Source organism: Streptomyces sp. NPDC046122 (assembly GCF_056429965.1).
Genome location: NZ_JBWKLQ010000002.1, coordinates 641527 through 697205, shown reverse-complemented (window position 1 = coordinate 697205; position 55679 = coordinate 641527). Strand labels below are relative to the sequence as shown.

The following is a 55679-nucleotide window of genomic DNA, read 5'->3' as shown; positions in this document are numbered from 1 at the left end:
GGCGTGACGCCGACGACCTGATCGCCGAGGCCGTCGAAGCGGCCCGCGGCGCGGATGCGGCGGTCGTCGTGGTCGCCACGACCGAGCAGGTCGAGTCGGAGGGCTTCGACCGTACGGACCTGCGCCTCCCCGGCCGCCAGGACGACCTGGTCCACGCGGTGGCCGCCGCCAACCCGAACACGGTCGTGGTCGTCAACTCCGGTTCTCCGGTCGAGATGCCGTGGCGCGAGGAGGTGGCCGCCGTGCTGCTGGGCTGGTTCCCCGGCCAGGAGGGCGGCGCAGCGCTCGCCGACGTGCTGCTCGGCGCGGCGGAGCCGGGCGGGCGGCTGCCGACGACCTGGCCGGCGGTCCTCGCGGACGCGCCGGTGACCGAGGTCGCGCCGACCGGCGGCGAGCTCCGCTACCGGGAGGGGCTGTACATCGGCTACCGCGCCTGGGACAGGGCGGGCGCCGCGCCGGCGTACCCCTTCGGTCACGGCCTGGGGTACACCACCTGGGAGTACGAGTCCCTGGAGGCGACCCGCGCGACGGCCAAGATCCGGGTGCGCAACACCGGGTCACGCGCCGGCCGCGAGGTCGTCCAGGTGTACCTGGCCCCGCAGGCGGACGCGGTGGAGCGCCCGGCGCGGTGGCTGGCGGGATTCGCGAGCGTCGAGGCGGGGCCGGGGGAGTGGGCGGAGGCGGAGATCGCACTGCCGGCCCGCGCGTTCGAGATCTGGGACGAGGAGGCGGGCGCCTGGTCCTTCGTCCCCGGCACGTACGAGGTCCGCACGGGCCGCTCCCTCACCGACGTCCGGCTGACGGCGACCCTGGACCTCCAAGGCGACTGACTTCCCCGCTCCGGGGGCGGGGCGGCCGGGGAAGGACCCGGGCAACGGCCGCCCCGGCCCCCGCCCTACCCGCGCACGCCGAACCCGTACACCGTCGTCGACGCGTAGACCTCACCCGGGCGCAGCACCACCGGGGGGAACTCCGGCCGGTTCGGCGAGTCGGGGAAGTGCTGCGTCTCCAGCGCGACCCCGTCGAACCCGTCCGGCGTGTACACCTGCACCCCCGGCTCCGTCGTGGCGATCGTCACCACCCGCCCCGACCCCGGGTCGTACAGCTCGCCCACCGGCTCGGCCCCGGCCGTGACGCCCTTGTCCAGCACGAAGTTGTGGTCGTACCCGCCGCCGAGCACCCGCGCCGAGCGGAAGTCGAACCGCGAGCCCGCCACGTCGCGCGGCGCGCCGGTCGGTATCCCCTCGCCGTCCACCGGCGTCACCGCCCCCGCCGCGAGGCGCAGCTCGTACGGGCCGCCGCCGAGGCTCCAGTACGTGTGATTCGTCAGGTTCACCACGGTCGGCGCGTCCGTCACCGCCCGGTAGGCGATCCGCAGCGCACCGCCCTCCTCCAGCGTGTACGCCGCCGAGACCTCGACGCGCCCGGGAAAACCCTCCTCGCCGTCGGGACTGACCCGCGAGAGGCACACGCCGTACGGCAGCGGCCGCGCGTCCCACACCCGCTTGTCGAAGCCGCGCTCGCCGCCGTGCAGGCTGTGCGGGCCCCCGTTGCGCGCCAACGCGTACGTCCGCCCGTCCAGGGCGAAGGCGCCGCCCGCGATCCGGTTGGCGTACCGCCCGACCAGTGCCCCGAAGTACGGACCGGGACTCTCCACGTACCCCGCGAGAGCGTCGAACCCGACCGCCACGCCGGCCGTGCGCCCGTCCCGGCCGGGGGTCTCCACCGACTGGACGATTCCGCCGTACGTCAGCACGCGCACCACCACGCCGTCCCGTTCCAGGACCCAGCGGTGGACGGGCGTGCCGTCGTCGAGCGTGCCGAAGGGCTCCGGGCGTGCCGGGGAGGGTTCCGCGTTCATGACCGAAGACCCTACGCGGGAGGCCTGGCCGCCGTGATGTTGCGGTACGCGATCTCGGCCAGCCGCCGCTGCCCGTTCCTGCTCGGGTGGAACCAGTCCCACTGGCTCAACTGCTCCCCGGTGAACCGGAAGTCGAAGACGGCGCCGCCGTCGTACCGGCAGCGCGCGTCCTTCGCGCACACGTCCCTCAGCACCTCGTTGTACGCCACGACCCGCTGCCGCACCGACTCGCGCCGGGCCACCGCCGCCGCGTCCGTCGCGTCCGGGAAGGCCAGCATCGACTGGCAGATCCCCAGCTTCCAGATCTGCTTGCTCAGCGGATTCGCGCGTCCCTGCGACCAGAGCCGCTTCAGATCCGGCACACTCGACACGTACAGCTGCGACTCGGGGAGCTCGTCGCGCAGCTTCTTCACCGACGTCTCGAAGTACGTTCGGAAGTCAGCCACCGATGTCATGTGCGACACATCGTCACGGCAGGCGTCGTTCGCCCCCACCATGACCGTCACCAGCTCCGGCTTGTCCGCGACCGCCCGCGTCATCTGCTCGGGAAGCTCGGCCATGCGCGCGCCGGACCTGGCGTGGTTCCAGGCGCGCCCGACCGCTCCCGACCTGCCCAGCAGTCGCAAAGCAACGCTGCGCACGGTGGCGTCCGTACCCGTGGCCCAGGAGACCTCCGGGCAGTCCGCGAGGACCTCGCACGCGTCGAAACCGCGCGTGATGGAGTCCCCGACGGCGGCGACGGACTCCGGGCTGCGGTCCCAGAGCGGGGTCGGCTTCGGGACGGCCGGGCGGGCCGCCGGCGGTCCGCCCGGGTCCGTGTCGTCCCCGGCGTCGCACCCGGCGAGCGCGCCCAGCAGGACGAGCAGGGCCGCCGTCGCGGTGGCTGCGGCGGCATGCGGCCGGCGCTCCCGGCCGCGCGCGCGGCGGCGTACCCGCATCCCCTGACCCCCTCCGTGGCGTCGTACCGGCGTCCTGGCGAGTGAAAGCTTGGTGTCCGCGTCCACCCCGACCGACAGTACGTCACCCGCCGGACGCCGCCGCACGGTAGTTTTTCCCCGTCGAACCAGCAGCCCTTCGCCCATCCGGGGCTCCGGTAAATTACATCACGTCACATACTGTCCCTTTTCAGGAGATTAACTCCCGATGCTGTTTACTGTTGACAACCTCGGGAGCCGACCGGGAAGAGGCGGTACGGGCGCGAGGCCGCTGGGGAAGGCGAACCTCGTCCCACACTGGAGGTCCCGGTGACGACACGTGGAGTTCTGTACGTTCACTCCGCACCGCGCGCGCTGTGCCCGCACGTCGAATGGGCAGTAGCGGGCGTACTCGGTGTGCGGGTCAACCTCGACTGGATCAGACAGCCGGCCTCGCCCGGCACGTGGAGAGCCGAGTTCTCCTGGCAGGCCCAGGCGGGCACCGCCTCCAAGCTGGCCTCCGCCCTGCGCGGCTGGCACCTGCTGCGCTTCGAAGTGACGGCCGAACCCTGCCCGACGGCCGAGGGCGAGCGCTACAGCTCCACTCCCGGCCTCGGCATCTTCCACGCCGTCACCGGAATGCACGGCGACATCCTCATCCCCGAGGACCGGCTGCGCGCCGCTCTGGCCCGTTCGGTGGGCGGCGAGACCGACCTGGAGGCCGAGGTCGCCAAGCTGCTCGGCAAGCCCTGGGACGACGAACTCGAACCCTTCAGATACGCGGGCGAGGGCGCCCCCGTGCGCTGGCTCCACCAGGTGGTCTGACCCTCTCGACCGCGCGCGACGGCCGCCCGATACATTCCGCCCCACGGTGCACACGCAGTGCACCGCTCTGTGTGGGGGTTGGTTGTGCGTATACGACCGGCGGTCGAAGTGGCCGCCGTACTGCTGGCGTCAGTCGTGGTCTGCTGGGCCGTCGTCCTCCATGCCCTGGGCTGGACCGCGCTGTTCCGTGAGAGCGGCGGGGCGTGCGGCGGCGACGACTGCCCGGAGGGCCTGCCCACCGTGCTCCTCCTCGCGTTCGCGTTCTCCTTCGCCGGGGCGGTGGGCCTCAGCAAGGCACTGGGCACGGCGGGGCTGCGCCGCGCGGTCGCCGCAGGCGTGGTGGTGGCCGGGCTGCTGGCCGGCCTGTTGCCCGGGCTGTACGGATATCAGTGGCTCCGCGGCGAGAAGGTGCGGATCACCTCTCCGATGAAGGCCGTCGACCGGTTGGACATCGCCTGGCGGGCGCCGCACGACCGCCCCGCCGCCGTCAAGGGGCTGCGCGGCTGGTCCGCCGGCGACACGGTCGTCCGGGTCCGTACCGACGGCCTCGTCGCCTACGCCGTGAAGGACGGCAAGGAGCGGTGGAACACCCCGGCGCCGGACCGGGCGTCCGTGTGCGCCCAGAGCGCCCACCCGTCCAAGGGGGTGGGGCTCGTCGCCTACGGGCGTCACAACAAGCCCTGCGCCACCCTCGCCGCCATCCGGCTCGACGACGGCGCCACGCTGTGGAAGCGGTCCCTCCAGGGCGAAGGCATCGGCAAGGGCATCGCCCTGGGCGGCGCCACCGCCGTGTCCCTGGAGGACGGGGCGGTACGCGGCCGGTCGGCAGCCGCCGGCGAGGAACAGTGGAAGCGGACGGTGCCCGAGCGCTGCCGGATCCTCACGGCGGGCGCGAGCGCCGCCCGGACCCTGGTCGTGGAGGAGTGCGCCCCGGCGAAGAGGGACGGGGACGTCACCGCGCGGCTGCTGGCCCTCGACACCCGCAGCGGAGTGGAGCGGTGGGTGACGAAGCTGCCGGTGGAGAGCGCGGGCACGGCGTACGTGTACTCCGTCGAGCCGGCCGTGATCGGCTTCCAGGAGACCGACGAACGGGGCGTGCGCGCGGTGCTCTCCTTCGACGAGCGGGGCGAGGCACGCGCGGCCGTGCCGCTGTCCGGCCGCTCCGGCGACCTCGACATACGGCTGTCGCCCGACGACCTCAAGGCCGAGGGCCCGTTCGTGGCGGGCGACACGCTGGTCGCCGCCGTGCAGAAACCGGGCGACATCGTGCCCCAGTACGTCGCCGGCTTCTCGATCGAGGACGGCAGGGAGCTGTGGCACAGCCCCAAGATCGGCCACATCGGCGCGCTCACCCTGCGGGACGACGGCCGGGTGGCGGCGCTGACCGCCGGATGGCCCCGCTCGGACGTCGCCGTGCTCGACCCCGGGGCGAAGGGCGCCGTCGAGAAGACGACGCTGGGCAAGGAGGCGCCGGTGTCGATCGACGCCGAGATGCTGGCGGTGCGCGACGGATACGTCGTCGTCAACCGGTACACCGACGGCGAACCGCCGGTGTTCGCCGTCCGCTGACCCCGCGCCGGGAACGCGACGGCGAAGGCCCTGCCGGGAGCGAGGAGCTCCCGGCAGGGCCTTTCGGCTGTGTGCCCGCGCGGATCAGACCGAACGGAAGGCGAGGACCACGTTGTGGCCGCCGAAGCCGAACGAGTTGTTGATCGCGGCGATCGTGCCCTCGGGCAGCGCCCGCGGCTCGTCGCGCACGACGTCGGCGTCGACATCGGCGTCGAGGTCGTCGACGTTGATGGTCGGCGGGGCCGTCCGGTGGTGCAGCGCCAGCACCGTCGCGACGGTCTCGATGCCGCCCGCGCCGCCCAGCAGGTGGCCGGTCATCGACTTCGTGGCGGAGACCGCCACGTGGTCGAGGTCGTCACCGAGGACCTTGCGCAGCGCCTTGATCTCGGCGACGTCGCCCTGCGGGGTCGAGGTGGCGTGTGCGTTGAGGTGCACGATCTCGGCCGGCTTCAGACCGGTGTCGTCGAGCAGGTTCTGCAGGGCGACGGCGATGCCGCGGCCGCTCGGCTCGGGCTGCGCGATGTGGTGGGCGTCCGCGGACAGACCCTGGCCGACCACCTCGCAGTACACCCGGGCGCCGCGCGCCGCCGCGTGCTCGGCCGACTCCAGGATCACGACGCCCGCGCCCTCGCCGAGGACGAAGCCGTCGCGGCCCGTGTCGTACGGGCGCGAGGCCTTCTGCGGCTCGTCGTTGCTCTTGGACATCGCCATCATGTTGGCGAAGGCCGCGATCGGCAGCGGGTGGATCGCCGCTTCCGTACCGCCGGCGACGACCACGTCGGCGCGGCCGGTGCGGATCATCTCGACGGCGTAACCGATGGCCTCGGCGCCCGACGCGCACGCGGAGACCGGAGTGTGCACGCCCGCCTGGGCGTTGACCTCGAGGCCGACGTTGGCAGAGGGACCGTTCGGCATGAGCATGGGCACGGTGTGCGGGGAGACGCGGCGTACGCCCTTCTCCTTGAGCACGTCGTACTGGTCGAGCAGCGTCGTGACGCCGCCGATGCCGGAGGCGATGACCGCGCCGAGGCGGTTCGGCTGGATCTTGTCGTCCTCGCCGGCCTTGTCGGTGTACCCCGCGTCGGCCCACGCCTCACGGGCCGCGATCAGCGCGAACTGCGCCGAGCGGTCCAGCTTGCGGGCGAGCGGGCGGGGCAGTACGTCGCCCGGGTCGACGGCCGCCTGGGCCGCGATGCGGACGGGCAGTTCGGCGAAGCGCTCGCCCTCCAGGGGCTTGACGCCGGAGCGTCCGGCCAGCAGGCCTTCCCAGGTCGATGCGGCGTCGCCACCCAGCGGTGTTGTTGCGCCGATACCGGTGACGACCACGGTGCGATTGGTCGGGCTCACAGGAATTCTTTCTCCACGTGTAGAGGGTGCTGAATTTTCACGGCGCCACCGCCGGGCGGCGACACAGGACCGGCCGGATCAGGCCTGGTGCTTGAGGATGTAGTCGGCGGCGTCGCCCACCGTCTTGAGGTTCTTGACGTCCTCGTCGGGGATCTTGACGTCGAAGCGCTCTTCGGCGGCGACGACGACCTCGACCATGGACAGCGAGTCGACGTCCAGGTCGTCGGTGAAGGACTTGTCCAGCTGGACGTCCTCGGTCGGGATGCCGGCGATCTCGTTGACGATCTCGGCGAGACCTTCGACGATCTGTTCCTGAGTGGCGGCCATTGTGGCGCTCCTTCGGTGTTGAGCAGAGGGAATCGGGTAAAGCGGCAGGCCCGGAACGGTCCGGACGTGCCTAGGGGAGGGTAACGACCGTGGCGGCGTAGACGAGACCCGCCCCGAAGCCGATGACCAGGGCGGTGTCGCCGCTCTTCGCGTGCCCGGTCGCCAGGAGCCGCTCCATCGCGAGCGGAATCGAGGCGGCCGAGGTGTTACCGGTGGTTTCGACGTCACGGGCGACCGTGACGTGCTCCGGCAGCTTCAGAGTCTTCACCATCGAGTCGATGATCCGCATGTTCGCCTGGTGCGGAATGAAGACGTCCAGGTCGTCCGGGGAGATCCCGGCCGCGTCCAGCGCCTGCTGGGCGACCTTCGCCATCTCGAAGACGGCCCAGCGGAAGACCGCCTGGCCCTCCTGCGTGATGGCCGGGAACTTGACCTCGCCCTTGGAGTCCAGGGGCAGTTGGGACACGTCGCCGATGCGGAAGCGGTCCCACGGCACGGTCTGCTTGATCGTGCCGGCCTTGTCGCCCTCGGAGCCCCAGACGGTCGGGCCGATGTGCGGCTCGTCGGAGGGGCCGACGACGACCGCGCCCGCGCCGTCGCCGAACAGGAAGGCCGTCGCGCGGTCCTCCAGGTCGGTCAGGTCGGACAGCCGCTCGACGCCGATGACCAGCACGTACTCCGCCGAGCCCTCGACGATCATGCCCTTGGCGAGGGTCAGGCCGTAGCCGAACCCCGCGCAGCCGGCCGAGATGTCGAAGGCCGCGGCCTTCGCCGTGCCGAGCTTGTCCGCGATCTCCGTGGCGATGGCCGGGGTCTGGCTGAAGTGCGAGACGGTCGAGACGACCACGGCGCCGATCTGACCGGCGCTGATCCCGGCGTCGGCGAGGGCCTTGCCGGACGCCTCGATCGACATGGCGGCCACGGTCTCCTCGTCGGAGGCCCAGTGGCGGGTCGCGATGCCGGAGCGGGAGCGGATCCACTCGTCGGACGAGTCGATCGTCTCGAGGATCACCTCGTTCGGCACGACACGGGTCGGACGGTAGCCGCCGACACCCATGATCCGCGCGTACGGGGCGCCCTTGCTGGGCTTGATCTTCGACATGCTCTCTCGGGCTCCTATCGCGCCGCGTGCTCAGCGATGAGCGCGCGGGCCGCTTCGAGGTCGTCGGGGGTCTTGAGCGCGAGAGTCTGCACACCGGGCAGTGCGCGCTTGGCGAGGCCGGTCAGCGTGCCGCCGGGGCAGACCTCGATGAGCGCGGTGGCGCCCAGCTCCTTGAGGGTCTCCATGCACAGGTCCCAGCGGACCGGGTTGGAGACCTGGCTGACCAGGCGCGCGACGACCTCGGAGCCGGTGGAGACCGTACGTCCGTCGGCGTTGGAGACATAGGTGACGGCCGGATCGGAGACGACCAGATCCTGCGCCGCCTTGCCGAGTTCGGTGACCGCGGGAGCCATGTGGTGCGTGTGGAACGCGCCGGCGACCTTGAGCTCCACGACCCGGCGTACGCCCTCGGGCTTGTCCTCCGCGAGCGCGGCGAGCTGTTCCATCGTGCCCGCGGCCACGATCTGGCCCGCGCCGTTCACGTTGGCCGGGGTCAGGCCCAGCTTCTCCAGATGCGGGACGACGACCTCGGCGTCACCGCCGAGCAGTGCGGCCATCCCGGTCTCGGTGACGGCGGCGGCCTCGGCCATGCCCAGGCCGCGCGTACGGACGAAACCGAGCGCGGCCTCTTCGGTGAGCACACCGGCGTACGCGGCGGCGGTGATCTCACCGACGCTGTGACCGGCGACCGCGGAGACGTGCGGGCGGGCGTCCAGCGCGGTGGCGGACAGCAGGCCCGCCGCCACCAGCAGCGGCTGGGCGACGGCCGTGTCGCGGATCGCGTCCGCGTCGGCCTGCGTGCCGTAGTGGACGAGGTCGAGCCCGATGGCGTCGGACCAGGCGGCGAGCCGGTCGGCGGCGCCGGGGAGGTCGAGCCAGGGAGTCAGGAAGCCGGGCGTCTGAGCGCCTTGGCCGGGAGCGACGAGTACGAGCACCCTCACACTCTCTCTTGTGGACGGACCCGCGGGCCCGTGGGGACAGGGACCAAGAACCGTCGGGGGATTTGTTGGTGTTCGACAAAAGTCTAGGGCTGCGGGTCCCCGTCGGCCAGACGCCCCAGGATGAGCGCGATGCGCAGAGTGAAGGCGGATCGAACATCGGAGGGTGACCACCCGGTGACGTCCGTCACACGTCGGAGGCGGTATCGCACGGTGTTCGGGTGCACGAAGAGCATCCGGGCCGCGCCTTCCAGACTGCTCGCCTGCTCCAGATACACGCTCAGTGTCTCCAGCAGGGCCGAGCCCGCCTCTTCCAGCGGTCTGTAGATCTCCTCCACCAACTGCTCCCGCGCAGCGGGATCGGAGGCGATCGCCCGCTCCGGCAGCAGATCGTCCGCCAGGACCGGGCGCGGGGCGTCCTGCCACGCCTGGCACGCCTTGAGCCCGGCGGCGGCGGCCTGGGCGGAGCGGGTGGCGGCGAGCAGGTCCTGGACGATGGGCCCGGCGACCACGGGCCCGGCGGCGTACGGGCCGATCAGGGCCTTCGCGACCTGGAGCGGGTTGTCGCTGCCGCCCGCGATGACGACCAGGCGGCTGCCGAGCACGCCGGTCAGCACCTGGAGCTTGGCGTGCCGGGCGGCGCGGCGGATCGCCTCGACCGTCAGCTCGGAGTCGCCGTCGGGCGCCGTGCCCAGGACGACGCAGACATGCTCCGGGGAGTTCCAGCCCAGCGCCGCGGCGCGGGACACCGCGCCCTCGTCGGCCTCGCCGGACAGCACCGCGTTCACGACGAGCGATTCGAGGCGGGCGTCCCAGGCGCCGCGTGCCTCGGCGGCCTGCGCGTACACCTGTGCGGTCGCGAAGGCGATCTCGCGGGCGTACACGAGCAGGGCCTCGCGCAGGATCGACTCGTCGCCGGGCGCCGCGACCTCCTCGATCGCGGTCTCCATGACCTCGATCGTCGTACGCACCATCTCGACGGTCTGCCGCAGCGTGATCGCCCGGGTCAGCTCGCGGGGCGCGGTGCCGAAGACGTCGGTGGAGATGGCCTGCGGTGTCTCGGGATGCCGGAACCACTCGGTGAAGGCGGCGATGCCGGCCTGGGCGACCAGGCCGATCCACGACCGGTTCTCCGGGGGCATGGCCCGGTACCACGGCAGCGTCTCGTCCATGCGGGCGATCGCGTTCGCGGCGAGGCGGCCGGAGGACTTCTCCAGCCGGCGCAAGGTCGCGGAATGCGGGTGGGCGGCTTTCGCGGCGGGCTGCTCAGGATCGGGTTGGGGCACGGGACAAGACTGCCTTATCGGAACCCCGGGTCGTCGGGCCGGGGCTACGGTGGGCTCCGTGATTTCTGTACGGCGCTCCGCGGACCGCTTCCGCGGCGGTGACGCCTCCGCCGGTGTCGAGTCCCTGCACGCCTTCTCCTTCGGGCACTTCTACGACCCGGACCTCCTGCGCTTCGGCGCCGTCCTGGCCTGCAACGAGGAACGGCTGGCGCCGGGCGCCGGATTCGACGAGCACCCGCACAGCCACACCGAGATCGTCACCTGGGTCGTCGAGGGGGAACTCACCCACCGCGACTCGGCCGGCCACGCCACCGTCGTGCGCCCCGGCGACGTGCAGCGGCTCAGCGCGGGCGCCGGCGTCCGGCACGTGGAGCGCAACGACGGCGACGTGCCGCTGGTGTTCGTGCAGATGTGGCTGGCGCCGGTGGACCCCGGCGGGGAGCCCTCGTACGAGGTCGTGCGCGGCATCGCGGACGCCACCCCGTACGCGCTGCCCCGGGCCGGCGCGCTGCTGCACGTGCGGCGGCCGGGCGTCGGGGAGCGCACGGCGGTCCCGGACGCGCCGCTGGTGTACGCCCATGTCGTACGCGGCCGCTTCGGCCTCGGGGACCACGCGCTGGGACCCGGCGACGCGGCGCTGATCACCGGGGCGGACGGCCTGGAGCTGGTGGCGGCCGCCGCCCCCGCCGAGGTGCTGCTGTGGGAGCTGAGCGGCTGACCCCCGGGTCAGCCCTTCAGCGCGCTCTTGGCCTTCCACTGCTCCCAGGAGACGTTCCACGCGCCGTAGCCGTTGCCCTCGGCGACCGTGCCCTTGGTGTCCCGGCCCTTGATCTCGAACGGGTCGCCCACGTGGACCCGGCCGTAGAAGTACGCCGCGTCGGCCGTGCTCATGCCGATGCAGCCGGAGCTCATGTTGGCCCGGCCGAAGTAGCGGGCGTTCCAGGGGGCGGCGTGCGCGTACATCCCGGACCAGGTCAGGCGCATCGAGTAGTCGACCATCTTGTCGTACGCGTCGCCCAGGCCCACCGTCTCCGAGTTCATGTTGATGGTGCCCTCCTTCGCCATCAGCACGGCCGTCCCCCGCCAGGACCGCTTGTCGCCGCCGGGGGTGCCCCCGGAGACCGGGATCTCCACCGGCTTCTTCCCGTCCCGCTCCAGTGTGAGGAGCTTGCGGTCGAGGTCGACGCGTACGACCTGGCGGGCGCCGACGGTGAAGCCGGTGCGGTAGTCGCGGACGAACCAGCCGCCGGCCGGGCCCGAGTCGGTGCCGTTGAGCTGGGCTTCGAGGACGACCTTCGTACCGGCCTTCCAGTAGTCCTTGGGGCGCCAGTCGGCGCGGTCGCGGCCGGAGTGGTCGCGGACCCAGCCCCAGGAGCCCTCGGTGTCGTTCGATGTGGTCACCTTGAGCTGCTTCTCCACGTCGGCCTTGTGCGCGACCGGGCTGTCGAAGACGACCGACAGCGGCTGGCCGACGCCGACGGTGGAGTTCTTCCCGGGCGCGAGCGACAGCTTGTTGACCCTGCTCGCGGCGGCCGTGGTGAACGAGGTCCGGCTGGTGGCCTCACGGCCGCCCTTGGTACGGGTCTTCGCCTCCACCTCGTACGTCGTGCCGGGCACCGCCTTGCGGTCCGAGGTCCAGGACGCCTTGCCGGGCGCCGGGCGGCCGGCGAGCCGGTCGCCCTCGGCGTCGACGACGGTCACCGAGGACAGCGTGCCGCCCTTCACGGTGACCACGACCGGCTTCCCGGCGGCCGCGCCCTTGCCGTCCGGGGTCACGGTGACGGTCACCGGACGGTCGGGCCCGCCGGCCGGCCTGCCGTCGGCCGGCGGCGCGACGCTCGCGCCGCCGGACGAACAGGCGCAGAGCACGGCGCTCAGTACGCCGGCCACGGCAGCGGTGCGCGACGCACGTATATGACTCACGGAAGCCTCCAGAAAGGGGTGGGATGTCCGGACTCTAAGCCGCGGAAAACCCCGGAAACCGGCCCGGCGGTGATGTGACGGCGGTTGGGAACAAACGGTCGTCGTCCGGTCACATTCGCCGCGCGGCACGGTCACGGTCGGCTGTGAATCTCCTGACCGCCCCACCAACGAGGGGGCGGAAACCGGAGGTTCACGCTGTGTCAGCTCTGCTCGTGACGGCGGCCGCCCGCAACCGGGAGACCCGGCTGGGGCCCATCACCGCCGAGACGTACCGCGCGTTCCTCGCGTCCCGCGCGGCCGGGCCGTCCGGCCCCAGCTTCCTGCAGTGCCCGTCCTGGGCCGGTGTGAAGGAGGGGTGGCAGTCGCGGCTGATCGGCTGGGGACCCGCGGACGACGGCCCCGGCCCGCCCGGCGCGCGGGGGCTGACCGGGGTGGCCCTGGTCCTGCTCCGCCCGTTCCCCGGCACCCGGAAGTACTTCGCGTACCTGCCGGAGGGGCCGTACGCCGACTGGGCCGACCCGGACATCGACGGCTGGCTCACTCCGCTGCTGAAGCATCTGCGGGAGGCCGGCGTCTTCGCCGTGCGCATCGGGCCCGCGCCCGCCTTCCGGCGCTGGAACGCCGCCCGGCTCAAGCAGCTCACCGGCCCCGGCCGAAGCGTCCACGACGTCCTCGCCTGCGAGGTCGACCCCCTGGGCACCGCCGTGTCCGAGCGGCTGCGGGCGCGCGGCTGGCGGCGCTGCGGCGGCGACGGCCCGAGCGGCGACGGGGACGCGCAGCCGCGCCTCGTCTTCCAGGTCCCGCTCGCCGGGCGCACCGTCGACGACCTGTGGAACGGGCTCAACCAGGAGTGGCGCCGCAATGTGCGCCGGGCCGGGAAGTCCGGCGTCGAGGTGTCCGTCGGAGGCGCCGCCGACCTCCCCGAGTTCTACCGGCTGCTGCGGATCACCGAGGAGCGCGACGGATTCCGGCTCGGCCGCTCCCTGGCGTACTACGAGCGGCAGTACGAGGTCCTCAACGCCGAGCAGCCGGGCCGGATGAAGCTCTACCTCGCCCGCCACGGCGGCGAGATCCTCGCCGCCCACACCATGCTCACGGTGGGCCGCCGCGTCTGGTACCAGACGGGCGCCTCCGCCGACCACCGGCGCGAGGTCCGGCCCTCCAACGCCCTGCAGTGGCGCATGCTGCGGGACGCCCACGCACTCGGCGCCGACGTCTACGACATGCGCGGGGTACCCTCCACCCTCGATCCCGACGACCGCGGACACGGTCTGCTGCGCTGGAAACTCGGCACGGGCGGACAGGTCGTCGAAACACTGGGGGAGTGGGAGACGCCGATGGCAGGCACGACCAATCACACGCTGTACCGCGCGTTCCAGGCGTATCTGGCCCGCCGATGAGCACCACGTCGCTCGCCGCGCCGAAACCCTCGTCCGTGCTGCGCAGCGGCGCGCTCATGGCGGCCGGGTCCGTCGTCTCACGGGCCACCGGCTTCGTACGCTCCGCCGTCGTCGCGGCGGCGCTCGGCGTCGGCGTGACCGCCGACGGTTACGCGGTCGGCAACACCGTGCCGACCATCGTCTACATGCTGCTGCTCGGCGGCGCGCTCAACGCCGTCTTCGTGCCCGAGCTGGTCAAGGCCGCCAAGGAGCACGAGGACGGCGGAGCCGCGTACACCGACCGGCTGCTCACCGTCTGCGTCGTGGCGCTGCTGGCGATCACCGCGGGCGCGGTCCTCGCGGCGCCCGCCATCGTCGACGCGTACACCTCCTACACCGGTCAGCGGGCCGACATGACAGTCGCCTTCGCCCGCTACTGCCTGCCGCAGATCTTCTTCCTCGGCCTGTTCACCCTGCTCGGCCAAGTGCTCAACGCACGCGGCCGGTTCGGCGCGATGATGTGGACTCCGGTCCTCAACAACGCCGTGGTCATCGCGGTATTCGCGCTCTACCTCGGGCTCGCCGCCACGTCCGACGGCCCGCTGTCGCCGGCCCGCACGGCCTGGCTCGGCTGGGGCACGACCGCCGGCATCGCCGTGCAGGCGCTCGCGCTGCTGCCCGTCCTGCGCGCGGCCCGGTTCCGCTGGCGGCCCCGGTTCGACTGGCGGGGCAGCGGCCTGACCCGCCCGCTGCGGGCGGCCGGGTGGCTGGTGATGCTGGTCCTCACCAACCAGGCCGCGTACTGGGTGGTGACCCGGCTGGCCACGTCGGCCGGGCAGCGGGCGGCGGACCTGGGCATCGACGGCGGCGTCGGCTTCAGCGCCTACAACAACGCCTATCTCCTGTGGGCCGTGCCGCACGGCATCGTGACCGTCTCGCTCGTCACCGCCCTGATGCCCCGGATGAGCGGGGCGGCGGCCGACGGGGACGGGCCGGCCGTACGACGCGACGTCTCGTACGCGCTGCGCACCAGCGCCGCCGCCGTCGTCCCGGCGGCCTGCGCGCTGCTCGCCCTCGCGCAGCCGCTGATGGCGCTCGTCTTCCAGTACGGCGAGACCCGTCCCGACGACACCGCCGCGATGGCGACCATCCTCATGGCGTTCGCGCCCGGCCTCGTCGCCTTCTCGGGCCAGTACGTCCTCTCCCGGGCCTTCTACGCCCTGCGCGACACCCGTACCCCCTTCCTCCTCAACCTGGTGATCGCCGGACTCAACGCGGGCCTGTCCACGGCCGCGTACCTCCTGCTGCCCGCCCGCTGGGCGGTGACGGGCATGGCCGGGGCGTACTCGCTCGCGCTGTGCGCGGGCTGGGCGCTCACGGCGTACACCCTGCACCGGCGCCTGCCGCCGGACCGGACGGCGGGACGCTCCCCCTCCCTGGCCGCCCACGCCCGGCTGCTGGCCGCCGCCGTCCCCGCCGCGGCCCTCGGCCACCTCGCCGCCGGATGGGCGGCCGGGGCCGGCGCGCCCGCGGCGACGGCGTCGGGAGCGGCCGTGATCCTCGCGGTGTTCGCCGTCCTCGCCGGGCCGCTGCGCCTGACCGAGGTCGAGGCCCTGCTCACGGGAGCGGTACGGCGGCTGCGGCGATGAGGACGGCGGCCACGACGACAGCGACCGCGAGGACAGCGCCGTACACCCCACCCTCACCCCTTGGGATACTCCACAGATGCCACGCGTGCTCCTGATAGAAGACGACCCCTCCGTACGCGAAGGGGTCGAGCTGGGGCTGCGCCGCCGCGGCCACGACGTGCGGACCGCCGCCACCGGGGAGGCCGGGCTCGCCGCCCTCGCCGAGTTCCGTCCCGACCTGCTGCTCCTGGACCTGATGCTGCCGGGCATGAACGGTGTCCAGGTCTGCCGCCGGGTGCGGGACAGCAGCCAGTTGCCGATCATCATGCTCACGGCCCGGGGCGACGACTTCGACGTCGTCATCGGCCTGGAGGCGGGCGCCGACGACTACATCGTCAAGCCGGCCCGCACCGAGGTGATCGAGGCCCGCATCCGGGCGGTGCTGCGCCGCATCGAGGAACCCGGCGGCCCGCGGCCCGCCGTCGAGTTCCACGGAGAGCTCGCCGTCGACCGGGCGGGGCTCACCGTCGCCAAGTCCGGCGAGCGCGTCTCCCTCGCCCCCTCGGAGCTGAAGCTGCTGCTGCACCTGTGCGCGGCCCCGGAACAGGTCTTCAGCAGGCAGCAGTTGCTGGAACACGTATGGGAGCACAGCTACCACGGCGACGCCCGGCTCGTCGACGCGTGCGTACGGCGGCTGCGCAACAAGATCGAGGACGTTCCGGGCAGCCCCCGCTACATCCAGACGCTTCGCGGCTTCGGCTACCGCTTCGGGCCACTGTGATGATCTCCGGGCTGCGCACGCGGCTCGTCCTCGCCTTCCTGCTCGTCGCCGCGGTCGGCTGTGGCACCACGGCCGCCCTCACCTACCGCGAGGCGCGCAACGCCCTGCTCAAACAGGCGCAGGACTCGGCTGTCTCGTCCTTCCGCGAGCAGATCCAGGAGTTCCACCTCAACCTGCCGCCCAACAGGGAACAGATGCAGGGGATGACCCGCACGCTCGCCCGGCAGGGCAAGGGCCGCGACTGGTGGGTGTACGCCGAGTACGGGTCCATGCGGATCTCCTCCGGTACCAGAGCCACCTCCACGGTCATCACGCCCGAGCTGCGCCGCGAGGCCCGGGGCACGCCGCACGGCAGCTTCCAGCGGGTCGTCAAGGGCGGCGAGCCCTACCTGACCGTCGCCGTGCCCGTCGTCTTCCGGACCAGCCCTCCGGGGACGGGCGGGCGGACCGTGCGCCCCACGGGCCTGACCTTCTTCGCCGTCATGCCGCTCACCGACGAACAGGCCAACGTCGACGCCATGGTCGTCGCCGCACGGGACGGCGCCCTGCCGGCGCTCGCGATCGCCCTGGTGCCCGCCCTCCTCGCCGCGCGCAGTGTGCTGCGCCCGGTCCGCGACCTGCGGCAGGCGGCCCGCAGCCTCGGCCGGGGCCGGCTGGACACCCGTATCCCCGTCAAGGGCGGCGGAGAGCTCTCCGAACTGGCGCGTACGTTCAACGAGTCCACCGCCGCGCTCGAACGCTCCGTGGACGCACTCCAGCGCGCCGAGGCCCGTGCCCGCCGCTTCGCCTCCGACGTCTCCCACGAACTGCGCACCCCGCTCGCCGGGATGCTCGCCGTCACCGAACTGCTCGACGAGGACGCGGCCGGCCTCGACCCGGACACGGCCGCGGCGGTGCGTCTGATCAGCAATGAGACCGGCAAACTGGCCGTGCTGGTCGAGGACTTGATGGAGATCTCCCGCTTCGACGCCCGTGCGGCCGAGCTGAACACCGACGAGGTCGACGCCGCCGAGACCATCCGCAGGACCTTGCAGAGCCGCCGCTGGACGGACCCCGCCGAGATCGTCCTCGACCTGCCCGACGGCATCCGTGCCCGGCTCGACCCCCGGCGCTTCGACGTCGTGATCGCCAACCTGGTCGGCAACGCCCTGCGGCACGGCCGGCCGCCCGTCACCGTCACGCTGAGCACCGGGACCCGCCCGCCGGCCCCGGAGGAGGCGGCGGACGGAACGCCGGACGGGCCGGGCGGCGGGACCACGCACTGGCTCGTGACCGAGGTGGCGGACCGGGGCCCCGGCATCCCCGCGGACGTGCTGCCGCACGTCTTCGACCGCTTCTACAAGGCCGACCAGGCCCGCGCGCGCTCGGCGGGCAGCGGCCTCGGACTCGCCATCACCCTGGAGAACGTACGGCTGCACGGCGGTACGGTCCGTGCCGCGAACGGCCCCGGCGGCGGCGCCGTCTTCGTCGTGGAGATCCCCCTCACCACCAGTGAGGTGACCGCGTGAAGTACCTGCGCTCCCTCGCCCTGGCGTCGGCGTCGCTGCTGCTCGCCGGATGCGGCATACGGGCCAGCGAAGTGGTCGAGGCGGGCGGACCGGCCCTGGCCGACGTGGCCCAGGAGGACGGGATGCTGCTCTTCTTCGTCGGACCGGACGGCTCGTCGATTCCCGTGGTCAGGTACGTCGACGGGATTCCCCCCACGGCGGCCGCCAAGAGCCTCGCCGCGCTGCTGCACGGCCCCACGCCCGAGGAGCACGCGGCCGGCATCACCACCCGGCTGCCGACCGCCGGCGCGCCGGTCCGGGTCGAACCGGCGGCGAACGGGAACGGGGGCGGCGAGGCCGGGGACTTGCGCGTCACGGTCGCGTTCGCCGTGCGCTCGCTCGACGCGGCGGCCGTGCGGCAACTGGTCTGCACGGCGGCCCACGCCGAGGACCCGGAGGGCCTGGCCGAAGTGGCCCTCACCGGCAGCGACGGCTCCCTGCCCGCCACTGCCTGCGCCTAGAAGCCTGCGGCGAACAGACGGCGGTGGGGGGTACGCCGCATGGAGGGCGCCTCTTCCAGCTCCGGGGCTCGGACGGCAAACCTCACCACCCGGCCCCCCGGCGGAAGTCCTCGTCCGGTACGCGGTCCGGCGACTCCACTCGTTCGGAGCCACCCCGCGACCCCCTCCATCGGCGCGCGGCCCGTTCGATCGCGTCCGCGCGGGGCGGCGGAACCTAGCGGGCGCCGAAGCCGGCCAGTACCGCGTCCGTGAACGGCGGCCACGCCTCGACGGCCCACGGGCCGAACGCCCGGTCCGTCAGCGCGACGCAGGCGAGGCCCGCGTCCGGGTCGACCCACAGGAACGTACCGGACTGGCCGAAGTGCCCGAACGTGCGCGGCGAGGACGAACCGCCCGTCCAGTGCGGCGACTTGGAGTCACGGATCTCGAAGCCCAGCCCCCAGTCGTTGGGGTTCTGGTGGCCGTAGCCGGGCAGGACGCCCTTCAGCCCGGGGTGGACCACGGCCGTCGCCGCGGCGACCGTGCGCGCGTCCAGCAGACGCGGGGCCTGGAGCTCGGCGGCGAACCGCGCGAGGTCGTCGACGGTCGAGACACCGTCCTTGGCGGGCGAGCCGTCCAGCGAGGTGGCCGCCATGCCGAGCGGTTCGAGCACCGCCTGGCGCAGGTAGTCGGCGAAGGGGATGTCCGTCGCCTTCGCGATGTGGTCCCCGAGCACCTCGAAGCCCGCGTTGGAGTACAGCCGGCGCTCACCGGGCGGCGCCATCACGCGGTGCTCGTCGAAGGCGAGCCCGCTGGTGTGGGCCAGCAGGTGGCGGACCGTGGACCCCTCGGGACCGGCCGGCTCGTCGAGCTCGACCGCCCCCTCCTCGTACGCGACGAGCGCGGCGTACGCGGTGAGCGGCTTGGTCACCGACGCCAGCGGGAAGCGGTGGCCGGTCGGGCCGTACGACCCGAGGACGGCGCCGTCCGCGCGCACGACGGCGGCCGCCGCGGTGGGTACCGGCCAGTTCTCGATCAGCGACGCCAGGCTCTGCATGCGTACGAGCGTAAAGGCTCTACAGCGTCAGCCGCATCGAGGGGTCGGGCTTGCGCACGAAGCCGAGCGAGGCGTACAGCGGCTCCGCCTCGGCGGACGCGTTGAGGTCGACCCTCCGCACGCCCCGCTCGCGGAACCAGTCGAGGAGCGCCTCGGTGCACGCCCGGGCGTGGCCCCTGCGCCGCTGGTCCGGGTCGGTGGCGACGCTGAAGAGGTGGCCGACGGCGCCGTGCGGATTGCCGGAGCCCCCGATGCGGTACTCGACCGTGCCGGCGGCGAGCGCGGCCAGTGCGCCCGGACGGTCCGGGTGGGGGACGACGAACGCGGCGAAGTCCCCGTCCTGCTCCGCGAGCCTGCCGCGCAGGGTCGGCAGCGACTCTGCCTGCCAGTCGGTCGACGATTCGGAGTGGACCGAGTCGATCATCACCTGGCGCAGGCGGATCACTTCCGCGGCGTCGGCGGGGCGGGCGCGGCGTACGGGGCTCATGCTGCCGGAGGCTATCGGGACCGGCCCGGAAACTTCTTCCCGTTTTACGGTTGCTTGGAGTGCACTCCAAGGTCCTAGCGTGGAGGTCATGACCGTGACGGAAACCGTCCCCGCACGCACCGATTTCCGCGCCGCCGCGACCCGTGCCCACCCGCGCCCCGAGGGCCGGGACCACTACACGATCAGCGAGGTCGCCGCGCACACCGGGCTCACCGCGTACACCCTGCGCTGGTACGAGCGGATCGGGCTGATGCCGCACGTCGACCGCTCGCACACCGGCCAGCGGCGCTTCAGCAACCGGGATCTCGACTGGCTGGCCTTCGTCGGCAAGCTGCGGCTGACCGGCATGCCCGTCGCGGACATGGTCAGGTACGCCGAACTGCTGCGGGAGGGCGAGCACACCTTCGAGGAACGGCAGGAACTGCTGGAGTCGACCCGCCGCGACGTGCGCACGCGCATCGCCGAACTCCAGGACACGCTCGCCGTGCTGAACTACAAGATCGACTTCTACGCGGACGCCCGGAGGGCGTCGGAGAGGGCCTGAAACCCACATGAGCGACGATTACACGATCGACAAGGTCCAACTGGGAACCGGTGGACCGGAAGTCGGCGTCCAGGGCCTCGGCTGCATGGGCATGAGCTTCGCGTACGGGCCCACGGACGCCGACGAGGCGCGGGCGACGCTGGAGCGGGCGCTCGAACTGGGCATCACCCTGTACGACACGGCGGACGCGTACGCGGCGGGCGAGAACGAGCGGTTCCTCGCCCCGTTCGTCCGCGCGCACCGGGACGAGGTCGTCATCGCGACCAAGTTCGCGCTGGCCGTCGACCCCCGCGACCCGTCGAAGCGGACCATCAACAACGACCCCGCCTACATCCGCCAGTGCGTCGAGGGCAGCCTCCAGCGCCTCGGCGTCGAAGAGATCGACCTCTACTACATGCACCGGCGCGACGTGAACGTCCCCATCGAGGAGTCGGTCGGCGCGATGGCCGAGCTGGTGCACGAGGGCAAGGTCAAGCACCTCGGGCTGAGCGAGGTGACCGGCGGCGAGCTGCGCGCCGCGCAGGACGTGCACCCGATCGCAGCCGTGCAGTCCGAGTGGTCGCTGTTCAGCCGCGACATCGAGGAGGGCGTCGTACCGGCGGCCAAGGAACTGGGCGTCGCCCTGGTCCCGTACTCCCCGCTGGGCCGGGGCTTCCTCACCGGAGCCTTCACCAGCGCGGAGAAGGACCTCAGCGAGGACGACTTCCGGCGCACCCAGCCCCGCTTCAACGGCGACAACGCCGCCGCGAACGCGTTGCTGCTCGAACCGGTGCGCAAGCTCGCCGAGGGCCGCAACGCCACGTTGGGGCAGGTCGCTCTCGCCTGGGTGCAGCAGCAGGCGCGGGTGCACGGGCTCGCCGTCGTACCGATCCCGGGAACCCGCAAGCGCACCCGCGTCGAGGAGAACGCGGCGGCGACACGGCTCCTGCTCACCGAGAGTGAGATGGAACTCCTGGCCCCGATCGCCAGCCAGGTCGCGGGCGGCCGCTACGCGGACATGACGTTCACGTCGGCCGGCCGCGAGTAAGGACCGCCGTCGCACTCCCGCGCCGCCGTGGCATGCGGCGCGGGGGTGCGGGACTCCCGCTCACGGTCGGCGGGGGAGCACAGGGGCCCCGTGCACGCTGTCCGGGCACAGAGCCGCAGGGACCCGCGCAGGGCGGCAGCGGAGGCCCCCTTCACGCCAGGCCCAGGGCGAAGGCCGCGAATCCCGCCGCGAGCAGGCCCGCGGCCGCACGGCGGGTCGTCGTCACGTGCCCCCACGGTGCCTCGAAGGCCCGCGCGTACCGTCCGATCAGGATCAGCAGCCCGCGAACACCGGCAGCCAAGCGGCCCTGGCCATGATCCAGCCGATCGAGTCCGGCGGCCCCGTCAGCCCCGGAACCGTACCCAGGAACGAGGCGGGCACAGCCGCGGCGAGCATCGCCGTCTGGTGCCAGCACAGGATCGTCATGGCCGACAGGTTGATCACGACGACCGGCGCCCACAGCGCGGGCCGGCGCAGCAGCCCGCCGATCCGCTCGCGCAGCAGGATCGCCGCACCGCTCTGGGCCGCCGCGAGGGCGAGGACCAGCAGCGACGGCGGGTGCGAGTTGGTGCGCGCCTCGCCCGGCACGCCGACCATCGACGCCGGGTAGTGGAACACCACCAGCAGCACGGCGAACAGCACCGCCCCGCCGGCCAGCAGTACCGCACCGCCGCGCCTGCCGATCCGCTTCTCGCCCCAGCAGACGCCGAGTTGGTACGCGAGGAGCCAGCCCGGCAGCAGGTTCAGCAGACTGAGCCACGACGGCACGTCCTCGGCGTACGGCCCGTAGCGCAGGAAGTCGACGACCGCCACGGAGGCCAGGAGCGGCGCGGCGGCCCACGCGCCCAGCATCTCGGAGGCGCGGACGCAGTACGGCGTCAGGGCGGTCACCGCGACGTACACCCCGACGAACCACAGCGGCTGGATCACCAGCGTCGACGCGGTCCGCAGCGTCGTCCCCGGCACCCCCGCGGCGAACAGCACCGGCAGCAACACCGCCCACACGGCGGTGACGCCGAGCACCGGCCGGCCGAGCCGCGCGATCCGCCCGCGCAGCCATGTACCGGCCGTGCCCCGGTGGCGGCGGTACGACAGGACGGACGCGCAACCGCCGACCAGGAAGAAGACGCCCAGCATCTGGAGCACCCAGCTGACCGGCGCGAGGGAGCCGAACGACGACAGCGGGCTCGCGTTGTGCAGCGCGCCGCCGCCGTCCGGGGTGAAGCCGCCGAGCATCCAGTGGCCGGTCGGCACGGCGAGGAGGGCGAGCGCCCGCAGGCCGTCGACGGCGCGGTCGCGGTGGGCGGGGGTCCGTGCCTCGATCCGCGCTGCCAGAGCCCGCATCAGACCGCTCCCACGGTGATCGAGGCGAAGGCACGGAGCGACTGCGTGCCGGGGGCGAAGTAGCCGGTGTGGCCGTCGGCGTCACCGGCCGGCACACGGCGGGCGCCGAAGGCCGGGCCGGTGGGGTCGGCACCGTGGCCGAGCCCCGCGAACCGGACGTTCGGGACCCTGCCGATCCAGTCGGTCGGATCCTTGGCGGCCCACACGCGGGCTTGCGTACGCAGGTCGTCGACGCTGTCCGCGCGCATCCCGGGGGAGCCCAGCGCGACGACGTCGGCGGCGTCCACGCGGTGGGCCGCCAGGCCGCAGACCACCGAGCCGTAGCTGTGGCAGAACAGGGCCGGGTCCGGGGCGCCGACGGCGCCGAGCCCGTCGGTCAGCCGGGCCAGCCGGTCCGCGCCCGCCTCGGCGAGGCCCCCCGTGGCGGCGTCCACGCCCACGCCGACGGGGGTCGTGTACCCGGCCCAGGCGATCACCGCGGTGCGGTGGCCCTTCGTCGCGTCGCGCAGGGACTTCGCCATGCCGGCGGGGGTGCCGTAGGGGTCGTTCGTACGGTCGAAGGTGGCGGCGTCGATGTCCGAACCGGGGACCACGACGGCGACGTGCCGCGCCGTCGTCAGATCCCCGTACACCTCGGCGACCTGTCCCCGGCCGCGCGGGTCGAGGGCGAGGATCCGGCGGCCGGGCGCGGCGAGGCGGTCGTGGCCGGTGGCCTTCGCGGTGCGGCGGTTGGCGGCGTAACGCAGCTCGACGGGGGCGCCGTCCAGGTTGCCGACGACCGCGGGATGGCGGCGGACGAGGTCGCGGCGCCGGTCGTCGCCGAGCGCCGCGAAGAAGCGGGCGATCCGGGCGGGTGACGTGGTGGCCGGGTCGGGCAGGCCCTCGCGGTTCCAGGCGGCGGTGCCGGGCGGCGGGCCGGTGACGGGCTCCTGCGCGGTCCCCGAAGCCCAGCCCGCCGTGCCCGACACGACGGTCGTCGCGAGTGCCAGCGCGATCAGGGTCCTCTTGTAGCGGCGCATGGTTGCCTGCTTCCTCTTCGTCCGGTGGCGGCGGAGAGGAAGGTAGGAGGACGACGCCGTCGGGGGCGTCGGACCGGAGAGCCAAGTCAGGGCTGCTACCGGGGTATGAGGGGTACGGGGTTCCGGCGCCCGGGGCCGCGGCGGACCGCCCCACGCTGGTGACGGTGCGTCACGCGCCCGGCGAGACCAGGCCCGACTCGTACGCGAAGATCACTGCCTGCGCCCGGTCGCGCAGCTGCAGCTTGGCCAGGACACGGCCGATGTGCGTCTTCACCGTCTGCTCCGCCAGGACCAGTCGGGCGGCGATCTCCTGGTTCGACAGGCCCCGGGCGATGAGCTCCAGCACCTCCGTCTCGCGGGGCGTGAGCCCGTTGAGCCGCAGGGAGGGGTCCTTGCGCGGGGCGGGCCGCTGCCGCGCGAAGTCCGCGATCAGGCGCCGGGTCACCGACGGCGCCAGCAGCGCCTCGCCGGCCGCGACCACCCGCACCGCCGAGATCAGGTCGGCGGGCGGCGCGTCCTTGAGGAGGAACCCGGACGCGCCGGCGCGCAGCGCCTCGTACACGTAGTCGTCCACGTCGAACGTGGTGAGCATCAGGACCTTCGGCCGGTGGACGACCCCGGCGGGCGGGTCCAGCAGCTCACGTGCCGCCGCCAGCCCGTCCATCTCCGGCATCCGCACGTCCATGAGGACCACGTCGGGATGCGCCGCCCGGCTGACCGCGATGCCCTGTCGTCCGTCCGGCGCCTCCCCGACCACGTCGATGTCGCTCTGCGCCGACAGCAGCGCGGCGAACCCCGCCCGGACCATGGCCTGGTCGTCGACGATGATCACGCGGATGGTCATGGGGAAGCGGGGTCCTTCGCGCCGAGGGGAAGCCGGGCGGCGACCCGGAAGCCGCCGTCGGGCAGCGGGCCGGTGTCGAGCGTGCCGCCGGTCAACCGTACGCGTTCGCGCATGCCGACGAGGCCGTGCCCGCCCGCCCCGCCCGCCTCCACGGGCGAGGCCGGCCCGGTGGGCGGGCCGTTGACGACGAGTACGGTGAGGTCCGTGCCGTCGGAGGTGACGGAGATCCGGGTGGTGGCGCCGGGCGCGTGCCGTACGACGTTCGCCAGCGCCTCCTGGACGATCCGGTACGCCGACAGGTCGACGGTCTGGGGCAGCCGGCCGGCCCCGGTGAGCCCCGTGGTGAGGGACAGCTCGGCGGGCAGCCCGGCCCGTACCGTCGCCTCCACGAGCTGCTGGAGCCGGTCGAGGCCGGGCTGCGGAGCCCGCTCGCCCGCCGCGTCCTCGCTGCGCAGCACCGACAGCAGCCTGCGCATCTCGGTCAGCGACTCCCGCGCGCTCGCGGCGATCGACGCGAACTCCTCCTCGGCGCCGGGCGGCAGCCCCGCGACGCGGTACGGCGCGGAGTCGGCCTGCACGGTGATGACCGACATGTGGTGGGCCACCACGTCGTGCAACTCCCGGGCGATCCGCGTCCGTTCCTCCAGCAGCGTCCTCCGGGCCCGCTCCGCCTCGCTGATGGTCTCCTGCTCGGCGAGCCGCCGCTGCGCCTCACCGCGCTCGCGCAGCGCGCCGCCTATGACGAGGACGACGGCGCTGAGCACGACGAGCAGGACGTTCGTACCCTCGCTCTCCCCGGGGAAGAGCTGCCCGAGGACGAGACCGGCCGCGCCGGTGACGATCCAGACCCCGATGAGCGTGCGCCGCGTCTCGCGCAGAGCCAGCGCGAACATCAGGAAGAGGTACGCGACGAGGGCGGGCGGCGTCCACGGCCACGGGGACCGCTCGTCGAGCCCGCCGAGGGCGACGAGCGCGCCCACGACGTCGGCCGGCAGCACGATCCACCACGCCTGGAGCGGCCGGTGGGCGACCATCAGCAGCGGAACGGTCTGCGCGGCGGCGATCGCGCCGGCCCAACCGCCGGGCACGCCGTAGTCGCCGGTGAGGACGACGACGGTCAGCGGCAGGAAGGTGGCGACGAGGGCGAGTGCCGCGGCGTACGGCAGCAGCCGCTGCCACTGCCTGGGGGAGTCCGCGAACAGCGGCGTGGGCGCGTGCGAGGGGTGGCTGACGGCGTACGCGAGGGCGCGCAGATTGCGGCGCCCGGCGCTGATGAGGCCGTCGGCGGGGGGCGGGGGAGCGGAGGGCTGGGTCATGACCCGGCCAGCGTAGGCGGGAGGCGGCCGTACGGCGTCGTGCCCGGGTCCGAAACCCGGCCTCATACCGGGGTACGACACGGGACCGGGACGCCGGCCGGTCGCCCCGCTCGCCGCTACAGCTCCGCGAGCAGCTCCGCCTTCTTCGCGGTGAACTCCTCGTCCGTGACCAGGCCCGCCTCGCGCAGGTCGCCGAGGTGGCGTATCCGCTCCGCGATGTCGGCGGGGTCGCGCCGCGCGCCGACGGCCACCGGCACGGGGGCGGCCGGCTCCCCGCCCAGCGGGGGCGGCGCGATGCCCGTGCGCACCGCTCCGAGCACCGCTGCGGCGAACGGCAGGGACTCGTGCACCGGGCCGTACCCGAGGCCGAAGACGACGGCGGCGGGGTCCTGGTCCGCCTGGGCCGGCTGCGGCGGGGACCCGGGCAGGCCGGCGTCGCGCCGCAGCAGCCGCAGGTGTCCGTCGAAGACGTCGGGGGAGCGCCACTCCACGCCGTCCAGCTCCCGCACGTGGAAGTTCTGGTCGCCCGCCTTCCACTTCGCGGAGGACGCGCCCGTCCAGAACCAGCGGAAGGAGACCCGCGACCCGTCGAAGGACGCCTTGCCGTCGTACGCCTTGAAATGGAGCGGCCCCTGCGGCGCGGCCACCAGGAAGTTCTCGGCGGGCGTCTTCGCCTCGGGGGCGAGCACGGCGCGCAGCTCGTCGCCGTAGTACTCCGCGAGGGTCTCCCGCTCGGCCGGGAGGACCAGCCGGTACGGGTCGCAGCCGTCCCGCAGCTGTCCGGCAGCCGCCTCCATCAGCGGGTCGGCACCCGGTCTCGGGGTCGCGTGCAGAACGACTGTGCCGCGCTTGCCCGGCGTCAGGGTCACCGACGCCAGCGCCTCGTGCGGGACACGTCGCTCGCCGAGCGCCTGGAACAGCTTCGGCGTGCGGATCCCCCGTTCGAAGCGGATGAGCACGGAGTCGCTCTCGAACTCCCAGGTGGCATGAATTCCGGCCAGCACATCACCCATGCGGCTCATCGTATGCGGCGTGCGCCCGTGCGTCGCCCCTCGGTGCCGGCCACAATGTTCCGGCCGTCCTCCGTTCGCCACGGGGTTCTACGCGCGTCAGTTCGCTTCCGCACCGGAAATCCCACTCCGGCAGGCCCCGTCGTCGCCGGCGCAGCGCACCGTGGAGTACGAGCCGACGCCTATGCCGGCGAAGTTGCTGAGACTCGTCGTGCCGGGCTCGAAATATCCCGTGTGGCCGACCGCGCCGGACGCCGAGACGACCCGCGCCCCGAATTCAGGAGTCACCGGGTCCGCGCCGTGGCCGAGCCCGCCGACCTCGAGGTACGGCACGTCCTGGATCCAGTCGTCGTGGTCCCGGGTGGCCCACACCCGCGCGCCGGTGCGCAGCTCCTTCGCGCTCTCGACCCGCATGCCGGGGCTGCCGGCGACCGCGATGTCGGAGACCCGCGCCGGCAGCAAGGGCGCGGCGACGCCGCACACCACCGAGCCGTAGCTGTGGCAGAACAGCGACACCTTCGAGTCTCCGGGCAGCGCCCGCACGAGGGCGTCGAGCCGCTTCGAGCCGTACCTGGCGAGCCGGCCGATGGCCGCGTCCATGCCGACGCCCGCGGGCGACGTGTAGTCGGCCCAGGCGATGACGGCGGTACGGGTGCGGGGCGCCGCGGCGCGCTCGGCGGCGTACAGCGACTTCGCCATGCCCACCGGGGCGGTGTACCTGCGGCGCGTCCGCTCGAAGTTCACCACATTGGTGTCGACGCCGGGCACGACCACGGACACCCGTTCGGCACGGCCCAGGTCGCCGAAGACCTCGGCGACCTGCCCGGAGCCCACGGGGTCGAACGCGAGGATCTGCCGTCCCTCGCCCATCAGCGACGCGAAGCGCTGCAGCCGGCGCTGCGCGGTCTGGCGGCCCACCGGGGTGAGCCGCTCGTCGTGCATCCGCTGCCACTCGACCTTCCGCGCCCGGTCCAGCGCCAGATGGTTCGCCCGGTAGCGCAGAGTGAGCGGGACGCCGTTCAGATTGCCGACGACCAGCGGGAAGCGGTCGACGAGCCGGGTGCGCTGAGAGGCGGTCAGACCGGCGAAGAAGCGGGCGAACCGGTCGGGCGCCGATCCGGCCTCCGGCAGGGGGCGGCCGTCGATGCCCCCGCGGGCCCACGCCGCCAACGACGCCGCGCGGAGATCGGGGTCGCCCTTCTGGTGACGTATCGCGGTCCACCCCGTGGTGGCCAGCAGGACGAACACCACGGCGAGAGCGAGCAGAGCGCGCCATGCGGTGAGGGTGGGGGAGGTGTCGAAGGAAGTCACTGCCCGCCACCCTAGGAGAAGCCAGGGGCTCGCCGTGAAGTCCGTGACGCACATCACGTTTCAACGCGACGGAGGTTGATGCTCCGTCACGCTTCGTGCATACCGGGCGTGCCCGGCGTACGCGCCGGGGCGCGCCAGTCCGCCGCGAGCGCCGGTTCGAGGTGGTCCAGGTACAGCTCGGTCAGCGATCTGATCGCCTCCATGCTGGCGTCCTCGCCCTGCCCCCACAGCCGCCCGGTGACGCGCATGACGCCGGTGAACGCCGCGACGGCGATGCGCGGCCGCGGATCGGCGTCGAGGTCGAGCCCCTCGCGGTCCGCGACGATCCGGGCGATCCGCTCCTCCAGCTCGGTGGAGCGGCGCAGATGCGCGGCGAGCAGGGCGGGCGTCGACTCGATCATCAGGTAGGCGCGCATGTGCAGTTCGACCGGTACGACGGCTTCGATCGCCTCGCCGATGGAGTTCCAGGCGCACAACACCGCGTTGCGCATGGCGGTGAACGGCCGCTCCTGCGCCGGGCGCACGAGCAGCTCCGTCACGAAGTGCGACTCCACCATCTCCTGGACGGCGAAGGCGACTTCCTCCTTGCTCGCGAAGTAGCGGAAGAAGGTGCGCTGGGAGACCTCGACGGCGTCGGCGATCTCGTCGACGGTCGTGTGCTCGTATCCCTGGGTGGTGAAGAGCTCCAGCGCCACCCGCAGCAGGGCGTCGCGGGTGCGCTGCTTCTTGCGCTCGCGCAGTCCCGTCGTCGGCTCGCCGGCCGCCTGCTGCTCGGTCATTCGTAGGTACGCCTCTTCCGCCTTTGTCCAGCTCAGGATACCTGTGAGCTATGTGACAGTTACCGGCTTGTGAATTCGTTTGTCAACTGTCAGCGGCTGACACTAGCGTGGTCGGTATGACTAGTCAGACCACCATCGACAAGGCGCCGCCGCCGCAGGATCCCGCACCCGCGCCGGCCAAGGGGCTCCGTGGCCACCCCTGGCTGACGCTCTTCTCCGTGGCGATCGGCGTGATGATGGTCGCGCTCGACGGCACGATCGTCGCCATCGCCAACCCGGCCATCCAGAAGGACCTCGGAGCCTCGCTCGCCGACGTCCAGTGGATCACCAACGGCTATCTGCTCGCCCTCGCCGTCGCGCTGATCACCGCGGGCAAGCTGGGCGACCGCTTCGGCCACCGCCAGACCTTCCTGATCGGCATAGCCGGTTTCGCCCTCGCCTCCGGGGCCATCGGCCTCTCCAGCGAGATCGCCCTGGTCATCGCCTTCCGTGTGCTCCAGGGGCTCTTCGGCGCGCTCCTCATGCCGGCCGCACTCGGCCTGCTCCGCGCCACCTTCCCCGCCGAGAAGCTCAACATGGCCATCGGCATCTGGGGCATGGTCATCGGCGCCTCCACCGCGGGCGGCCCGATCGTCGGCGGTCTGCTCGTCGAGCACGTCAACTGGCAGTCCGTCTTCTTCATCAACGTGCCGGTCGGCGTCGTCGCCCTGGTCTTCGGCCTGGTGATCCTGAAGGACCACCGCGCGGCCAACGCCCCGCGCTCCTTCGACATCCCCGGCATCGTGCTGCTCTCGGGCGCGATGTTCGCCCTCATCTGGGGCATCATCAAGGCCGGCGAGTGGGGCTGGGACAGCCCCAGCACGTGGATGTGGCTGGGCGCCTCCATCGTCCTCTTCGCCGTCTTCGCGTTCTGGGAGACGAAGGTCGCGGAACCGCTCATCCCGCTCGCGATGTTCCGCTCCGTCCCGCTCTCCGCGGGCGTCGTGCTCATGGTCCTCATGGCCATCGCCTTTATGGGCGGCCTGTTCTTCGTGACGTTCTTCCTCCAGGGCGTGCACGGCATGAGCCCGGTCGACAGCGGCCTGCACCTGCTGCCGCTGACCGGCATGATGATCGTCTCCTCGCCGCTGGCGGGCGTGCTCATCACCAAGTTCGGCCCGCGCGTGCCGCTGGTCGGCGGCATGGTCGCCACCGCGGTCGCCATGTTCGGCATGACGACCCTCTCGGCCGACACCAGCACGTTCATGATGTCCCTCTGGTTCGGTCTCCTCGGCCTCGGTCTCGCGCCGGTCATGGTCGGTGCGACCGAGGTCATCGTCGGCAACGCCCCGATGGAGCTCTCCGGCGTCGCCGGCGGTCTCCAGCAGGCGGCCATGCAGGTCGGCGGCGCACTCGGCACCGCCGTCCTCGGCGCGATCATGTCGGCCAAGGTGAGCGCCGACTTCGCGGGGAACTGGAAGGAAGCGGGCATCCCGATTCCGGCCGACCCCAAGCTGGAGGAGGCTGCCGAGTTCGCCGCCGTACCGGCGAAGGAGCTCGCCAAGGCCGGCCTGGAACCGCCGGTGATCGAGAAGATCGGCGCGGTCATCCATGACACGTTCGTGTCGGGCATGCACCTCGCCTTCACCGTCGCCGGTGTCGTCGCGGTCGTCGCCGCACTCGTCGCCACCCTGACGAAGCGCGGCGAGAACGCGGACGCGGCCGCGGGCGGCGCCCACATCTGACGTCAACCCCGTGCGTACGACAGCCCCGCCGGACGGTTCCGGCGGGGCTGTCGCCTATCCGGGTGGAACAGCCCCGCGGATCTTCCGGAACGGCGTCCGCCCAGCTCAGGGTGGGGCAACTGATCCGCACGACACGGGGGTTGATTCCGATGATGCGTACGACCGTCCTCGCGGCCGGGGCCCTGGCCCTCACCGCGCTGCTGCCGCAGCCCGCCCACGCCGGACCGCCGCGCCTCGGTGCCTGCGCGCCCGGCGAGCTCTGCCTGTGGCAGAAACCGGACTTCAAGGGAGCGCGCCAGACCCACGAGCTGTCCGGCGTCGACCTCGAGAGCTGCGTCCTGCTGCCGCCCGGCGCCGACGCCCAGTCCGTCGCCAACCGCACCGGGCGGCCGGTCACGACGTACCAGTCCGCCGAGTGCGCCGAGACGGGCGAGTTCGAGACGTACCCGGGCGGCGGTACGTGGGTGCCCCAGTCGCCCTACCGTGTGCGGGCCTTCAAGGTGTGGCAGAACTGAGGGGGATGCGCGCGCGAAAGCGGGGCAACCGGTGGTCAAGCCCGGATCACACGAATTCCAGGGCACGACCTAGGGAGTGACCATGGCGAGCAACAGCCGCGCACACAGCCCGTCCAACACCAGCGCCCTCAGCTGGGTCTCGCTCATCTGCGGCATCGTCGGCTTCTTCACCTTCGGCATCGTCCTCGGTCCGGTCGCGCTGATCACCGGCTGGATCGCCATGGGCAAGCGCTTCAACACCGGCAACGTGCCCGCCATGATCGGCTTCGTACTCGGCCTGATCATCACCGTCCTCGCGGTCATCGCTCTGATAAGCGGTGCGGCCGTCTACGGCATGTCGATCTGACGCGGCTGCTCCGACCGCCGAGGTGCAGGGGCCGTCCTCACGGGCGGCCCCTCACCCGTGCCGGGAGCCGCAGCCGCCGCCCCGGACGTCAGCTCCGAGACCTGCGCCCGCAGCGCCCGCACTTCCTCCGTGAGCAGCGCGATGGCGGCCGTCTGGCGGCGCTCCTCGACGTCGTCCCGGTCGAAGCGGGAGATGAACCAGGCGGCGATGTTCGCCGTCACCACACCGAGCAGTGCGATGCCCGAGAGCATCAGCCCCACCGCCAGCACCCGGCCGAGACCGGTCGTGGGGGAGTGGTCGCCGTAGCCGACGGTCGTCATCGTCGTGAACGACCACCACACGGCGTCACCCAGCGTCTTGATGTTCCCGTCCGGAGAATCCCGCTCGACCTCCAGCACGGCCAGCGAGCCGAACATCAGCAGACCCACGACCGAGCCGCCGACGTACGTCGTGAGCTGGATCTGCGGCGCCATCCTGGCCCGCCGGCCGACCAGCAGCAGCGTGGAGACGAGCCGCAGCAGCTGGAGCGGGCGCAGCAGCGGCAGCAGTACGGCGAGCAGGTCCAGCGGATGCCTGCGGACGAACAGCCACCTGTCCCCGGACAGGGCCAGCCGTACGACGTAGTCCAGGGCGAACGCCCCCCACACCACCCACTCGGTCGCCAGGCACAGCCGGTGCACCGCCTCGTCGGCGTCGGGAGCCACGATCGGCACCGCGTACGCCAGGGCGAACGCCCCCGCGAGTCCGAGCAGGAGCTTGTGTGTGCGCTCTTCCCAGCGGATCCGCGCGGTCTGCACCTTCATGCCCGCATCGTAGGGAACGCCGAAGGGCGGCGAGACCCCAGGAGGTCCCGCCGCCCTTCGCGTGGGTTCGAGGAGTGCCTACGCGTCGCCCCCGGCCGCGCCCGGGTCCGCCGCCGTCACGTCCAGCAGCTGGTAGCGGTCGACCGCCTGCTTGAGCGCCGAGCGGTCGATCCTGCCCTCCCTGGCGAGCTCGGTGAGCACCGCCAGGACGATCGACTGGGCGTCGATGTGGAAGTAGCGGCGGGCCGCCCCGCGCGTGTCGGCGAAACCGAAGCCGTCCGCGCCGAGCGAGGTGTACGTACCCGGCACCCAGCGGGAGATCTGGTCGGGAACCGCGCGCATCCAGTCCGAGACCGCGACGAACGGACCCTGCGCACCGGAGAGCTTCTGCGTGACGTACGGGACGCGCATCTCCTCCTCCGGGTGCAGCAGGTTGTACTCGTCCACCGCGACGGCGTCACGGCGCAGCTCGTTCCAGGAGGTGGCGGACCAGACGTCCGCCTTGACGTTCCACTCCTCGGCGAGGATCCGCTGCGCCTCGACCGCCCACGGGACCGCCACGCCGGAGGCCATGATCTGGGCCGCGATCTCGCCCTTCTCGCCCTCCTTGAAGCGGTAGATGCCCTTGAGGATGCCCTCGGCGTCCACGTTCTCGGGCTCGGCCGGGTGCTGGATCGGCTCGTTGTAGACGGTCAGGTAGTAGAAGACGTCCTCGGCGTTCTCGCCGTACATCCTCTTGAGACCGTCCTGCACGATGTGCGCGATCTCGTACCCGAACGCCGGGTCGTAGCTGACGCAGCCCGGGTTCGTCGACGCGAGCAGCTGCGAGTGGCCGTCCGCGTGCTGGAGGCCCTCACCGGTCAGCGTCGTACGGCCGGCGGTCGCGCCCAGCACGAAGCCGCGCGACAGCTGGTCGGCCATCTGCCAGAACTGGTCGCCGGTCCGCTGGAAGCCGAACATCGAGTAGAAGACGTAGACCGGGATCAGCGGCTCGCCGTGCGTCGCGTACGCCGAGCCCGCGGCGATCAGCGAGGCCGTGCAGCCCGCCTCGGAGATGCCGTCGTGCAGCATCTGACCGGTGGGGGACTCCTTGTACGCGAGCAGCAGGTCGCGGTCGACCGCCTCGTACTGCTGACCCAGCGGGTTGTAGATCTTCGCACTCGGGAAGAAGGCGTCCATGCCGAAGGTGCGGTACTCGTCGGGCGCGATCAGCACGAAGCGCTTGCCGATCTCCTTGTCCCGCATGAGGTCCTTCAGGACGCGCACGAACGCCATGGTCGTGGCGATCGACTGCTGGCCGGACCCCTTCTTCGCAGCCGCGTACGTCTTCTCGGCCGGCAGCGGCAGCGGCTTCGCCCGCACGACACGGGTCGGTACGTACCCGCCCAGCGCGTTGCGCCGGTCGTGCATGTACTGGATCTCCTCGGACTCGCGGCCCGGGTGGTAGTACGGCGGGTAGCCCTCGTCCAGCTGCTTGTCCGTGATCGGGATGTGCAGCCGGTCGCGGAAGCGCTTCAGGTCCTCGACCGTCAGCTTCTTCATCTGGTGGGTCGCGTTGCGGCCCTCGAAGTTCGGCCCCAGCGTCCAGCCCTTGACGGTCTGGGCCAGGATCACGGTCGGCTGGCCCTTGTGCGCCTTGGCCGCCGCGTACGCCGCGTACACCTTCTTGTGGTCGTGACCGCCGCGTCCCAGGTGCAGGATCTGGTCGTCGGTCATGTTCTCGACCATGGCCCGCAGCCGGTGGTCGTCGCCGAAGAAGTGGTTGCGGATGTACGCGCCCGTCTCCGTGGCGTACGTCTGGAACTGGCCGTCCGGGGTCGTGTTGAGCTTGTTGACCAGCACGCCGTCGCGGTCCTGCGCGAGCAGCGGGTCCCAGCTCCGGTCCCAGACCAGCTTGATGACGTTCCAGCCGGCGCCGCGGAACTGCGACTCCAGCTCCTGGATGACCTTGCCGTTGCCGCGCACCGGGCCGTCGAGGCGCTGCAGGTTGCAGTTGACGACGAAGGTCAGGTTGTCCAGGCCCTCACGGGCGGCGATGGACAGCTGGCCGAGCGACTCGGGCTCGTCCATCTCGCCGTCGCCGAGGTACGCCCAGACGTGCGACTTGGAGGTGTCGGCGATGCCGCGCGCCTCCATGTAGCGGTTCATCCGGGCCTGGTAGATCGCGCCGAGGGGGCCGAGGCCCATCGAGACGGTCGGGAACTCCCAGAAGTCCGGCATCAGCCGCGGGTGCGGGTACGACGACAGCCCGTTCGGAGCCTTCGACTTCTCCTGGCGGAAGGCGTCGAGCTGCGCCTCGCTCAGCCGGTCCAGCAGGTACGCGCGGGCGTAGATGCCCGGCGAGGCGTGCCCCTGGAAGAAGATCTGGTCGCCGCCGTCGCCCTCGTCCTTGCCGCGGAAGAAGTGGTTGAAGCCGACGTCGTACAGAGAGGCGGAGGAGGCGAACGTGGCGATGTGACCGCCCACGCCGATCCCCGGACGCTGCGCACGCGACACCATCACGGCCGCGTTCCAGCGGGTCGCGTTGAGGACCTTGCGCTCGATCTCCTCGTTGCCGGGGAAGAACGGCTCGTCCTTGGTGGCGATGGTGTTGACGTAGTCCGTGCTGCGCATCTCGGGCACGGCCACGCGCTTCTCGCGCGCCCGCTCGATGAGGCGCAGCATCAGGTAGCGGGCGCGCTCGCGGCCCCGCTCGTCGACGGCGGCGTCGAGGGAGTCGAGCCATTCCTGGGTTTCTTCAGGATCGAAGTCCGGGACCTGGCTCGGAAGGCCGCCAATGATGATCGGATTACGATCGGATCCGGAAGCCACGCTGTTCCTTCGCTGGTTGGGTCGTGAGGGGTGTCGCGCCGCCTCCATCGTGTACCCCTGAATCGCAAACGTCATCTCTACTGAGGGGTAACCCCACTCGGTACGAGGCTCGGCGTCCGCCCGGGGATGGGTCCGGCCAAATCGCAACCTTACGCCCAGTCCGTCCGTGCGTTCGGTGCGGCGGCTCGGGTCCGAATGGCCCACCGAAGCCGCGTAGGCTTACAAACGTGTCGCAATGGTGTGGGATGGATCACCGGGACCGCTTACGGCCTGGTCTGGAGTTGCGGTGAACCGGCCCCATCCGTCACCGTTTCGGCTGTCTCCACCGCCGGGTACTTGCGCGATCGGTCCCGCACGTGTGGACTACGGCCAACGCCCACGCACGCGCGTGGACTGAAGGTATTCCCCAAAACATGATCAGGAGGCAATCCGTGAGCGCGACCGCGGACCACGCGGAGGAGCGGACCAACCCGGCAGTACGCCTGGGGTTCGTGCCCGGACAGGTGGTCCAGGAGATCGGCTACGACGACGACGTCGAGCAGGAACTCCGTGAGGGCATTGAGGCGATCACCGGCCAGGACATCGTCGACGAGGACTACGACGACGTCGCCGACGTCGTCGTGCTGTGGTTCCGTGACGAGGACGGCGACCTTACGGACGCGCTGGTGGACGCCATCGGTCTGCTCGAGGACGGCGGCACGGTGCTGCTGCTGACCCCGAAGACCGGCCGCGACGGCTACGTCGAGCCGAGCGACATCAGCGAAGCCGCCCAGACGGCGGGTCTGTCCCAGACCAAGACCGTCAGCGCGGGCAAGGACTGGAGCGCCGGCCGGCTGGTGACCCCCAAGGGCAAGCGCTGAGCCACCGCCGCGTCCGAGCAGACTCCTCATGAGCAGGCTGCGCCCAAGGCGAAACAGGGCCTCCGCCGACATTCGTCGGCGGAGGCCCTGTGCGTAGGCTGGCGGGACACAGACGGCCCAACGAGGGGATGGCGCATCCAATGGCGATCGAGGTCGGTACGCCGGCACCGGACTTCGTGCTGAAGGACAACCACGGCCGCACGGTCCGGCTGTCCGACTTCCGCGCTCCCGGCGACGCCAGGAACGTGGTGCTGCTCTTCTACCCGTTCGCCTTCACCGGCGTGTGCACGGGCGAGCTCCGCGAGCTGAACGACGCGCTCGCGAGGTTCGTCAACGACGACGTACAGCTGCTCGCCGTGTCCACCGACTCCATCCACACCCTCCGCGTCTACGCCGAGCAGGAGGGCTTCGCGTACCCGCTCCTGTCGGACTTCTGGCCGCACGGCGCGGCCTCGCGCGCGTACGGCGTCTTCGACGAGCACAAGGGCTGCGCCGTGCGCGGCACCTTCGTCATCGACCGGGAGGGCGTCGTGCGCTGGAGCGTCGTCAACCCGATGTCGGACGCGCGTGACCCCGCCGATTACCTCAAGGTGCTCGAGTCGCTCTGAGCGCCCGAAAAATCGGGACACCGGGCGTGCTGCGCGAGGGAACCGGTCACTAGGATCGAGTCGTTGATCCGATGCCAGCGCATTACGGGGGTCCTCGGCCCCCCGACACACATGGGAGGACTCGTGGGCGTCAGCCTCAGCAAGGGCGGCAACGTCTCGCTGACCAAGGCAGCCCCCAACCTGACCGCGGTCATCGTCGGTCTCGGCTGGGACGCTCGTACCACCACCGGGGGTGACTTCGACCTCGACGCCAGCGCCCTGCTGACCAACGCTGAGGGCAAGGTCACCAACGACTCGAACTTCGTCTTCTTCAACAACCTCAAGAGCCCCGACGGCTCGGTCGAGCACCTCGGCGACAACACCACCGGTGAGGGCGAGGGCGACGACGAGGTCATCAAGGTGAACCTCGCCGGCGTGCCGGCCGACGTCGCCAAGATCGTGTTCCCGGTCTCCATCTACGAGGCCGAGGCCAGGCAGCAGAGCTTCGGCCAGGTCCGCAACGCGTACATCCGCGTCGTGAACCAGGCCGACAACACGGAGCTGGCGCGCTACGACCTGAGCGAGGACGCCTCGACCGAGACCGCGATGGTCTTCGGCGAGCTGTACCGCAACCAGGCGGAATGGAAGTTCCGGGCCATCGGCCAGGGTTACGCCTCGGGCCTGCGCGGCATCGCGCAGGACTTCGGCGTCAACGTCTGAGCGAGCTCTGTCCCGTCCGGCGCCGCACCGTGCGTGCGGCGCCGGACGCGCCTCACACTCATTCCGTACCGCGGGGAGGAAGCAAGATCATGGGTGTCACGCTCGCCAAGGGAGGCAACGTCTCCCTCTCCAAGGCCGCACCGAATCTCACCCAGGTGCTGGTCGGTCTCGGCTGGGACGCGCGCTCCACCACCGGAGCGCCCTTCGACCTCGACGCCAGTGCTCTGCTGTGCCAGAACGGCCGCGTCCTCGGCGACGAGTTCTTCGTCTTCTACAACAACCTCAAGAGCCCGGAGGGCTCGGTCGAGCACACCGGGGACAACCTCACCGGTGAGGGTGAGGGCGACGACGAGTCGATGATCGTCGACCTCACCCTGGTGCCGGAGAACTGCGACAAGATCGTCTTCCCGGTGTCCATCCATGACGCCGACAATCGCGGCCAGACGTTCGGCCAGGTCAGCAATGCCTTCATTCGCGTGGTCAATCAGGCGGACGGTCAGGAACTGGCCCGCTACGACCTCTCCGAGGACGCCTCCAGCGAGACGGCGATGATCTTTGGAGAGGTTTACCGGTACGGCGGGGAATGGAAGTTCCGAGCCGTAGGACAGGGGTATGCGTCGGGCCTGCGGGGCATCGCCCTAGACTTCGGGGTCAACGTTTCGTAAAGCCGCGCACGGCGCGGGGGAGACCCGTACTTACACGATGGGGTAGCCAGTGGTTCTGAAAACCTTCGGCTGGTCGTTTGCCGTCACGGCACTCGGACTGGCCTTCGCCGCCTGGCAGTGGGGGTGGGAGGCGTTCGGGGTCGTACTGATCCTGTCGATCCTCGAAATCTCGCTGTCGTTCGACAACGCGGTCGTCAACGCCGGAATCCTGAAGAAGATGAATGCCTTCTGGCAGAAGATCTTCCTCACGATCGGCATCCTGATCGCCGTCTTCGGTATGCGGCTGGTCTTCCCTGTCGCCATCGTCGCGATCAGCGCCAAGGTCGGGCCCATCGAGGCCGTCCAGCTCGCAATGGACAAGCCCGAGCAGTACGAGGCCTTGGTCACGGACGCCCACCCGGCGATCGCGGCCTTCGGTGGCATGTTCCTGCTCATGATCTTCCTGGACTTCATCTTCGAGGACCGGGACATCAAGTGGCTCGGCTGGCTCGAGCGCCCGCTGGCCAAGCTCGGCAAGGTCGACATGCTGTCGGTCTGCATCGCGCTGATCGTCCTGCTCGGCACGGCGATGACCTTCGCGACGCACGCGCACACCAGCTCGGGATACCAGGACAAGTCGGCCACGGTGCTGCTCTCCGGCGTCGCCGGCCTGATCACGTACCTCGTCGTCGGCGGCCTCTCCAGCCACTTCGAGAACAAGATCGAGGAGGAAGAGGAACGGGAGCACGAGGAGGAGGAGAAGGCCAAGGCACAAGGCAAGCAGGTGTCGGCCGTCGGCCTCGCCGGCAAGGCCGCGTTCTTCCTCTTCCTCTACCTGGAAGTCCTCGACGCCTCGTTCTCGTTCGACGGTGTCATCGGCGCCTTCGCCATCACGAACCACATCTTCTGGATGGCGCTCGGCCTCGGCATCGGCGCGATGTACGTACGGTCGCTGACGGTCTACCTGGTCCGCCAGGGCACCCTCGACGACTACGTCTACCTGGAGCACGGCGCGCACTACGCGATCGGCGCGCTCGCCGTCATCCTGCTGATCACGATCGAGCACGAGATCAGCGAGATCATCACCGGTCTCGTCGGTGTCCTCCTGATCGCCGCCTCGTTCCTGTCCTCGATCCGCCGCAACAAGCGGCTCGCGGCGGCCGAGGGCGGCTCCGGGCCGGGCTCGGGGGACAAGACTGAGGTCCCGTCCGGGGTGTGACCCGGTAGGGATTGAGGAACGCTCTGAGCGGGGCGGTCACGAGGCATCGGCCTCGGGGCCGCCCCGCCGCCCGTGCGGCGGGCTCGGCGGGGACGTGTACGAAGACACCCTGGGGGTGGGGGCGCAATGACCATCTGGGACAGCCTGCGGCGGGACAGGGCGGGCGATCCGTTCGCGTCCGGCAACGCGAGCAACGCGATCGAGCTGACCAGGCGCAACCCTTCGGTATCGCTCACCAAGCAGGGCGCGACCAGCGGCAACCTGCGCGTCAACCTGTCGTGGCGGATGCGCACCTCGGACATCGGGGGCAAGCGGCGGCGCAGCGTCAGTCCGCTGCGCAGCCCGTTGAAGTTCTTCCAGCCGGAACTGGTGCAGGCGCACACCCAGGGCGTCGTCAACGTGGACCTCGACCTGGGATGCCTGTACGAGCTGGCGGACGGCACGAAGGGCGTCGTGCAGCCGCTGGGCGGCTTCCTCGGCAACCTGAACGCGCCGCCGTACGTCCGGCTCAGCGGCGACGACCGGTTCGGCGCCCCGTCGGGCGAGACGATCTACGTCAACCTCGACCACCGCGAGGAGATCAAACGCCTGCTGGTCTTCGTCTACATCTACGACCAGACACCGGCGTTCGACCGCACGCACGCCGTGGTGACGCTCTTCCCGGGCAACGGCCCCCGCATCGAGATCGAGCTCGACGAGCGCGCCCCGCAGGCGCGCTCGTGCGCCGTCCTCACCGTCGAGAACGTCAAGGGGGACCTGGTGGTCCGCCGCGAGGTGAAGTTCGTCTACGGCTTCCAGGCGGAGCTGGACCGCCTGTACGGCTGGGGCCTCCAGTGGGGCCGCGGCTACAAGACGAAGACGTGACGGGAGCCCGGTGGGCCGGGGGGCGGCCCGGCCCCTAGGGGGAGCGTACGAACTGCGGCCCCTGGGGCGGCAGGCGGAAGTTCGGATCGGGTGCGAAGGCGGCGGCGGCCGCCGGCTGCGGATACCCGTAGGCGGGCTGTGTCGACGCCGACTGGGGGAAGCCGTAGGCGGAGGCCGGCGCTCCCTGGCCCGGGCTGTCGGCGGCCGGGGGGTATCCGTACGCGGGCTGCATGGGCTGGGTGGGTTCGGCCGGCGTCGCCGTCTGCGCCGCCGCGGTGTGGGCCTGCGTCTGTGCGGACGCCGCCTCGCCCGCCGCTTCCGAGCTCTCGGCCTCGTCCGTCTCGTCCACGGAGATGCCGTGGTCGGTCGCCAGCCCGATCAGCCCGTTGGAGTAACCCTCGCCCAGCGCCCGGAACTTCCATCCCTCGCCCCGCCGGTACAGCTCTCCGCAGATCAGCGCGGTCTCCGCCCCCGTCTCGGGCCTGACCTCGAAGTACGCGAGCGGGTCCGTACCCCCGGTGGCGGTGGCGTCGTACACCTCGATGCGCAGGTCGTGCACGCGCTCGAACGGCACCTCGTCCGTGGAGGCGACGATCAGCACGCGGTCCACAGCCGGTTCGAGCCCCGCGAGATCGGCCTGCACCGAGTCGGTGACGCCGTCGGGCAGCCGCTTCTTGCCCAGGCTGCGCACCAGCCCCGAGGGATGGCGGGGCTGGTTGTAGAAGACGAAGTCCTCGTCGGAGCGTACGCGTCGGTCGACGCCGAGCAGCAGCGCCGAGGCATCCACTTCGGGGACGTCGGGGCCGGGGGTCCAGCGCAGCACAGCCCTTACGGCTGTGGCTTCGAGCGGGACGTTCGAGCCCTTCAGCATGGCGTGCGTCATGCCTGTCATCCTGCCTTCCCGGGGCTCCCCCCTACAACGCGGGGGTGCTCACCGGCATGAACGGATATCCGTGGGTAACCTGAAATTCACGGACGCCGGGAACTCCTGTCGTCGTCCCTACGTACTATTACCGGCCATACACACGAGAGGCCGACACGGCAGCACGGGGGGATATTCATGCGTCATTTCGGGCATATCCCGCCTTCTGTCCGGGAGAACCTGTTCCACCGGGAGCCGGTCGTATTCGACGCCGGCTCCCCGGCCCGCACGCTCGCCGCCGCTCTCGGCGCCACGCTCTACAGTCCCGCCACCCGGCCGCGGCTCGCCGACGACGTGGTCAAGCAGGCGGGGCGCGGGGTCGTCTCGATGGTCCTGTGCCTGGAGGATTCCATCGACGACGCCGAAGTCGCCGGGGCCGAGGAGAACCTCGTCCGGCAGTTCGCGGAGCTCGACGCGCGCGGCGGAGAGCTGCCGCTGCTGTTCGTCCGGGTGCGCGAGCCGGCGCAGATCTCCGATCTGGTGCACCGGCTCGGCGCCTCCGCACGCCTGCTGTCCGGATTCGTACTGCCGAAGTTCACCGAGGAGCGCGGCGTCGCCTTCCTGGAGGCGCTCACGGCCGCGGAGGCCGCGAGCGGCCACCGGCTGTTCGCCATGCCGGTGCTCGAATCGCCGCAGCTGCTCCACCTGGAGACCCGCGCCGAGACGCTGCGCGGCATCGCCCGCACCGTCGACAAGTACCGCGACCGGGTGCTCGCGCTGCGCCTGGGCGTCACCGACTTCTGCTCGGCGTACGGGCTGCGCAGGGCGCCCGACATGACGGCGTACGACGTGCAGATCGTCGCCGGCGTCATCGCCGACGTGGTCAACGTGCTCGGCCGCTCGGACGGCACGGGCTTCACGATCACCGGCCCGGTCTGGGAGTACTTCCGGGTCCAGGAGCGGATGTTCAAGCCGCAGCTGCGCCGCAGCCCCTTCGTGGGGCAGGCGGAGGCGCTGCGCGCGTCGCTCATCGAGCACGACATGGACGGTCTGCTGCGGGAGATCTCGCTCGACCGGGCGAACGGCCTGCTCGGCAAGACGTGCATCCACCCCTCGCACGTCCTGCCCGTGCACGCGCTGTCGGTGGTCAGCCACGAGGAGTTCACCGACGCGCGGGACATCGCGCGGCCGGAGCGGGACGGTGGCGGAGTGATGCGCTCCGCGTATACGAACAAGATGAACGAAGTAAAGCCGCACCGCGCGTGGGCCGAGCGCACGCTGCTGCGGGCCGAGGTCTTCGGCGTCGCCCGCGAGGACGTCGGCTTCGTGGAGCTGCTGACAGCGGGGATATCCGACTGAGATGGGGATTGACGACGTGGTGTGGTCGGGATCGTGGGTCGCGGAGCGGCTCGGCGTCGAACTCGTCGGCGACGGCGAGGGACAGGGGCCGGGCGGGCTGCGCGATCTGCTGGGACTGGCCCTGCGCCGTAACCCCAAGCGGGCCCATCTGCTGGTGTCCAACGTGCTGGGCAAGCACGTGCCGCAGCTGCCGTCGCGGGTGTACGGAGCGGGCTTCGCGCTGGGCGAGGAGGTGCGGAAGCTGCTCGGCGACGAGGCCGCCGCCCGCGCGGTGGTCCTCGGATACGCGGAGACGGCGACCGGCCTCGGCCACGCCGTGGCCGACGGCATCGGTGTGGCGCCGTACCTGCACTCGACGCGCCGCCCGGTCGACGGCGTGGCGACGGCCGGCGGCTTTGAGGAGGCCCACTCGCACGCCACCTCCCACCTGCTGCTGCCGGAGGACCCCGCGCTGCTGGCCGGCGAGGGGCCGCTGGTCCTGGTCGACGACGAGTTCTCCACGGGCAACACGGTCCTCAACACCGTCCGCGACCTGCACGCGCGCTACCCGCGCCAGTGGTACGTGATCGTGGCGCTGGTCGACATGCGCTCGGCGCGCGACCGCGGGCGGCTGGAGGAGTTCGCGCGCGAGATCGGTGCCCGCGTCGACCTCGTCGCCCTGGCCTCGGGCACGGTCCGCCTCCCCGAGGACGTCCTGGCCAAGGGCCAGGATCTGGTGGCCCGGCACGAGCCCACGGCGGATGCCCGGGCGTCCACCGCCCCGGCGGGCCCCGGCGCCGCGCCCGTCCGGGTCGAGCTGGGCTGGCCCGCCGGCGTGCCCGACGGCGGGCGCCACGGCTTCACGCCCGCGCACCGGGCCGCGCTGGAGGCCGCGCTGCCCGGCATGGCCGAGCGCGTCGCCGGGGCGCTGCCGGACGGCGTCCGCCGCGTCCTCGTCCTCGGCTTCGAGGAGCTCATGTACGCGCCGCTCCGGCTCGCCACCGCCCTGGAGGAGCGCGTCGACGCCGAAGTCCGGTACTCGACCACGACCCGCTCGCCCGTGCTCGCCGTCGACGACCCCGGTTACGCGATACGCACCCGCATCGTCTTCCCGGCGCACGACGACCCCGCCGACGGCCCCGGCACGCGCTACGCCTACAACGTCGCCGGCGCCGGTTTCGACGCCGTCGTCGCCGTCGTCGACTCGGCAGCCGACACTCCCCGGCTGCACGCGCCCGACGGGCTGCTCGCGGGCCTCGCCGCCCACACCGGACACGTCGTCCTGGCGGTCGTACCGTCGTACACCCCCGGTGCGACCGGCACACCCGAACACGACCCCCGACGGCAGGAGCCGCACATGCCCGAGCCACTGCGCGGCCCCGCCTTCTCCTCCTACGCGCCCGAGGACGTCGGCTGGCTCCTCCAGGACCTGTCGGACGTCGAGCTGGAGGCCCCGACCGAGGAGCGCGAGGAAGCGATCCAGAGCGGCGGCGCGCACTACGCCGAGTCGCTGCCCGTCGAGTACCAGCCGACCGTCCAGTACCAGCAGCTCTTCAAGGCCGCCCTGGAGACCTCGGCGGCCCGCATCGCCAAGGCCGTCGCCACCGTCACCGAGACCGTCCTCGCCGAACGCTCCCCGCGCCCCGTGCTGGTCTCCCTCGCCCGCGCCGGCACACCCGTCGGCGTACTGATGCGGCGCTACGCCCAGCACCGCCACGGGCTCGACCTCCCGCACTACGCCGTCTCCATCGTCCGGGGCCGGGGCGTCGACGAGACGGCCCTGCGCTGGCTCGCCGCGCACCACGCCCCGGCCGACGTCGTCTTCGTCGACGGCTGGACGGGCAAGGGCGCGATCACCCGCGAACTGGCCCAGGCCCTGGACGCCTTCGCCGCGGCCACGGGCATCCGCGGCTTCGACCCGGAGATAGCCGTCCTCGCCGACCCCGGCGGCTGCGTGAAGACCTACGGCACCCGCGAGGACTTCCTCATCCCCTCCGCCTGCCTCAACTCCACCGTCTCCGGTCTCGTCTCCCGTACGGTGCTGCGGTCCGACCTGGTGGGCCCCGACGACTTCCACGGCGCGAAGTTCTACCGCGAACTCGCCGCCGACGACGTCTCCGGCCTCTTCCTCGACACGGTCGCCGCCCGCTTCGACGAGGTCGCCGGCGCCGTGGACGCCGAGGTCAAGGAACTGCTGTCGGCGGACCGCGCCCCCACCTGGGCAGGCTGGGCGGCCGTCGAGCGGATCAGCGAGGAGTACGGCATCCACGACGTGAACCTCGTCAAGCCCGGCGTCGGCGAGACCACCCGCGTCCTGCTGCGCCGCGTCCCCTGGAAGATCCTCGCCAAGCGCGACGCCGGCACCGACCTCGACCACGTACGGCTCCTGGCGGAGCAGCGCGGCGTCCCGGTCGAGGAGGTCGACGGGCTCCCGTACACCTGCGTCGGACTGATCCACCCCCAGTACACACGCGGCGCCACCGGCGCGGACGGCAAGGCGGTAGCAGCGAAGTGACCGGCCACCCGACCGTCCTGGTCGCCAGCGATCTCGACCGCACCCTGATCTACTCCACCGCCGCGCTCGCGCTGCGCATGCCCGACGCCGAGGCGCCGCGGCTGCTCTGCGTCGAGGTGTACCAGGGCAAGCCCCTCTCCTACCTCACGGAGACGGCCGCCGGCCTGATGGAACAGCTCGCCGCCCAGACCTGCTTCGTGCCGACGACCACCCGCACCCGCGAGCAGTACCACCGCATCCGGCTGCCGGTCCCCACGCCCCGCTTCGCGATCTGCGCCAACGGCGGCCACCTCCTGGTCGACGGAGTGTCCGACCCCGACTGGCAGGCCCAGGTGGCCACCCGGCTCGCGGACGAGTGCGCCACCCTGGCCGAGGTCCGCGCCCACCTCGTCGCCGCCGCCGACCCCGCCTGGCTGCTCAAGGAGCGGGTCGCCGAGGACCTCTTCGCCTACCTCGTCGTCGAACGCGCGCTGCTGCCGGACGAATGGGTCAAGGAACTCGGCGAGTGGGCGGAGCCGCGCGGCTGGACGGTCTCGCTCCAGGGCCGGAAGATCTACGCCGTACCGAAGCCGCTCACCAAGAGCGCGGCCATGCGCGAGGTGGCCCGCCGCAGCGGCGCCACCCTCACTCTCGCCGCCGGCGACTCCCTCCTCGACGCCGACCTGCTGCTGGCGGCGGACCGCGGCTGGCGGCCGGGACACGGCGAGCTGGCCGACACCGGCTGGACCGCCCCCCAGGTCACCGTCCTGCCGGAGGCGGGCGTCGCCGCGGGCGAGGAGATCCTGCGGTCCTTCATCCGCGCCGCCGGCCGGCGCCCGGCCTGAGCATCCGGCGGACCAGGAAGGCGAGCACCGCCAGCGCGGCGCCGGCCAGCACCACCTTCGAGTACGCGGACACGTACCCCGTCACGTCCTCCCAGTTCTCGCCCAGCGTGTAACCGGCGAGGACGAAGACGGCGTTCCAGATCGCGCTGCCGAGCGTGGTGAGGCCGAGGAAGACCGGCAGCGGCATGCGCTCGACGCCCGCGGGCACCGATATCAGGCTGCGGAACACCGGGATCATGCGCCCGAAGAACACCGCCTTGGCGCCGTGCCGGACGAACCATGCCTCGGTCCGCTCGATGTCGGACACCTTCACCAGCGGCAGCCGGGCGGCGATGGCGACGGTCCGCTCGCGCCCCAGCAGCGCCCCCACTCCGTACAGCGCGAGCGCACCGACCACCGAGCCCGCCGTGGTCCACAGCAGAGCGGCGGTCAGACTCATCTGCCCGGTACTGGCGGCGAAGCCGGCCAGCGGCAGGATCACCTCGCTGGGCAGCGGCGGGAACAGGTTCTCCAGCGCGATGGCAATGCCCGCGCCCGGTGCCCCGAGGGTGTCCATGAGCGAGTTGATCCACTGTGGTGCGCCGCTTCCGATCATGCGCGCCACCATAGAATTCGCTGCCTGAAGCCAGGCTGAAGAAGGCTTCCGGCCGACTACCGTGAAGGAACGCGATGAGCAAGGGAAACAGCACTCCGCTCACCGACGGGCTGTACGCCTACATGCTGGCGCACAACCCGCCGCTGGACGCCGAGCAGCGGGAGCTCGTCGAAACGACGTACCGGCAACTGCCGGGGCACGCGCGCATGCAGTCCGCCGAGGAGCAGGGCCCCCTCCTCGCCTTCCTCGTCCGGCTGACCCGGGCCCGGCACATCGTCGAGATCGGTACGTTCACGGGCTTCTCCGCACTGTCCATGGCACGGGCCCTGCCCGCCGACGGCCGCCTGATCACCTGCGACGTGTCGGAGGAATGGACGGCGTACGCACGCGAGGCGTGGGCGAAGGCGGGTGTCGCCGACCGCGTCGAGCTGCGCATCGGGCCCGCCCTCGACACCCTGCGCGCGATGCCCGACGAGCCGCACATCGACTTCGCCTACCTTGACGCGGACAAGCCCAACTACGTGCCGTACTGGGAGGAGTTGGTGCCCCGGATGCGGCAGGGCGGGGTGATCGCCACGGACAACGTCTTCTTCGGCGGCGGCGTCACGGACCCGGACGCCACGGGCGCGGCGGCAGCGATCAAGGAGTTCAACGATCGCGTGACGGGCGACGAGCGCATGGAGAGCGTCATGATCCCCGTGGCGGACGGGGTGACGCTCTCCCGGAAGCGCTGACCTCGGGGATGGCGGCGGCCGCGCGGAGCGTCGGCCTCGGGAAAGCGACGGTTGGTGCCGGCCACGGGAAGCGCCGGCCGCGAGGAGAGTCCGCCTCGGGACGTGCCGGGCGTCAGCCGCAGCACCCGCCGCCGCAGCACCCCCCGCCGCCGCCTGCGGACGGAGCGGGGGCGGCGGACCTGGCCGTGCCGCCCACGGCGACGGCCGACAGCAGCTTGACGGTGTCCTCGTGCCCGTCCGGGCAGACGGCGGGCGCGGAGGACTCGGCCATGGGCCGGTTGAGCTCGAAGCTGGTGCCGCAGGAGCGGCAGCGGTACTCGTAACGGGGCATGCACACAGGTTACTGAGTCGCCGCCGCGCTCAGGAGCCCGCGCCCCGTTCCTCCCGGATGTCCGAGACGACCCGCGCCACGGTCCGCCGTACCGCCTCCGTCTCGGTCAGGAAGTGCCAGTAGTCGGGGTGGCGGCCCTCCAGACCCGCGACGGCCCGCTCCAGCCGCGCCACCCCGTCGTCCAGCGGGCGGGCATGGCGCGGATCGGGAGTGTTCCGGCCGGCCATGGCCAGCCGTTGGGCGTCCCTGATCGCGAACCGCGTGCGGTCGATCTCGTGCTGCGGGTCCTTGGACACGGCGTTCAGGCGCTGGAGGCGGTCACCGGCCGCCGACACCGCCTCGTCGGTGGAGTTCAGCAGCGCCCGGACCGTGCTCAGCAGTGCGACGGCGTCGGGCCACCGCTGCTCGTCACGGGCCTTCGCCGCCTCCTTGATCTTCTCCTCGGCCTTGCGGACGGTGTCCGCGGTCTGCGCCGGCACCCCCTGGAGGTCCTGCCAGCAGGCAGCCGTGAACCGGCGGCGCAGCTCGCTCAGGACCGGCTCGACATGGCCCGCCCGGGTCGTCAGCGCCTGCGCCCGCGTCCGCAGCGACACCAGCCGCCGGTCGATCTCCGCCGCCCGCTCCGGCAGCCGCTCGGCCTCGGTCCGCACGGCCTCGGCGTCGCGCAGCACCTGGTCCGCGCGTCGCAGCGTCTCCGGCACGCCGTGCCGTCCGGCGCCCTGGTTGAGCCTGGTCAGCTCGGGTGCGAGGGCCGCGAGCCGCGCCGCGAGGTCGTCGGCCCGCAGCCCGGATGCCCGTACCGCGTCCAGCGCGTTGCTCGCCGCGAGCAGCGCCTGACGGGCCCGCTCCACGGCGGGCGCGAGCCGGGCGAGCTGCGACTCCGCCGTTTCGAGGAGCGGGCCGAGCCCTCGCGCGTACCGGTCCAGCTCGTCCTTGACCCGCACCAGCTCGTCCTTCGCACGGGTCAGCTCCGCGCGCGCCCTGGCGGCGGTGGCGGCCTCCAGGTCGTCGCGGTCGAGATCGTGCGCGTCGACGGCTGTGATGTACGTGTGGCTGACCTCGTCGATACGACGCCCCAGCGCGGCGAAGTCCTCCACGGCCTTGCGGCCCTGCGGCGAGCTGTCCACGGCCGTGATCGTCTCGATCGAGATCCGCAGGTCGCGCTGGGCCGTGTCCAGCTCGTAGAAGGCGGCTGCCGCGGCGTCCTTGGCGGCCTGGGCGTCGGCGCGGACGTTCTCCCCGCGGCCGCCGAACCACCGTCTCGTACCGCCGCCGGTGAAGGCGAGCGGGAGCGACGCGACGAGCAGCGGCACCGGCAGCAGCGCGAGCGTGACGACGTCCCTGACGGCACCCGCTGTCGTACGGCGGCGTACTCGCTGCGTGCACGGCTGCGCGTCTGTCGCCGTCACATCCCTCTCCCGTGCTGTGTCCGCCCCTGCCGGTTCATTCTCCCACCAGTAAGGACGAACACACGGGCGCGTTAGTTCGCGGTTCGGAGGGTGACTTCCCCGTTGTCGCTGCGCGCCCGCACCACGTGCCGGCTGTCGGCGTCGCGCGGCACGCCGATCTTGACGCCGCCGTTGTCGCTCCGCGCGGTGACGCTGTACGCGGCCTTGGGCAGGTCGATGCTGATGCCGCCGTTCTCGCTGTCGCTCTCCACCAGGTCGGGGACGGCCGTGAAGCTCATGCGGACACTTCCGTTGGCGGAGTCGGCGTCGACCCGCTTGGAGGAGATGCCCTCCGCGACGATGCCGCCGTTCTCGCTGGTCAGCTCCAGGGGCCCGCTGGAGTCCTTGACGGTGACCTCCCCGTTGTCGGCGCCGAGTCGCAGGGCGGTGTCGAAGCCGGACGCCGACACGGTTCCGTTGTCGTCCGTCACGGTCACGGCGACCCCGCGCGGCACCTTGATCCGGTGCCACGAATCGCAGTCGCTGGCGACCGCCTCGCAGCCCTGCCGCAGGATGAGCTTGCCGTCCTGCATCTTCCAGCTGGAATCGGGACCGTTCCCCATGAACACCCAGCCGTCGGTCCGCCGCGTGACCTCGACGTCCTTCACATCGGCCGGAACGAGCTCGATCTCGGAGTTCTCCGCGTCGATGGTCAGCTTCTTCCCGCTGAACGGGAACGACCGCTGCTCGGCGGGCGAGTCCTTCGCCTGTGCGCCACAACCACTCAGAGCGACCACGCCGACGACTGCCCCGCCGACGGCGAGCAAGGTGCGGGTACGAAGTGCCACGGTGATCGATCCCCCAAGTAGTGCCTCGTGTGAGCCTTCACCGTATGAGCGGTCCCTATACCGGCACGATGCGGCCCACCACCGAACGATGGTGGGGTTATCCCCCCAGCCCCCGCCGGCTCCGCCCTGCCACAGGCGGCCGCCCCCCTGGTCAGCAGCCTTCGGCCGCGCTTCCCGGCGACCATCGTCCGATTGCCATCCCTCGCCCGGATCCATGTACGCTGTTGCCTCATCCACGGGTGCGTAGCTCAGGGGTAGAGCGCTGCTCTTACAAAGCAGATGTCGGCGGTTCGAAACCGTCCGCGCCCACCAGTAGGAACACGACAAAGGTCCAGGTCACCGGTAGCAACCCGGAAGCCTGGGCCTTTCTCGTTCCGCCGCCTGTACGGCGGGGGAGTGGCGTCTGCGCAGGGCGCGGCGGAGTTCGTGCGACTGCCGACCGGCCTGACGGATACATCGCAGGGCAGCTGTGGCATAGAGCTGTCGACGTTCCGGGCGTGCGTGCAAGGTCTGTACGGCACTTACTCCTCGACTCGGAACCCGGTGCTGCACGGTCTGCCGCGCGGTCTTCTGGTCACCTCGCTCGCATGGCTGGACGGAACCGAAACGACGAGTATTCGGTTGGCCAGAACAGTTCGCCCGCCTGCATGATGGCTGCTTGGACCGGTTGCAGCACAGTGCTTGGCAGTACGTGGCGGAACAACTCCGTGTCGAGGAGCTCCCGATGCTCGCTGCGCTTGCGCTCGTCGATGGCCGCGATTCCCCGGCCCTGCGCGAGTTGGCCGGCCTGCCGCGCCGGGGCGATGAGGCTGAGATCCGGCAGCTGTACGTCGAAGCTCTGCACGAACTCGATGTGCCGGTTCCGGACGCGGAGACCGCCGGCCGTTGTCTCCTCGTGAGCCTCGCCTTCGGTCTCACGGATGGCCGGCTGAGCCCCGGGGAAGTGGCTGACGGGCTGGGCATGGCGGTGGCAGCTCGCACCCGGGAGGAGATACGGTTCCTCTCCGTTGCGGCGGACTACAGCGAATGGATCAGCCCCGGCGACCTCCCGGAGTGGGAACGTGATCTGCGTACCGCAGCCCACTCGTTGGCTGCCTCCACGGACCTCGGGCCCAGCATCGGCGTAACCGGTTCGCGGCGTGACTGACGAAGTGGGCGCTCGGCCAGGTCGGGGAAGAGCCACGCTCTGGATGTCTCCGGCTTCCCGGACCGGGGTCCGCAGTACGCCGCCATGGACGCAAGCCATAAGGTCTCGCCCATGGTGATGGCGACTGTCCGCGAGTGGCGCGACGAGGAAGGGTGGGGCGTTCTCGACTCTTCCGAGACTCCTGGCGGCTGTTGGGGTCACTACTCCCGCATCCGCATGGAAGGTTTCCGCACACTGGCGCCAGGACAACGGGTGGATCTGCGGTGGGAGGCCCCCGGCTTCAGCCAGGACGGGTACGCCTACCGGGCAGTCGACATCGTGCCCCGGCCCGCCTGACAGCAACTTGGCCGAGCAGCCACTTCGTATGCCCAGTGGATGACGGCGGGCTTTTCACCAGTGCGAGCAGGTGCCGCAGCTGCGGGAAGCGGCCAGGCCGGACGAACGCCCCCCCGCACGCACCTTTGCCGCTGCATCAAGCCCGGGTATCGCTGTGAGGTGTCGGGGGCTTGGGCTGGCGGGTGGTGTTGCTGTGGCGGGGGGTGGCCTGGCGGGGCGGGCGGGTGAGGGTGATCTGGCGGACGAGCTGCTGGAAGCAGGCGAGTGCGGCGAGGGAGGGCAGGGCCGCCGCTGCGGCGTCGACCGGGGTGTGGGGGGCCTGCGCCACGCACAGGAGCATGGACACCGTCGAGAAGACGAGGACGACGGCCCAGGAGTGGGCGGCGCGGCGCTGGTGGAGAGCGGCGCGCAGGATGGAGAGGGACGCGACCATCCACGGTCCGTAGACCAGCAGCGGCCACCAGCCGACCGCGCCGGCCGAGGTGCGGTACTGGGCGAGGTGGCGCAGCGGGTCGTAGGTGACCATCCCGCCGAAGACGCAGACCATGGAGACCACGACGGCGGCGAGCGCGGCCAGTGCGAAGCTCGTCCGCTGCATGGCGCTGACCGCGCGTTTGCGCGAGCGGGGCCGGCGGCGGCCGGAGGGCGAAGGGGGCCGGACGGGCGGCAGTTCCGCCGTGATCTCCGTCAGGCCCGTGAGCGGTGAGTGGTCCGGCCCCGCGAGCGGAAAGTCTTCGGCGTCGGTGACCGTGGCCGGGTGGGAGCCCGGCAGGGTTGCGGTGCTCGCCTCGGCGGCGATGGCTTCCTGCAGCAGGTGGGCCAGTTCCTCCGCCGGGTCCCACGGGTCGATCGAAGAGAAGTGTTCGCCGCTGTAGGGGGCGGCGCCTGTGACGGGCGGCGCCCAGGCGGCGTGGGGGCCGGTCGGGGCGGGCGGTTCGGGACGACTGTGACGGCCGCGCCGGGTCTCATGCATGGAGGCTCTGCCCGCTCTGCTGGTTGCCGTGCCCGTCGGGCAGGGAGGAAGTGCGGGACTGCGCCACGAAGCCGTCCTCGATGTCCTCCATCACCACGACGAAGTCCTCGAGGACCGTGGAGGTGTACCGCAGAGGGATGCACCGGTCCTTGTCGCGTAACGTCGCGGCCGCTTCCCGGGCGAAGCGCACGGAGGACGGCGTGAAGACCCACGCTCCCATCCGTACGCCGGATGCGGGTGCGTCACCGGCCCGGAGCGCGGCCCCGGCCGCGTCGCTCTGCGCGCCGGGCACGTGACGCGTACCGCCGGGAGAATGGATCGCGTTCGTCATGATCCATCCAACTGTCCGGCTATTAAGCAGGATGCGCGGCAAACGGGTGGAGGCGTTGTCGCATATGGATGACGTCCTTCAAGTGGTTAATCAGTTCTGCAGGGACATGAGCTATAAGCCTTCCGGTTCTCTGTGCGTATACCGGGTCGGTCCAGTGTCCCGATTGGCCGTGAGTGCGTAACCAGGCATATGCCCATGCGTTATGCGGCATACTGTCGCACCCTTCCTGCGCGTCACGGGTGCAACGGGCCGACGTGACCCCTTGGTTGCGGAAATCCCTAGTGGCGGAAGATGGTAATTCTTATGTCAGGCACGACGCTGTGGATCCTCCTCGGTTTCGCTGTGCTGTGCACCGCGCTGTGGATTCTCGCTCCGCTGCCTCTGCGGCGGATGCCGCACGGCGACGTCAGGGAGATGCGGCGGCGCCATGAGCTCAGGCGGGTGCTGACGGAGACCTCGGGCTGCCGGCCCGCGGCCGACGGCGTGCCGTGGGGCGCACCGGCGGGTGTGGCCCCGGAAGCGCTCAACTGCCCACCGGACACCGTGTGCCGGGCCTGCGGCAGCCGGCCGCACGCCCCGGCGGACGCTCCGGCGCGGTTCGTCCCCTGCTGGTGAGTTCACCGGCTTCCGGACGCCGGGGAAGGCGTCGGCCGTCGTCCGGAAACGGTCGGTCGTGCGTGGCGCGCGTGATGCCGAGGACCGTGCTGCACTGGAGGAGAGGGACGTACTCCACTGGATACAGGGACCACCGAATGCACGGGAGGTGCGTCGTGGCTGGTCGCGCCGGTAAGTACCGCAATATCTTTCTTGTCTGGCTGGTCTGGCCGCTTATCACGTTGGGCGTCTATCACCTGGTCTGGTACTACAAAGTGAACCGCGAGGCCCGCGATCTCGACGACCGGATCGACGTGAACCCGGCCGGGGCCGTTCTGGCCGTCACTCTCGGCTGGCTGGTGATCGTCCCGCCCTTCGTGTCGGTCTACAACACCGGTCAGCGCATCGCCCGTATGCAGCGTTCGGCCGGAATGCAGCCCAACTGCAGCCCCGTGGTCGGGCTGATTCTCATGATTGTCGCCGGGCTGTACTCGCTCTATTACCAGCACGAGTTGAACCAGATCTGGGCCCACTACAGGGACCCGGCCGAGGGTGAGCAGGTCCCTCTCGCCGCCTGACGGGAGTGTGCGCCCCCGAGCGACCGGTCCCGGTCCGCCGTGCTCCGGGCCGGACGGCGGTGCGCCTTCCGCCGGCGTTGTGCGTCCCGTGACCCTGGAGACGACCGCACGACAGCCGGGACCAGGGGTGGGGATCATGGCTCGTACGCAGTCCAGGTGTGGAGCGCCGACGGAGAAGGGCACCCGGTGCCGGCGCCTGGCGATGGTGGGCGCGTCGAGGTCCGACCTGCACCGCGGGGACTGGTCCTCGTACACCGTCCAGAGGCGCAAGGAGGCCGAGCGCGCGGCCAGGGCCCGCCGGGGCCGCGCTTGACGGGGGCGTGCCTGGGGGGAGCGGGTGCCGGTACGGGGGCAGGGGGGCCGGGCCGGGCGGGCGCCGGAGGCGGCGCTCGTCCGACTCCGCGCAGCGACCGCGGGCAGGCGGTCCCGTCCCGGATCACCTGGCCGCCGCAGGCCAAGGCGGCGGCGGGCGGCCGTCGCGGTGTCGGCGGCGTCGCACCGAGCACCGTGACGAGCGCCTCGCGTTCCATGATCGCCTCCGCCGGGATTCTCCGCCGCGCCCACCCGGTGCGGCAGGCGATCGACGCCGACGGCCCCGCCCGGGGAGTGGGCTATGTTGAGCGTCTGTGGGACGAGAGGGAGGCACGCCGGTGCCATCTAGGCAGCAGGCACGCGCGCAGGCGTCCGCGATCACGCCGGGCAGGCGGGCTCCCGACACGGAGGCGTCCCCCAGGGACCGCGTCCGGGCGCTCTTCGGCGGCCACCGGCTGTCGCCCGCGCAGCGGCGTATCGCCCAGTACATCGTCGACCACCTCACCGAGGCCGCGTTCCTGTCGATCACGGACCTGGCGGAGCGCGTGGGGGTCAGCCAGCCCTCGGTGACGCGGTTCGCGTCCTCCCTCGGCTTCAGCGGGTTCCCCGCCCTGCGGGAGGCCCTGCAGCCCATCGCGCTCAGTTCCGTCGCCGTGTCCCCCGAAGTGCGGGAGGAGGTGCGCCGCAACGAGCTCCAGGCGGCCGTCGACGCCGAGATCGAGAACCTGGAGAGCCTGCGGCGTACGCTCGCCGACCCCGGCCGGGTGCTCGACGTCGGCCGTGAGCTGGCCCGTTCGGTGCCTCTGACGGTCCTCGGCCTGCGGATCTCCGTCTCGTTGGCGGAGTACTTCGCCTACGCGGCGCGGCGGATCCATCCCGACGTACGGCTGGTCACCCGTGGTGGCAGCGTCGCGTTCGACGCGCTGCTCCAGTCGCGGGAGGCGGGCGGCACCTGGGTGGTGGCGTTCGCGATGCCCCGGCACGCCAACGAGACCCTGGCGGCGATGCAGGCCGCCCGCAGCACGGGGCTGCGCGTCGCGCTGATCACCGATCTGAGCCTCGGGTCGCTCGTCGACGAGGCCGACGTGGTCCTGACCGCCGGCACCGGGTCCCGCCTCGTCTTCGACTCCTACTCGGCGCCCGGGGTCATGTCCGCCGCCGTTCTGCAGGCCATGGCCGACGCCGATCCCGTACGCACGCAGTCGCGTCTCGAGGGGTACGAGCAGGTCGCCGAGCAGCACGACTTCTTCCTGGAGGACTAGCTCCCGCCCTCGCCGCCGCGTGAGCAGCCCCCTTGTCGCCGGTTACTCAGCGCGCTCTTTCACACCACGCAGGGTATGAATTTTTTCATACCCTTGCGTACTCGGCGGTATATATGTTTACTTCGAGTGGCCTCAAAGGCCCTCGTGCATCACACAACTGGACATTCACGGGCGGCGCGCTCCTCCTCACGCCGCTCTCGGGTGTTCCCGGCACTCCGCTTTCCTCGGCGGAGGGCCCCCCTTGGCGGTCCCGGTCTACCCCTGGGCCGGGACCGCCACATACGTCCGCGGCACCCCGCGACCACCAGAGCCGTCCCACCACCCGCCGGAGCGACGACGATGTCTCCCACCCTCACCACGACCAGCCCGGACTGGCCCTGTCAGGTCAAGACCCCGGGCAGTCACGACTGGGAGCGCACGGCGGCCCGGTGGCTGCGGGATCTGCTGCCGGCCCGTTACGCCGGTTATTCGACGCTCACGCGCCACCCCGTCCTGCTCGCCCGCCACGCTCAGCTCCAGGTCGAGCACGAGATCCGCGCGGTGCGGGTCGCGCTGCGGACCTGCCGGGCGGAGCTGCCGACCGTCGGCGTCTCGGAGGCGGTCATCGAGGGCACCATCAAGCTGTACGCCGTCGAACTGGAGCAGCTCAACCGCCTCGCCCGCGCCGTCCGGCTCATCACCGAAGCGCTCCTCGCGGACAGCGGCGCCGGCAGCGGCCGCGGACGGCCCGGCCGCTGAGCGGATTCCCGCCGGCGCCCGCCACGGCATCCCGCCCGTCACGGCTTTCCGCCCGTCACGGCTTCCACCCGTGACGGCCGTGCGCGGGACGGGGATCCGGGGATACGGTCGAAGCATGTGCCGCAGCATCAAGACGCTCCGTCCCCCCGTTCTCCCCGAAGAGGCCACCGACGAGGACATCCACGCGGCTGCCCTGCAGTACGTGCGCAAGGTCTCCGGGTTCCGGGCGCCCGCCGCCCACAACCGCGAGGTCTTCGACCGGGCCGTCGACGAAG

The 55679-nt window shown here is 71.8% G+C and carries 57 protein-coding genes, 1 tRNA gene and 1 pseudogene (2 of these 59 only partly in view); 33 read left to right on the top strand and 26 right to left on the bottom strand.

The genetic code is table 11. The annotated features are described in order from the left end of the window. Positions 1–830, top strand: the final stretch of a protein-coding gene (locus AC07FK_RS08050) for a beta-glucosidase (RefSeq protein WP_479103940.1). It extends 1708 nt beyond the left edge of the window; the window shows 830 of its 2538 coding nt (coding positions 1709–2538); its start codon lies beyond the left edge, outside the window; it ends in the stop codon at positions 828–830. A 65-nt stretch (positions 831–895) separates the two neighbouring features. Here AC07FK_RS08050 and AC07FK_RS08045 read toward each other — a convergent pair whose 3' ends face one another. Both AC07FK_RS08045 and AC07FK_RS08040 read right to left on the bottom strand, forming a co-directional pair. Next, positions 896–1861, bottom strand: a complete 966-nt coding sequence (locus AC07FK_RS08045; RefSeq protein WP_479103564.1) for an aldose epimerase family protein — start codon at positions 1859–1861, stop codon at positions 896–898. Between the two features lie 11 nt (positions 1862–1872). After that, positions 1873–2799, bottom strand: coding sequence for an SGNH/GDSL hydrolase family protein (locus AC07FK_RS08040; protein WP_479103562.1), 927 nt, complete (start codon positions 2797–2799; stop codon positions 1873–1875). A 306-nt stretch (positions 2800–3105) separates the two neighbouring features. Between AC07FK_RS08040 and AC07FK_RS08035 the strand changes: the two genes are divergently transcribed. Together AC07FK_RS08035 and AC07FK_RS08030 are read left to right on the top strand one after the other, a co-directional pair. Continuing rightward, positions 3106–3600 (top strand): DUF3145 domain-containing protein, encoded by a 495-nt coding sequence (locus tag AC07FK_RS08035; RefSeq protein ID WP_069928886.1) that lies wholly within the window; start codon positions 3106–3108, stop codon positions 3598–3600. Between the two features lie 84 nt (positions 3601–3684). Next, positions 3685–5169 (top strand): outer membrane protein assembly factor BamB family protein, encoded by a 1485-nt coding sequence (locus tag AC07FK_RS08030; protein WP_479103561.1) that lies wholly within the window; start codon positions 3685–3687, stop codon positions 5167–5169. Between the two features lie 84 nt (positions 5170–5253). Here AC07FK_RS08030 and fabF read toward each other — a convergent pair whose 3' ends face one another. From fabF to AC07FK_RS08005, 5 genes are all read right to left on the bottom strand, one after another. Beyond that, positions 5254–6516 carry a beta-ketoacyl-ACP synthase II gene (fabF, locus tag AC07FK_RS08025; RefSeq protein ID WP_479103559.1) on the bottom strand — a complete coding sequence of 421 codons (1263 nt, stop codon included), beginning with the start codon at positions 6514–6516 and terminating at the stop codon, positions 5254–5256. Between the two features lie 78 nt (positions 6517–6594). Continuing rightward, on the bottom strand, positions 6595–6843 hold the full coding sequence (locus AC07FK_RS08020; RefSeq protein WP_468705563.1) for an acyl carrier protein: 249 nt from the start codon (positions 6841–6843) through the stop codon (positions 6595–6597). 70 nt (positions 6844–6913) lie between these two features. Continuing rightward, on the bottom strand, positions 6914–7945 hold the full coding sequence (locus AC07FK_RS08015) for a beta-ketoacyl-ACP synthase 3 (protein WP_479103557.1): 1032 nt from the start codon (positions 7943–7945) through the stop codon (positions 6914–6916). A 14-nt stretch (positions 7946–7959) separates the two neighbouring features. Continuing rightward, positions 7960–8880 (bottom strand): ACP S-malonyltransferase, encoded by a 921-nt coding sequence (locus AC07FK_RS08010; protein ID WP_479103556.1) that lies wholly within the window; start codon positions 8878–8880, stop codon positions 7960–7962. Positions 8881–8969: 89 nt separating this feature from the next. Further along, positions 8970–10169, bottom strand: a complete 1200-nt coding sequence (locus tag AC07FK_RS08005; RefSeq protein WP_479103555.1) for a PucR family transcriptional regulator — start codon at positions 10167–10169, stop codon at positions 8970–8972. A gap of 58 nt (positions 10170–10227) precedes the next feature. Here AC07FK_RS08005 and AC07FK_RS08000 point away from each other — a divergent pair, with 58 nt between their 5' ends. Then, positions 10228–10887 carry a pirin family protein gene (locus tag AC07FK_RS08000; protein WP_479103553.1) on the top strand — a complete coding sequence of 220 codons (660 nt, stop codon included), beginning with the start codon at positions 10228–10230 and terminating at the stop codon, positions 10885–10887. A gap of 8 nt (positions 10888–10895) precedes the next feature. Here AC07FK_RS08000 and AC07FK_RS07995 read toward each other — a convergent pair whose 3' ends face one another. Next, a complete protein-coding gene (locus AC07FK_RS07995) occupies positions 10896–12092 on the bottom strand; it encodes a L,D-transpeptidase (RefSeq protein ID WP_479103551.1) in 1197 nt (398 codons plus the stop codon). Positions 12093–12289: 197 nt separating this feature from the next. On the opposite strand from AC07FK_RS07995, the gene AC07FK_RS07990 reads away from it, so the two are divergent. The 5 genes from AC07FK_RS07990 (at position 12290) to AC07FK_RS07970 (ending at position 17888) form a co-directional block, all read left to right on the top strand. After that, on the top strand, positions 12290–13492 hold the full coding sequence (locus AC07FK_RS07990) for a lipid II:glycine glycyltransferase FemX (protein ID WP_479103550.1): 1203 nt from the start codon (positions 12290–12292) through the stop codon (positions 13490–13492). Further along, positions 13489–15120 carry a murein biosynthesis integral membrane protein MurJ gene (gene murJ, locus AC07FK_RS07985; RefSeq protein ID WP_479103549.1) on the top strand — a complete coding sequence of 544 codons (1632 nt, stop codon included), beginning with the start codon at positions 13489–13491 and terminating at the stop codon, positions 15118–15120. The genes AC07FK_RS07990 and murJ overlap by 4 nt, the downstream gene beginning before the upstream one ends. Positions 15121–15196: 76 nt before the next feature. After that, positions 15197–15880: a response regulator gene (locus AC07FK_RS07980; RefSeq protein ID WP_479103548.1), complete on the top strand. Its 684-nt coding sequence runs from the start codon at positions 15197–15199 to the stop codon at positions 15878–15880. Continuing rightward, positions 15880–17388, top strand: a complete 1509-nt coding sequence (locus AC07FK_RS07975; protein ID WP_479103546.1) for an ATP-binding protein — start codon at positions 15880–15882, stop codon at positions 17386–17388. Before AC07FK_RS07980 ends, AC07FK_RS07975 begins: the two co-directional genes overlap by 1 nt. Further along, positions 17385–17888: a hypothetical protein gene (locus AC07FK_RS07970; protein WP_479103544.1), complete on the top strand. Its 504-nt coding sequence runs from the start codon at positions 17385–17387 to the stop codon at positions 17886–17888. The genes AC07FK_RS07975 and AC07FK_RS07970 overlap by 4 nt, the downstream gene beginning before the upstream one ends. Positions 17889–18102: 214 nt before the next feature. On the opposite strand, the gene AC07FK_RS07965 is transcribed toward AC07FK_RS07970, so the two are convergent. After that, positions 18103–18924, bottom strand: coding sequence for a serine hydrolase domain-containing protein (locus AC07FK_RS07965; protein WP_479103542.1), 822 nt, complete (start codon positions 18922–18924; stop codon positions 18103–18105). Positions 18925–18943: 19 nt separating this feature from the next. After that, positions 18944–19411 (bottom strand): GNAT family N-acetyltransferase, encoded by a 468-nt coding sequence (locus tag AC07FK_RS07960; protein WP_479103541.1) that lies wholly within the window; start codon positions 19409–19411, stop codon positions 18944–18946. Positions 19412–19499: 88 nt separating this feature from the next. Here AC07FK_RS07960 and AC07FK_RS07955 point away from each other — a divergent pair, with 88 nt between their 5' ends. Beyond that, positions 19500–19955 (top strand): MerR family transcriptional regulator, encoded by a 456-nt coding sequence (locus AC07FK_RS07955; RefSeq protein WP_479103540.1) that lies wholly within the window; start codon positions 19500–19502, stop codon positions 19953–19955. Between the two features lie 7 nt (positions 19956–19962). Next, positions 19963–20982 carry an aldo/keto reductase gene (locus AC07FK_RS07950; RefSeq protein ID WP_479103539.1) on the top strand — a complete coding sequence of 340 codons (1020 nt, stop codon included), beginning with the start codon at positions 19963–19965 and terminating at the stop codon, positions 20980–20982. 151 nt (positions 20983–21133) lie between these two features. Here AC07FK_RS07950 and AC07FK_RS07945 read toward each other — a convergent pair. The 7 genes and pseudogenes from AC07FK_RS07945 to AC07FK_RS07915 all read right to left on the bottom strand — a co-directional run bounded on the left by AC07FK_RS07945 (position 21134) and on the right by AC07FK_RS07915 (position 28605). Beyond that, positions 21134–22326: pseudogene (locus AC07FK_RS07945) on the bottom strand (acyltransferase family protein). Beyond that, positions 22326–23345 carry an alpha/beta hydrolase gene (locus AC07FK_RS07940; RefSeq protein WP_479103537.1) on the bottom strand — a complete coding sequence of 340 codons (1020 nt, stop codon included), beginning with the start codon at positions 23343–23345 and terminating at the stop codon, positions 22326–22328. Before AC07FK_RS07940 ends, AC07FK_RS07945 begins: the two are co-directional and overlap by 1 nt. A gap of 169 nt (positions 23346–23514) precedes the next feature. After that, the gene (locus tag AC07FK_RS07935; protein WP_479103535.1) at positions 23515–24189 is read right to left on the bottom strand and encodes a response regulator; all 675 of its coding nucleotides are present in this window, start codon (positions 24187–24189) and stop codon (positions 23515–23517) included. Then, positions 24186–25505 (bottom strand): sensor histidine kinase, encoded by a 1320-nt coding sequence (locus tag AC07FK_RS07930; RefSeq protein ID WP_479103534.1) that lies wholly within the window; start codon positions 25503–25505, stop codon positions 24186–24188. The genes AC07FK_RS07935 and AC07FK_RS07930 overlap by 4 nt, the downstream gene beginning before the upstream one ends. A 116-nt stretch (positions 25506–25621) precedes the next feature. Then, entirely contained in the window at positions 25622–26518 is an 897-nt protein-coding gene (locus AC07FK_RS07925) for a DUF4429 domain-containing protein (protein WP_479103532.1), read from the bottom strand. Between the two features lie 96 nt (positions 26519–26614). Next, the gene (locus tag AC07FK_RS07920) at positions 26615–27826 is read right to left on the bottom strand and encodes an alpha/beta hydrolase (RefSeq protein WP_479103530.1); all 1212 of its coding nucleotides are present in this window, start codon (positions 27824–27826) and stop codon (positions 26615–26617) included. 86 nt (positions 27827–27912) lie between these two features. Beyond that, a complete protein-coding gene (locus AC07FK_RS07915; protein ID WP_479103528.1) occupies positions 27913–28605 on the bottom strand; it encodes a TetR family transcriptional regulator in 693 nt (230 codons plus the stop codon). A 116-nt stretch (positions 28606–28721) separates the two neighbouring features. On the opposite strand from AC07FK_RS07915, the gene AC07FK_RS07910 reads away from it, so the two are divergent. The 3 genes from AC07FK_RS07910 (at position 28722) to AC07FK_RS07900 (ending at position 31190) form a co-directional block, all read left to right on the top strand. Then, positions 28722–30329, top strand: a complete 1608-nt coding sequence (locus AC07FK_RS07910) for an MFS transporter (RefSeq protein WP_479103527.1) — start codon at positions 28722–28724, stop codon at positions 30327–30329. A gap of 152 nt (positions 30330–30481) precedes the next feature. Continuing rightward, entirely contained in the window at positions 30482–30844 is a 363-nt protein-coding gene (locus tag AC07FK_RS07905) for a peptidase inhibitor family I36 protein (protein WP_479103938.1), read from the top strand. A gap of 82 nt (positions 30845–30926) precedes the next feature. Then, positions 30927–31190 (top strand): small hydrophobic protein, encoded by a 264-nt coding sequence (locus AC07FK_RS07900; RefSeq protein ID WP_479103526.1) that lies wholly within the window; start codon positions 30927–30929, stop codon positions 31188–31190. Here AC07FK_RS07900 and AC07FK_RS07895 read toward each other — a convergent pair. Further along, positions 31172–31993 carry a potassium channel family protein gene (locus AC07FK_RS07895; protein ID WP_479103525.1) on the bottom strand — a complete coding sequence of 274 codons (822 nt, stop codon included), beginning with the start codon at positions 31991–31993 and terminating at the stop codon, positions 31172–31174. The two genes, AC07FK_RS07900 and AC07FK_RS07895, sit on opposite strands and share 19 nt — an antisense overlap. 78 nt (positions 31994–32071) lie before the next feature. Continuing rightward, complete coding sequence (gene aceE, locus AC07FK_RS07890; protein ID WP_479103523.1) at positions 32072–34804, bottom strand: pyruvate dehydrogenase (acetyl-transferring), homodimeric type; 2733 nt, start codon at positions 34802–34804, stop codon at positions 32072–32074. 431 nt (positions 34805–35235) lie between these two features. On the opposite strand from aceE, the gene AC07FK_RS07885 reads away from it, so the two are divergent. From AC07FK_RS07885 to AC07FK_RS07860, 6 genes are all read left to right on the top strand, one after another. Then, the gene (locus AC07FK_RS07885; protein WP_138894401.1) at positions 35236–35664 is read left to right on the top strand and encodes a DUF3052 domain-containing protein; all 429 of its coding nucleotides are present in this window, start codon (positions 35236–35238) and stop codon (positions 35662–35664) included. A 140-nt stretch (positions 35665–35804) separates the two neighbouring features. Beyond that, entirely contained in the window at positions 35805–36272 is a 468-nt protein-coding gene (locus AC07FK_RS07880) for a peroxiredoxin (protein ID WP_479103521.1), read from the top strand. Positions 36273–36395: 123 nt separating this feature from the next. Continuing rightward, positions 36396–36971: a TerD family protein gene (locus AC07FK_RS07875; protein ID WP_215129775.1), complete on the top strand. Its 576-nt coding sequence runs from the start codon at positions 36396–36398 to the stop codon at positions 36969–36971. A gap of 89 nt (positions 36972–37060) precedes the next feature. After that, entirely contained in the window at positions 37061–37636 is a 576-nt protein-coding gene (locus AC07FK_RS07870; protein WP_479103519.1) for a TerD family protein, read from the top strand. 49 nt (positions 37637–37685) lie between these two features. Next, a complete protein-coding gene (locus AC07FK_RS07865; RefSeq protein WP_479103518.1) occupies positions 37686–38834 on the top strand; it encodes a DUF475 domain-containing protein in 1149 nt (382 codons plus the stop codon). A 126-nt stretch (positions 38835–38960) separates the two neighbouring features. Then, complete coding sequence (locus AC07FK_RS07860) at positions 38961–39698, top strand: TerD family protein (RefSeq protein ID WP_479103516.1); 738 nt, start codon at positions 38961–38963, stop codon at positions 39696–39698. Between the two features lie 34 nt (positions 39699–39732). Here AC07FK_RS07860 and AC07FK_RS07855 read toward each other — a convergent pair whose 3' ends face one another. Continuing rightward, positions 39733–40581: a TerD family protein gene (locus AC07FK_RS07855; protein ID WP_479103515.1), complete on the bottom strand. Its 849-nt coding sequence runs from the start codon at positions 40579–40581 to the stop codon at positions 39733–39735. 177 nt (positions 40582–40758) lie between these two features. Between AC07FK_RS07855 and AC07FK_RS07850 the strand changes: the two genes are divergently transcribed. From AC07FK_RS07850 to AC07FK_RS07840, 3 genes are read left to right on the top strand one after another with little or no spacing between them, the layout of a single operon-like run. Beyond that, positions 40759–41919, top strand: coding sequence for an HpcH/HpaI aldolase/citrate lyase family protein (locus tag AC07FK_RS07850; RefSeq protein ID WP_479103513.1), 1161 nt, complete (start codon positions 40759–40761; stop codon positions 41917–41919). Position 41920: 1 nt separating this feature from the next. After that, positions 41921–44413, top strand: a complete 2493-nt coding sequence (locus tag AC07FK_RS07845; RefSeq protein WP_479103512.1) for a phosphoribosyltransferase — start codon at positions 41921–41923, stop codon at positions 44411–44413. Continuing rightward, positions 44410–45237 carry an HAD family hydrolase gene (locus AC07FK_RS07840; RefSeq protein WP_479103511.1) on the top strand — a complete coding sequence of 276 codons (828 nt, stop codon included), beginning with the start codon at positions 44410–44412 and terminating at the stop codon, positions 45235–45237. Before AC07FK_RS07845 ends, AC07FK_RS07840 begins: the two co-directional genes overlap by 4 nt. On the opposite strand, the gene AC07FK_RS07835 is transcribed toward AC07FK_RS07840, so the two are convergent. Next, on the bottom strand, positions 45206–45832 hold the full coding sequence (locus AC07FK_RS07835) for a DedA family protein (RefSeq protein WP_479103509.1): 627 nt from the start codon (positions 45830–45832) through the stop codon (positions 45206–45208). The genes AC07FK_RS07840 and AC07FK_RS07835 overlap by 32 nt on opposite strands. Positions 45833–45906: 74 nt before the next feature. Here AC07FK_RS07835 and AC07FK_RS07830 point away from each other — a divergent pair, with 74 nt between their 5' ends. Further along, complete coding sequence (locus AC07FK_RS07830) at positions 45907–46566, top strand: O-methyltransferase (protein WP_479103507.1); 660 nt, start codon at positions 45907–45909, stop codon at positions 46564–46566. A 112-nt stretch (positions 46567–46678) separates the two neighbouring features. Here the strand turns inward: AC07FK_RS07830 and AC07FK_RS07825 are convergent, their stop codons facing one another. From AC07FK_RS07825 to AC07FK_RS07815, 3 genes are all read right to left on the bottom strand, one after another. Then, entirely contained in the window at positions 46679–46897 is a 219-nt protein-coding gene (locus AC07FK_RS07825) for an FmdB family zinc ribbon protein (protein ID WP_479103505.1), read from the bottom strand. Between the two features lie 29 nt (positions 46898–46926). After that, a complete protein-coding gene (locus AC07FK_RS07820) occupies positions 46927–48306 on the bottom strand; it encodes a hypothetical protein (RefSeq protein WP_479103503.1) in 1380 nt (459 codons plus the stop codon). A gap of 71 nt (positions 48307–48377) precedes the next feature. Beyond that, on the bottom strand, positions 48378–49133 hold the full coding sequence (locus AC07FK_RS07815; protein WP_479103501.1) for a DUF4097 family beta strand repeat-containing protein: 756 nt from the start codon (positions 49131–49133) through the stop codon (positions 48378–48380). Positions 49134–49370: 237 nt separating this feature from the next. Between AC07FK_RS07815 and AC07FK_RS07810 the strand changes: the two genes are divergently transcribed. The 4 genes from AC07FK_RS07810 (at position 49371) to AC07FK_RS07795 (ending at position 50616) form a co-directional block, all read left to right on the top strand. After that, positions 49371–49445 (top strand) — tRNA-Val (locus tag AC07FK_RS07810). After that, complete coding sequence (locus AC07FK_RS07805) at positions 49413–49784, top strand: DUF6086 family protein (protein ID WP_479103500.1); 372 nt, start codon at positions 49413–49415, stop codon at positions 49782–49784. Before AC07FK_RS07810 ends, AC07FK_RS07805 begins: the two co-directional genes overlap by 33 nt. A 73-nt stretch (positions 49785–49857) precedes the next feature. Beyond that, on the top strand, positions 49858–50280 hold the full coding sequence (locus AC07FK_RS07800; RefSeq protein WP_479103498.1) for a hypothetical protein: 423 nt from the start codon (positions 49858–49860) through the stop codon (positions 50278–50280). A 111-nt stretch (positions 50281–50391) separates the two neighbouring features. After that, entirely contained in the window at positions 50392–50616 is a 225-nt protein-coding gene (locus tag AC07FK_RS07795) for a cold-shock protein (RefSeq protein WP_479103497.1), read from the top strand. A gap of 136 nt (positions 50617–50752) precedes the next feature. Here the strand turns inward: AC07FK_RS07795 and AC07FK_RS07790 are convergent, their stop codons facing one another. Beyond that, entirely contained in the window at positions 50753–51589 is an 837-nt protein-coding gene (locus AC07FK_RS07790; protein WP_479103495.1) for a DUF2637 domain-containing protein, read from the bottom strand. After that, positions 51582–51920 (bottom strand): hypothetical protein, encoded by a 339-nt coding sequence (locus AC07FK_RS07785; protein ID WP_479103493.1) that lies wholly within the window; start codon positions 51918–51920, stop codon positions 51582–51584. The genes AC07FK_RS07790 and AC07FK_RS07785 overlap by 8 nt, the downstream gene beginning before the upstream one ends. Positions 51921–52223: 303 nt before the next feature. Here AC07FK_RS07785 and AC07FK_RS07780 point away from each other — a divergent pair, with 303 nt between their 5' ends. The 5 genes from AC07FK_RS07780 to AC07FK_RS07760 form a co-directional block, all read left to right on the top strand. Beyond that, positions 52224–52535, top strand: a complete 312-nt coding sequence (locus tag AC07FK_RS07780) for a hypothetical protein (RefSeq protein ID WP_479103492.1) — start codon at positions 52224–52226, stop codon at positions 52533–52535. Between the two features lie 155 nt (positions 52536–52690). Next, the gene (locus AC07FK_RS07775; RefSeq protein ID WP_479103491.1) at positions 52691–53092 is read left to right on the top strand and encodes a DUF4234 domain-containing protein; all 402 of its coding nucleotides are present in this window, start codon (positions 52691–52693) and stop codon (positions 53090–53092) included. Between the two features lie 650 nt (positions 53093–53742). Continuing rightward, entirely contained in the window at positions 53743–54666 is a 924-nt protein-coding gene (locus AC07FK_RS07770; RefSeq protein ID WP_479103489.1) for a MurR/RpiR family transcriptional regulator, read from the top strand. Between the two features lie 339 nt (positions 54667–55005). After that, positions 55006–55404 carry a hypothetical protein gene (locus AC07FK_RS07765; protein ID WP_479103487.1) on the top strand — a complete coding sequence of 133 codons (399 nt, stop codon included), beginning with the start codon at positions 55006–55008 and terminating at the stop codon, positions 55402–55404. Positions 55405–55519: 115 nt separating this feature from the next. Next, positions 55520–55679, top strand: the 5' portion of a protein-coding gene (locus AC07FK_RS07760; protein WP_479103486.1) for a DUF2277 domain-containing protein. The gene runs 68 nt beyond the window's last position; only the first 160 of its 228 coding nucleotides appear in the window; its start codon is at positions 55520–55522; its stop codon lies beyond the right edge, outside the window.

What these genes read in the sequence shown, in the direction of transcription:
- AC07FK_RS07915 (WP_479103528.1), bottom strand. Translation starts at nt 28,605, where the DNA reads ATGACCGAGCAGCAGGCGGCCGGCGAGCCGACGACGGGACTGCGCGAG.
- AC07FK_RS07930 (WP_479103534.1), bottom strand. Translation starts at nt 25,505, where the DNA reads ATGACCCAGCCCTCCGCTCCCCCGCCCCCCGCCGACGGCCTCATCAGC.
- AC07FK_RS07845 (WP_479103512.1), top strand. Translation starts at nt 41,921, where the DNA reads ATGGGGATTGACGACGTGGTGTGGTCGGGATCGTGGGTCGCGGAGCGG.
- AC07FK_RS07940 (WP_479103537.1), bottom strand. Translation starts at nt 23,345, where the DNA reads ATGCGCCGCTACAAGAGGACCCTGATCGCGCTGGCACTCGCGACGACC.
- AC07FK_RS07790 (WP_479103495.1), bottom strand. Translation starts at nt 51,589, where the DNA reads ATGCATGAGACCCGGCGCGGCCGTCACAGTCGTCCCGAACCGCCCGCC.
- AC07FK_RS08020 (WP_468705563.1), bottom strand. Translation starts at nt 6,843, where the DNA reads ATGGCCGCCACTCAGGAACAGATCGTCGAAGGTCTCGCCGAGATCGTC.
- AC07FK_RS07805 (WP_479103500.1), top strand. Translation starts at nt 49,413, where the DNA reads ATGTCGGCGGTTCGAAACCGTCCGCGCCCACCAGTAGGAACACGACAA.
- AC07FK_RS08015 (WP_479103557.1), bottom strand. Translation starts at nt 7,945, where the DNA reads ATGTCGAAGATCAAGCCCAGCAAGGGCGCCCCGTACGCGCGGATCATG.
- AC07FK_RS07980 (WP_479103548.1), top strand. Translation starts at nt 15,197, where the DNA reads ATGCCACGCGTGCTCCTGATAGAAGACGACCCCTCCGTACGCGAAGGG.
- AC07FK_RS07825 (WP_479103505.1), bottom strand. Translation starts at nt 46,897, where the DNA reads ATGCCCCGTTACGAGTACCGCTGCCGCTCCTGCGGCACCAGCTTCGAG.
- AC07FK_RS07880 (WP_479103521.1), top strand. Translation starts at nt 35,805, where the DNA reads ATGGCGATCGAGGTCGGTACGCCGGCACCGGACTTCGTGCTGAAGGAC.
- AC07FK_RS07800 (WP_479103498.1), top strand. Translation starts at nt 49,858, where the DNA reads ATGCTCGCTGCGCTTGCGCTCGTCGATGGCCGCGATTCCCCGGCCCTG.
- AC07FK_RS07955 (WP_479103540.1), top strand. Translation starts at nt 19,500, where the DNA reads ATGACCGTGACGGAAACCGTCCCCGCACGCACCGATTTCCGCGCCGCC.
- AC07FK_RS07905 (WP_479103938.1), top strand. Translation starts at nt 30,482, where the DNA reads ATGCGTACGACCGTCCTCGCGGCCGGGGCCCTGGCCCTCACCGCGCTG.
- AC07FK_RS08045 (WP_479103564.1), bottom strand. Translation starts at nt 1,861, where the DNA reads ATGAACGCGGAACCCTCCCCGGCACGCCCGGAGCCCTTCGGCACGCTC.
- AC07FK_RS07785 (WP_479103493.1), bottom strand. Translation starts at nt 51,920, where the DNA reads ATGACGAACGCGATCCATTCTCCCGGCGGTACGCGTCACGTGCCCGGC.
- AC07FK_RS07960 (WP_479103541.1), bottom strand. Translation starts at nt 19,411, where the DNA reads ATGAGCCCCGTACGCCGCGCCCGCCCCGCCGACGCCGCGGAAGTGATC.
- murJ (WP_479103549.1), top strand. Translation starts at nt 13,489, where the DNA reads ATGAGCACCACGTCGCTCGCCGCGCCGAAACCCTCGTCCGTGCTGCGC.
- AC07FK_RS07925 (WP_479103532.1), bottom strand. Translation starts at nt 26,518, where the DNA reads ATGGGTGATGTGCTGGCCGGAATTCATGCCACCTGGGAGTTCGAGAGC.
- AC07FK_RS07895 (WP_479103525.1), bottom strand. Translation starts at nt 31,993, where the DNA reads ATGAAGGTGCAGACCGCGCGGATCCGCTGGGAAGAGCGCACACACAAG.
- AC07FK_RS07830 (WP_479103507.1), top strand. Translation starts at nt 45,907, where the DNA reads ATGAGCAAGGGAAACAGCACTCCGCTCACCGACGGGCTGTACGCCTAC.
- AC07FK_RS07855 (WP_479103515.1), bottom strand. Translation starts at nt 40,581, where the DNA reads ATGACGCACGCCATGCTGAAGGGCTCGAACGTCCCGCTCGAAGCCACA.
- AC07FK_RS07835 (WP_479103509.1), bottom strand. Translation starts at nt 45,832, where the DNA reads ATGATCGGAAGCGGCGCACCACAGTGGATCAACTCGCTCATGGACACC.
- AC07FK_RS07975 (WP_479103546.1), top strand. Translation starts at nt 15,880, where the DNA reads ATGATCTCCGGGCTGCGCACGCGGCTCGTCCTCGCCTTCCTGCTCGTC.
- AC07FK_RS07850 (WP_479103513.1), top strand. Translation starts at nt 40,759, where the DNA reads ATGCGTCATTTCGGGCATATCCCGCCTTCTGTCCGGGAGAACCTGTTC.
- AC07FK_RS08040 (WP_479103562.1), bottom strand. Translation starts at nt 2,799, where the DNA reads ATGCGGGTACGCCGCCGCGCGCGCGGCCGGGAGCGCCGGCCGCATGCC.
- AC07FK_RS07900 (WP_479103526.1), top strand. Translation starts at nt 30,927, where the DNA reads ATGGCGAGCAACAGCCGCGCACACAGCCCGTCCAACACCAGCGCCCTC.
- AC07FK_RS07860 (WP_479103516.1), top strand. Translation starts at nt 38,961, where the DNA reads ATGACCATCTGGGACAGCCTGCGGCGGGACAGGGCGGGCGATCCGTTC.
- AC07FK_RS07870 (WP_479103519.1), top strand. Translation starts at nt 37,061, where the DNA reads ATGGGTGTCACGCTCGCCAAGGGAGGCAACGTCTCCCTCTCCAAGGCC.
- AC07FK_RS07950 (WP_479103539.1), top strand. Translation starts at nt 19,963, where the DNA reads ATGAGCGACGATTACACGATCGACAAGGTCCAACTGGGAACCGGTGGA.
- AC07FK_RS07935 (WP_479103535.1), bottom strand. Translation starts at nt 24,189, where the DNA reads ATGACCATCCGCGTGATCATCGTCGACGACCAGGCCATGGTCCGGGCG.
- AC07FK_RS07765 (WP_479103487.1), top strand. Translation starts at nt 55,006, where the DNA reads ATGTCTCCCACCCTCACCACGACCAGCCCGGACTGGCCCTGTCAGGTC.
- AC07FK_RS07795 (WP_479103497.1), top strand. Translation starts at nt 50,392, where the DNA reads ATGGTGATGGCGACTGTCCGCGAGTGGCGCGACGAGGAAGGGTGGGGC.
- AC07FK_RS07965 (WP_479103542.1), bottom strand. Translation starts at nt 18,924, where the DNA reads ATGCAGAGCCTGGCGTCGCTGATCGAGAACTGGCCGGTACCCACCGCG.
- AC07FK_RS07910 (WP_479103527.1), top strand. Translation starts at nt 28,722, where the DNA reads ATGACTAGTCAGACCACCATCGACAAGGCGCCGCCGCCGCAGGATCCC.
- AC07FK_RS07780 (WP_479103492.1), top strand. Translation starts at nt 52,224, where the DNA reads ATGTCAGGCACGACGCTGTGGATCCTCCTCGGTTTCGCTGTGCTGTGC.